67 protein-coding genes are annotated in these 53,426 nt (G+C 70.4%); 57 read left to right on the forward strand and 10 right to left on the reverse strand.

The window, feature by feature from the left end:
• Positions 1-139: 139 nt before the first annotated feature.
• From rpsJ to ACIGO6_RS22205, 32 genes are all read left to right on the forward strand, one after another.
• Positions 140-448: a 30S ribosomal protein S10 gene (gene rpsJ / locus ACIGO6_RS22050; RefSeq protein ID WP_003948644.1), complete on the forward strand. Its 309-nt coding sequence runs from the start codon at positions 140-142 to the stop codon at positions 446-448.
• Between the two features lie 16 nt (positions 449-464).
• Positions 465-1,109 carry a 50S ribosomal protein L3 gene (gene rplC / locus ACIGO6_RS22055; RefSeq protein WP_102929061.1) on the forward strand — a complete coding sequence of 215 codons (645 nt, stop codon included), beginning with the start codon at positions 465-467 and terminating at the stop codon, positions 1,107-1,109.
• A gap of 8 nt (positions 1,110-1,117) precedes the next feature.
• Complete coding sequence (rplD, locus tag ACIGO6_RS22060) at positions 1,118-1,777, forward strand: 50S ribosomal protein L4 (protein ID WP_399878695.1); 660 nt, start codon at positions 1,118-1,120, stop codon at positions 1,775-1,777.
• A complete protein-coding gene (gene rplW / locus ACIGO6_RS22065; RefSeq protein ID WP_007443985.1) occupies positions 1,777-2,196 on the forward strand; it encodes a 50S ribosomal protein L23 in 420 nt (139 codons plus the stop codon). The genes rplD and rplW overlap by 1 nt, the downstream gene beginning before the upstream one ends.
• Positions 2,197-2,237: 41 nt before the next feature.
• Positions 2,238-3,074 (forward strand): 50S ribosomal protein L2, encoded by an 837-nt coding sequence (gene rplB, locus ACIGO6_RS22070; protein ID WP_361467549.1) that lies wholly within the window; start codon positions 2,238-2,240, stop codon positions 3,072-3,074.
• A gap of 12 nt (positions 3,075-3,086) precedes the next feature.
• Complete coding sequence (gene rpsS / locus ACIGO6_RS22075) at positions 3,087-3,368, forward strand: 30S ribosomal protein S19 (RefSeq protein ID WP_003974263.1); 282 nt, start codon at positions 3,087-3,089, stop codon at positions 3,366-3,368.
• Between the two features lie 44 nt (positions 3,369-3,412).
• Positions 3,413-3,760: a 50S ribosomal protein L22 gene (rplV, locus tag ACIGO6_RS22080; protein ID WP_019329637.1), complete on the forward strand. Its 348-nt coding sequence runs from the start codon at positions 3,413-3,415 to the stop codon at positions 3,758-3,760.
• Positions 3,760-4,590: a 30S ribosomal protein S3 gene (rpsC, locus tag ACIGO6_RS22085; RefSeq protein WP_009190135.1), complete on the forward strand. Its 831-nt coding sequence runs from the start codon at positions 3,760-3,762 to the stop codon at positions 4,588-4,590. The genes rplV and rpsC overlap by 1 nt, the downstream gene beginning before the upstream one ends.
• Positions 4,591-4,595: 5 nt before the next feature.
• The gene (gene rplP, locus ACIGO6_RS22090) at positions 4,596-5,015 is read left to right on the forward strand and encodes a 50S ribosomal protein L16 (protein ID WP_009190136.1); all 420 of its coding nucleotides are present in this window, start codon (positions 4,596-4,598) and stop codon (positions 5,013-5,015) included.
• The gene (gene rpmC / locus ACIGO6_RS22095; protein ID WP_007494763.1) at positions 5,015-5,239 is read left to right on the forward strand and encodes a 50S ribosomal protein L29; all 225 of its coding nucleotides are present in this window, start codon (positions 5,015-5,017) and stop codon (positions 5,237-5,239) included. Before rplP ends, rpmC begins: the two co-directional genes overlap by 1 nt.
• Positions 5,236-5,523: a 30S ribosomal protein S17 gene (gene rpsQ, locus ACIGO6_RS22100; RefSeq protein WP_399878698.1), complete on the forward strand. Its 288-nt coding sequence runs from the start codon at positions 5,236-5,238 to the stop codon at positions 5,521-5,523. Before rpmC ends, rpsQ begins: the two co-directional genes overlap by 4 nt.
• A 98-nt stretch (positions 5,524-5,621) precedes the next feature.
• Complete coding sequence (gene rplN / locus ACIGO6_RS22105) at positions 5,622-5,990, forward strand: 50S ribosomal protein L14 (RefSeq protein WP_030831680.1); 369 nt, start codon at positions 5,622-5,624, stop codon at positions 5,988-5,990.
• Between the two features lie 2 nt (positions 5,991-5,992).
• Positions 5,993-6,316, forward strand: a complete 324-nt coding sequence (gene rplX / locus ACIGO6_RS22110) for a 50S ribosomal protein L24 (RefSeq protein WP_003992365.1) — start codon at positions 5,993-5,995, stop codon at positions 6,314-6,316.
• Positions 6,316-6,873 (forward strand): 50S ribosomal protein L5, encoded by a 558-nt coding sequence (gene rplE / locus ACIGO6_RS22115; protein ID WP_019329632.1) that lies wholly within the window; start codon positions 6,316-6,318, stop codon positions 6,871-6,873. The genes rplX and rplE overlap by 1 nt, the downstream gene beginning before the upstream one ends.
• Before the next feature lie 5 nt (positions 6,874-6,878).
• Positions 6,879-7,064, forward strand: a complete 186-nt coding sequence (locus ACIGO6_RS22120) for a type Z 30S ribosomal protein S14 (protein WP_003948630.1) — start codon at positions 6,879-6,881, stop codon at positions 7,062-7,064.
• Positions 7,065-7,273: 209 nt separating this feature from the next.
• Positions 7,274-7,672: a 30S ribosomal protein S8 gene (gene rpsH / locus ACIGO6_RS22125; protein ID WP_007384075.1), complete on the forward strand. Its 399-nt coding sequence runs from the start codon at positions 7,274-7,276 to the stop codon at positions 7,670-7,672.
• A 24-nt stretch (positions 7,673-7,696) separates the two neighbouring features.
• Positions 7,697-8,236 carry a 50S ribosomal protein L6 gene (gene rplF, locus ACIGO6_RS22130; protein WP_395572031.1) on the forward strand — a complete coding sequence of 180 codons (540 nt, stop codon included), beginning with the start codon at positions 7,697-7,699 and terminating at the stop codon, positions 8,234-8,236.
• Positions 8,237-8,239: 3 nt separating this feature from the next.
• Entirely contained in the window at positions 8,240-8,623 is a 384-nt protein-coding gene (gene rplR, locus ACIGO6_RS22135) for a 50S ribosomal protein L18 (protein WP_121748663.1), read from the forward strand.
• A gap of 43 nt (positions 8,624-8,666) precedes the next feature.
• Complete coding sequence (gene rpsE / locus ACIGO6_RS22140) at positions 8,667-9,272, forward strand: 30S ribosomal protein S5 (RefSeq protein WP_030420826.1); 606 nt, start codon at positions 8,667-8,669, stop codon at positions 9,270-9,272.
• A gap of 2 nt (positions 9,273-9,274) precedes the next feature.
• Positions 9,275-9,457, forward strand: a complete 183-nt coding sequence (rpmD, locus tag ACIGO6_RS22145; RefSeq protein ID WP_003974250.1) for a 50S ribosomal protein L30 — start codon at positions 9,275-9,277, stop codon at positions 9,455-9,457.
• Positions 9,458-9,459: 2 nt separating this feature from the next.
• Positions 9,460-9,915, forward strand: a complete 456-nt coding sequence (gene rplO / locus ACIGO6_RS22150; protein ID WP_023547373.1) for a 50S ribosomal protein L15 — start codon at positions 9,460-9,462, stop codon at positions 9,913-9,915.
• Between the two features lie 242 nt (positions 9,916-10,157).
• Positions 10,158-11,471: a preprotein translocase subunit SecY gene (gene secY / locus ACIGO6_RS22155; protein ID WP_399878702.1), complete on the forward strand. Its 1,314-nt coding sequence runs from the start codon at positions 10,158-10,160 to the stop codon at positions 11,469-11,471.
• Positions 11,471-12,124, forward strand: a complete 654-nt coding sequence (locus ACIGO6_RS22160; RefSeq protein ID WP_399878704.1) for an adenylate kinase — start codon at positions 11,471-11,473, stop codon at positions 12,122-12,124. The genes secY and ACIGO6_RS22160 overlap by 1 nt, the downstream gene beginning before the upstream one ends.
• A gap of 129 nt (positions 12,125-12,253) precedes the next feature.
• Positions 12,254-13,090, forward strand: coding sequence for a type I methionyl aminopeptidase (gene map, locus ACIGO6_RS22165; protein ID WP_399878706.1), 837 nt, complete (start codon positions 12,254-12,256; stop codon positions 13,088-13,090).
• Between the two features lie 149 nt (positions 13,091-13,239).
• Positions 13,240-13,461 (forward strand): translation initiation factor IF-1, encoded by a 222-nt coding sequence (infA, locus tag ACIGO6_RS22170; RefSeq protein ID WP_003948620.1) that lies wholly within the window; start codon positions 13,240-13,242, stop codon positions 13,459-13,461.
• Between the two features lie 70 nt (positions 13,462-13,531).
• Positions 13,532-13,645, forward strand: a complete 114-nt coding sequence (gene rpmJ, locus ACIGO6_RS22175; protein ID WP_003974245.1) for a 50S ribosomal protein L36 — start codon at positions 13,532-13,534, stop codon at positions 13,643-13,645.
• Between the two features lie 188 nt (positions 13,646-13,833).
• The gene (gene rpsM, locus ACIGO6_RS22180; RefSeq protein WP_399878708.1) at positions 13,834-14,214 is read left to right on the forward strand and encodes a 30S ribosomal protein S13; all 381 of its coding nucleotides are present in this window, start codon (positions 13,834-13,836) and stop codon (positions 14,212-14,214) included.
• 66 nt (positions 14,215-14,280) lie between these two features.
• Entirely contained in the window at positions 14,281-14,685 is a 405-nt protein-coding gene (gene rpsK / locus ACIGO6_RS22185) for a 30S ribosomal protein S11 (protein WP_003956432.1), read from the forward strand.
• A gap of 116 nt (positions 14,686-14,801) precedes the next feature.
• Positions 14,802-15,824: a DNA-directed RNA polymerase subunit alpha gene (locus ACIGO6_RS22190; protein WP_003966937.1), complete on the forward strand. Its 1,023-nt coding sequence runs from the start codon at positions 14,802-14,804 to the stop codon at positions 15,822-15,824.
• Between the two features lie 193 nt (positions 15,825-16,017).
• Complete coding sequence (gene rplQ, locus ACIGO6_RS22195) at positions 16,018-16,536, forward strand: 50S ribosomal protein L17 (protein WP_399878710.1); 519 nt, start codon at positions 16,018-16,020, stop codon at positions 16,534-16,536.
• Positions 16,537-16,608: 72 nt separating this feature from the next.
• Complete coding sequence (gene truA / locus ACIGO6_RS22200) at positions 16,609-17,466, forward strand: tRNA pseudouridine(38-40) synthase TruA (RefSeq protein ID WP_399878712.1); 858 nt, start codon at positions 16,609-16,611, stop codon at positions 17,464-17,466.
• Positions 17,467-17,692: 226 nt separating this feature from the next.
• On the forward strand, positions 17,693-19,195 hold the full coding sequence (locus tag ACIGO6_RS22205) for a polysaccharide deacetylase family protein (RefSeq protein ID WP_399878714.1): 1,503 nt from the start codon (positions 17,693-17,695) through the stop codon (positions 19,193-19,195).
• A gap of 30 nt (positions 19,196-19,225) precedes the next feature.
• On the opposite strand, the gene ACIGO6_RS22210 is transcribed toward ACIGO6_RS22205, so the two are convergent.
• Positions 19,226-19,432 (reverse strand): hypothetical protein, encoded by a 207-nt coding sequence (locus ACIGO6_RS22210; RefSeq protein WP_399878716.1) that lies wholly within the window; start codon positions 19,430-19,432, stop codon positions 19,226-19,228.
• 24 nt (positions 19,433-19,456) lie between these two features.
• A complete protein-coding gene (locus ACIGO6_RS22215) occupies positions 19,457-20,539 on the reverse strand; it encodes a glycosyltransferase family 2 protein (protein WP_399878718.1) in 1,083 nt (360 codons plus the stop codon).
• Between the two features lie 505 nt (positions 20,540-21,044).
• Here ACIGO6_RS22215 and ACIGO6_RS22220 point away from each other — a divergent pair.
• On the forward strand, positions 21,045-22,421 hold the full coding sequence (locus tag ACIGO6_RS22220) for a cellulose binding domain-containing protein (protein WP_399878720.1): 1,377 nt from the start codon (positions 21,045-21,047) through the stop codon (positions 22,419-22,421).
• Between the two features lie 26 nt (positions 22,422-22,447).
• On the opposite strand, the gene ACIGO6_RS22225 is transcribed toward ACIGO6_RS22220, so the two are convergent.
• Positions 22,448-23,344, reverse strand: a complete 897-nt coding sequence (locus ACIGO6_RS22225; RefSeq protein WP_399878722.1) for a hypothetical protein — start codon at positions 23,342-23,344, stop codon at positions 22,448-22,450.
• A 74-nt stretch (positions 23,345-23,418) separates the two neighbouring features.
• Between ACIGO6_RS22225 and ACIGO6_RS22230 the strand changes: the two genes are divergently transcribed.
• The 4 genes from ACIGO6_RS22230 (at position 23,419) to glmM (ending at position 27,405) form a co-directional block, all read left to right on the forward strand.
• A complete protein-coding gene (locus tag ACIGO6_RS22230; protein WP_399878723.1) occupies positions 23,419-24,621 on the forward strand; it encodes a glycosyltransferase 87 family protein in 1,203 nt (400 codons plus the stop codon).
• A gap of 207 nt (positions 24,622-24,828) precedes the next feature.
• Positions 24,829-25,272, forward strand: a complete 444-nt coding sequence (gene rplM, locus ACIGO6_RS22235) for a 50S ribosomal protein L13 (protein ID WP_137303147.1) — start codon at positions 24,829-24,831, stop codon at positions 25,270-25,272.
• Between the two features lie 42 nt (positions 25,273-25,314).
• The gene (gene rpsI / locus ACIGO6_RS22240) at positions 25,315-25,827 is read left to right on the forward strand and encodes a 30S ribosomal protein S9 (RefSeq protein ID WP_077796742.1); all 513 of its coding nucleotides are present in this window, start codon (positions 25,315-25,317) and stop codon (positions 25,825-25,827) included.
• A 219-nt stretch (positions 25,828-26,046) separates the two neighbouring features.
• On the forward strand, positions 26,047-27,405 hold the full coding sequence (gene glmM / locus ACIGO6_RS22245; protein WP_399878725.1) for a phosphoglucosamine mutase: 1,359 nt from the start codon (positions 26,047-26,049) through the stop codon (positions 27,403-27,405).
• A 128-nt stretch (positions 27,406-27,533) separates the two neighbouring features.
• Here the strand turns inward: glmM and ACIGO6_RS22250 are convergent, their stop codons facing one another.
• Positions 27,534-28,481 (reverse strand): DUF389 domain-containing protein, encoded by a 948-nt coding sequence (locus ACIGO6_RS22250; RefSeq protein WP_399878727.1) that lies wholly within the window; start codon positions 28,479-28,481, stop codon positions 27,534-27,536.
• 32 nt (positions 28,482-28,513) lie between these two features.
• Positions 28,514-29,482, reverse strand: a complete 969-nt coding sequence (gene coaA, locus ACIGO6_RS22255; RefSeq protein WP_399878729.1) for a type I pantothenate kinase — start codon at positions 29,480-29,482, stop codon at positions 28,514-28,516.
• Between the two features lie 220 nt (positions 29,483-29,702).
• Between coaA and ACIGO6_RS22260 the strand changes: the two genes are divergently transcribed.
• Both ACIGO6_RS22260 and glmS read left to right on the forward strand, forming a co-directional pair.
• Positions 29,703-30,491: a hypothetical protein gene (locus ACIGO6_RS22260; protein ID WP_399878731.1), complete on the forward strand. Its 789-nt coding sequence runs from the start codon at positions 29,703-29,705 to the stop codon at positions 30,489-30,491.
• A gap of 118 nt (positions 30,492-30,609) precedes the next feature.
• The gene (gene glmS, locus ACIGO6_RS22265; RefSeq protein WP_399878733.1) at positions 30,610-32,457 is read left to right on the forward strand and encodes a glutamine--fructose-6-phosphate transaminase (isomerizing); all 1,848 of its coding nucleotides are present in this window, start codon (positions 30,610-30,612) and stop codon (positions 32,455-32,457) included.
• Between the two features lie 361 nt (positions 32,458-32,818).
• Here the strand turns inward: glmS and ACIGO6_RS22270 are convergent, their stop codons facing one another.
• Together ACIGO6_RS22270 and ACIGO6_RS22275 are read right to left on the reverse strand one after the other, a co-directional pair.
• Complete coding sequence (locus ACIGO6_RS22270) at positions 32,819-34,267, reverse strand: NAD(P)H-hydrate dehydratase (protein WP_399878734.1); 1,449 nt, start codon at positions 34,265-34,267, stop codon at positions 32,819-32,821.
• 181 nt (positions 34,268-34,448) lie between these two features.
• A complete protein-coding gene (locus ACIGO6_RS22275) occupies positions 34,449-34,820 on the reverse strand; it encodes a holo-ACP synthase (RefSeq protein ID WP_399878736.1) in 372 nt (123 codons plus the stop codon).
• 80 nt (positions 34,821-34,900) lie between these two features.
• On the opposite strand from ACIGO6_RS22275, the gene alr reads away from it, so the two are divergent.
• The 4 genes from alr to ACIGO6_RS22295 all read left to right on the forward strand — a co-directional run bounded on the left by alr (position 34,901) and on the right by ACIGO6_RS22295 (position 38,410).
• Positions 34,901-36,067 carry an alanine racemase gene (gene alr, locus ACIGO6_RS22280; protein WP_399878738.1) on the forward strand — a complete coding sequence of 389 codons (1,167 nt, stop codon included), beginning with the start codon at positions 34,901-34,903 and terminating at the stop codon, positions 36,065-36,067.
• Positions 36,068-36,166: 99 nt separating this feature from the next.
• Positions 36,167-37,411, forward strand: a complete 1,245-nt coding sequence (locus ACIGO6_RS22285) for an alpha/beta fold hydrolase (protein ID WP_399878740.1) — start codon at positions 36,167-36,169, stop codon at positions 37,409-37,411.
• Positions 37,412-37,500: 89 nt separating this feature from the next.
• Complete coding sequence (gene tsaE / locus ACIGO6_RS22290; RefSeq protein WP_399878741.1) at positions 37,501-38,049, forward strand: tRNA (adenosine(37)-N6)-threonylcarbamoyltransferase complex ATPase subunit type 1 TsaE; 549 nt, start codon at positions 37,501-37,503, stop codon at positions 38,047-38,049.
• A 163-nt stretch (positions 38,050-38,212) separates the two neighbouring features.
• Positions 38,213-38,410 (forward strand): hypothetical protein, encoded by a 198-nt coding sequence (locus ACIGO6_RS22295; RefSeq protein WP_399878743.1) that lies wholly within the window; start codon positions 38,213-38,215, stop codon positions 38,408-38,410.
• A gap of 14 nt (positions 38,411-38,424) precedes the next feature.
• Here the strand turns inward: ACIGO6_RS22295 and ACIGO6_RS22300 are convergent, their stop codons facing one another.
• Entirely contained in the window at positions 38,425-38,979 is a 555-nt protein-coding gene (locus tag ACIGO6_RS22300; RefSeq protein WP_399878745.1) for a hypothetical protein, read from the reverse strand.
• A gap of 133 nt (positions 38,980-39,112) precedes the next feature.
• Between ACIGO6_RS22300 and tsaB the strand changes: the two genes are divergently transcribed.
• The 4 genes from tsaB to ACIGO6_RS22320 are packed head-to-tail and all read left to right on the forward strand — an operon-like array spanning position 39,113 to position 41,658.
• A complete protein-coding gene (gene tsaB / locus ACIGO6_RS22305; protein WP_399878747.1) occupies positions 39,113-39,766 on the forward strand; it encodes a tRNA (adenosine(37)-N6)-threonylcarbamoyltransferase complex dimerization subunit type 1 TsaB in 654 nt (217 codons plus the stop codon).
• Positions 39,767-39,816: 50 nt separating this feature from the next.
• Entirely contained in the window at positions 39,817-40,302 is a 486-nt protein-coding gene (gene rimI / locus ACIGO6_RS22310; protein ID WP_399878955.1) for a ribosomal protein S18-alanine N-acetyltransferase, read from the forward strand.
• Entirely contained in the window at positions 40,295-41,404 is a 1,110-nt protein-coding gene (gene tsaD / locus ACIGO6_RS22315) for a tRNA (adenosine(37)-N6)-threonylcarbamoyltransferase complex transferase subunit TsaD (RefSeq protein ID WP_399878749.1), read from the forward strand. Before rimI ends, tsaD begins: the two co-directional genes overlap by 8 nt.
• On the forward strand, positions 41,401-41,658 hold the full coding sequence (locus ACIGO6_RS22320; protein WP_399878751.1) for a hypothetical protein: 258 nt from the start codon (positions 41,401-41,403) through the stop codon (positions 41,656-41,658). The genes tsaD and ACIGO6_RS22320 overlap by 4 nt, the downstream gene beginning before the upstream one ends.
• Here the strand turns inward: ACIGO6_RS22320 and ACIGO6_RS22325 are convergent.
• Positions 41,609-42,133, reverse strand: coding sequence for a hypothetical protein (locus ACIGO6_RS22325; RefSeq protein WP_399878753.1), 525 nt, complete (start codon positions 42,131-42,133; stop codon positions 41,609-41,611). The two genes, ACIGO6_RS22320 and ACIGO6_RS22325, sit on opposite strands and share 50 nt — an antisense overlap.
• Before the next feature lie 330 nt (positions 42,134-42,463).
• Between ACIGO6_RS22325 and ACIGO6_RS22330 the strand changes: the two genes are divergently transcribed.
• The 4 genes from ACIGO6_RS22330 to ACIGO6_RS22345 all read left to right on the forward strand — a co-directional run bounded on the left by ACIGO6_RS22330 (position 42,464) and on the right by ACIGO6_RS22345 (position 46,470).
• Positions 42,464-43,516, forward strand: coding sequence for a LacI family DNA-binding transcriptional regulator (locus tag ACIGO6_RS22330; protein ID WP_399878755.1), 1,053 nt, complete (start codon positions 42,464-42,466; stop codon positions 43,514-43,516).
• 117 nt (positions 43,517-43,633) lie between these two features.
• Positions 43,634-44,707: an LCP family protein gene (locus tag ACIGO6_RS22335; protein ID WP_399878756.1), complete on the forward strand. Its 1,074-nt coding sequence runs from the start codon at positions 43,634-43,636 to the stop codon at positions 44,705-44,707.
• A 111-nt stretch (positions 44,708-44,818) separates the two neighbouring features.
• Positions 44,819-45,175 (forward strand): YciI family protein, encoded by a 357-nt coding sequence (locus ACIGO6_RS22340; protein ID WP_399878758.1) that lies wholly within the window; start codon positions 44,819-44,821, stop codon positions 45,173-45,175.
• Positions 45,176-45,219: 44 nt separating this feature from the next.
• A complete protein-coding gene (locus tag ACIGO6_RS22345; protein WP_399878760.1) occupies positions 45,220-46,470 on the forward strand; it encodes an RNA polymerase sigma factor in 1,251 nt (416 codons plus the stop codon).
• On the opposite strand, the gene ACIGO6_RS22350 is transcribed toward ACIGO6_RS22345, so the two are convergent.
• Positions 46,467-47,702: a methyltransferase domain-containing protein gene (locus ACIGO6_RS22350; RefSeq protein WP_399878762.1), complete on the reverse strand. Its 1,236-nt coding sequence runs from the start codon at positions 47,700-47,702 to the stop codon at positions 46,467-46,469. The two genes, ACIGO6_RS22345 and ACIGO6_RS22350, sit on opposite strands and share 4 nt — an antisense overlap.
• A 131-nt stretch (positions 47,703-47,833) precedes the next feature.
• Here ACIGO6_RS22350 and ACIGO6_RS22355 point away from each other — a divergent pair, with 131 nt between their 5' ends.
• The 6 genes from ACIGO6_RS22355 to ACIGO6_RS22380 all read left to right on the forward strand — a co-directional run bounded on the left by ACIGO6_RS22355 (position 47,834) and on the right by ACIGO6_RS22380 (position 53,404).
• The gene (locus tag ACIGO6_RS22355) at positions 47,834-48,739 is read left to right on the forward strand and encodes a polysaccharide deacetylase family protein (protein WP_399878763.1); all 906 of its coding nucleotides are present in this window, start codon (positions 47,834-47,836) and stop codon (positions 48,737-48,739) included.
• Complete coding sequence (locus ACIGO6_RS22360; RefSeq protein WP_399878765.1) at positions 48,736-49,464, forward strand: polysaccharide deacetylase family protein; 729 nt, start codon at positions 48,736-48,738, stop codon at positions 49,462-49,464. Before ACIGO6_RS22355 ends, ACIGO6_RS22360 begins: the two co-directional genes overlap by 4 nt.
• A gap of 218 nt (positions 49,465-49,682) precedes the next feature.
• Positions 49,683-49,991, forward strand: coding sequence for a co-chaperone GroES (gene groES, locus ACIGO6_RS22365; protein ID WP_019329594.1), 309 nt, complete (start codon positions 49,683-49,685; stop codon positions 49,989-49,991).
• A gap of 139 nt (positions 49,992-50,130) precedes the next feature.
• Positions 50,131-51,756, forward strand: coding sequence for a chaperonin GroEL (groL, locus tag ACIGO6_RS22370; protein ID WP_399878767.1), 1,626 nt, complete (start codon positions 50,131-50,133; stop codon positions 51,754-51,756).
• A 132-nt stretch (positions 51,757-51,888) separates the two neighbouring features.
• On the forward strand, positions 51,889-52,860 hold the full coding sequence (locus tag ACIGO6_RS22375; protein WP_399878769.1) for a LysR family transcriptional regulator: 972 nt from the start codon (positions 51,889-51,891) through the stop codon (positions 52,858-52,860).
• Position 52,861: 1 nt separating this feature from the next.
• Positions 52,862-53,404, forward strand: coding sequence for a DapH/DapD/GlmU-related protein (locus tag ACIGO6_RS22380; protein ID WP_399878771.1), 543 nt, complete (start codon positions 52,862-52,864; stop codon positions 53,402-53,404).
• Positions 53,405-53,426: the final 22 nt, after the last annotated feature.

Below are 53,426 nucleotides of genomic sequence, written 5' to 3' on the forward strand. Positions count from 1 at the left end.
GCAGGGATGTTCGAACAAGGGACATCTGTGTCAGCGAGAGTGCGACACGCCCGACCGCGTGGGTCGGAGGAGGGGAGGGTGAAGAGCAAGGAACCACCGGGTTCCGGAGCGTTACGAGAGACAGGACTACGAAGTAGCCATGGCGGGACAGAAGATCCGCATCCGGCTCAAGGCCTACGACCACGAGGTCATCGACTCTTCGGCGAAGAAGATCGTCGAGACGGTGACTCGCACTGGTGCGTCGGTCGCGGGCCCGGTGCCGCTGCCCACTGAGAAGAACGTGTACTGCGTCATCAAGTCGCCGCACAAGTACAAGGACTCGCGCGAGCACTTCGAGATGCGCACGCACAAGCGCCTGATCGACATCCTCGACCCGACCCCCAAGACCGTTGACTCTCTGATGCGACTCGACCTCCCGGCCGGTGTCGACATCGAGATCAAGCTCTGAGGCCGGTGATCTGAAGATGACCAAGCAGATCAAGGGCATCCTGGGCGAGAAGCTCGGCATGACGCAGGTGTGGGACGAGAACAACCGCGTTGTTCCCGTCACCGTCGTCAAGGCCGGCCCCAACGTCGTCACCCAGGTCCGCACGAACGACGTCGACGGCTACGAGTCCGTCCAGATCGCGTTCGGCGAGATCGACCCGCGCAAGGTGAACAAGCCCCTCAAGGGCCACTTCGCCAAGGCCGACGTCACCCCCCGCCGCCACCTCGTCGAGATCCGTACGGCCGACGCCGCCGAGTACACGCTCGGTCAGGAAGTCACCGCCGAGGTCTTCGAGGCCGGCATCAAGGTCGACGTGACCGGCAAGAGCAAGGGCAAGGGCTTCGCCGGTGTCATGAAGCGTCACAACTTCAAGGGCCTCGGCGCCGGACACGGTACCCAGCGCAAGCACCGCTCGCCCGGTTCCATCGGTGGCTGCGCCACCCCGGGCCGCGTGTTCAAGGGCCTCCGCATGGCCGGCCGTATGGGCAACGAGCGGGTCACCACCCAGAACCTGACCGTCCACGCCGTTGACGCGGAGAAGGGTCTGCTGCTCATCAAGGGCGCGGTTCCCGGTCCGAACGGCGGCCTCGTCCTGGTCCGCACCGCGGCCAAGGGGGCCTGAGGTAACCGATGAGCACTGTTGACATCCTTTCGCCGGCGGGCGACAAGGCCGGGACCGTCGAGCTCCCCGCGGAGATCTTCGACGTCGAGAAGGTCAGCGTTCCGCTGATCCACCAGGTCGTCGTCGCGCAGCTGGCCGCTGCCCGCCAGGGCACGCACAAGACCAAGACCCGCGGTGAAGTCCGTGGTGGCGGCAAGAAGCCGTACCGCCAGAAGGGCACCGGCCGCGCGCGCCAGGGTTCGACCCGTGCGCCGCAGTTCGCCGGCGGTGGCGTCGTGCACGGCCCCGTGCCGCGCGACTACTCGCAGCGGACCCCGAAGAAGATGAAGGCCGCGGCCCTGCGCCACGCCCTCACCGACCGGGCGCGCCACAACCGCATCCACGTCGTCTCCGGCGTCGTCGAGGGCGACAGCCCGTCGACGAAGGCCGCCCGGACGCTGTTCGGCAAGATCTCGGAGCGCAAGAACCTGCTCCTGGTCGTCGACCGCAGCGACGAGGCCGCGTGGCTGTCCGCCCGCAACCTGCCCCAGATCCACATCCTGGAGCCGGGCCAGCTGAACACGTACGACGTTCTCGTCTCGGACGACGTGGTCTTCACCCAGGCCGCTTTCGAGTCCTTCGTGTCTGGCCCCAACAAGGCCGCTGACACCGAAGGGAGCGAAGCCTGATGGCTACGCGTCACCCGAGCATCGCCTCCAAGGCGGCCAAGGCCGCCAAGGCCGCGCGCGTCGCCAAGGCGCGTCGCCACGAGGCCGAGGGCAAGAACACCGTCGTCACCCCGGCCAGCAAGGCGTTCACGGACCCCCGTGACGTGCTGCTGAAGCCGGTCGTGTCGGAGAAGAGCTACGCGCTCCTCGACGAGAACAAGTACACGTTCATCGTCGCGCCGGGCTCCAACAAGACCCAGATCAAGGAGGCCGTCCAGGCGGTCTTCTCGGTCAAGGTCACCGGGGTCAACACGATCAACCGCCAGGGCAAGCGCAAGCGGACCCGCACGGGCTTCGGCAAGCGTGCCGACAGCAAGCGCGCGATCGTGACCCTTGCCGAGGGCGACCGTATCGACATCTTCGGCGGTCCGACCTCCTGACGGAGGTCCGGATCGTCCGAATATCGGACGAGGACTGAGAAATGGGAATCCGCAAGTACAAGCCGACGACGCCGGGCCGCCGTGGCTCCTCCGTCGCCGACTTCGTCGAGGTCACGCGGTCCACGCCGGAGAAGTCGCTGGTCCGCCCGCTGCACAGCAAGGGCGGCCGTAACAACGCCGGTCGTGTGACCGTTCGCCACCAGGGTGGCGGACACAAGCGCGCCTACCGTGTCATCGACTTCCGTCGCCACGACAAGGACGGCGTGCCGGCGAAGGTCGCGCACATCGAGTACGACCCCAACCGCACCGCGCGCATCGCGCTGCTGCACTACGCCGACGGCGAGAAGCGCTACATCCTCGCCCCGCGCAACCTGCAGCAGGGTGACCGCGTCGAGAACGGTCCCGGGGCCGACATCAAGCCGGGCAACAACCTGGCCCTCCGCAACATCCCGGTCGGTACCACGATCCACGCGATCGAGCTCCGTCCCGGTGGCGGTGCCAAGTTCGCCCGCTCCGCCGGTGCCTCCGTGCAGCTGCTCGCGAAGGAGGGCGCCTACGCCCACCTGCGCATGCCGTCCGGAGAGATCCGCCTGGTCGACGTGCGCTGCCGCGCCACCGTCGGCGAGGTCGGCAACGCCGAGCAGAGCAACATCAACTGGGGCAAGGCGGGCCGCAAGCGGTGGCTGGGCGTTCGCCCGACCGTCCGTGGTGTGGTCATGAACCCGGTGGACCACCCGCACGGTGGTGGTGAGGGCCGGACCTCCGGTGGTCGTCACCCCGTGTCCCCGTGGGGCAAGAAGGAAGGCCGTACTCGTTCGCCCAAGAAGGCGTCGAACAAGTACATCGTCCGCCGCCGCAAGACGAACAAGAAGCGCTAAGGACGGGTTGAGATGCCTCGTAGCTTGAAGAAGGGACCCTTCGTCGACGACCACCTGATCAAGAAGGTGGACACGCAGAACGAAGCCGGTACCAAGAACGTCATCAAGACCTGGTCCCGTCGCTCGATGATCGTCCCGGCGATGCTCGGCCACACGATCGCGGTGCACAACGGCAAGACCCACATCCCGGTGTTTGTCACCGAGTCCATGGTCGGCCACAAGCTCGGCGAGTTCTCGCCGACGCGCACCTTCCGGGGTCACGTCAAGGACGACCGGAAGTCGAAGCGCCGCTAGTCAGCGGGGTGTGAAAGACCATGACAAACACTGAAGGGACAACCATGGAAGCCAGGGCCCAGGCGCGGTACATCCGCGTCACGCCCATGAAGGCCCGCCGCGTGGTGGACCTCATCCGTGGCATGGATGCCACGGAGGCTCAGGCGGTCCTGCGTTTCGCCCCGCAGGCCGCGAGCGTGCCGGTCGGCAAGGTGCTGGACAGCGCCATCGCCAACGCCGCGCACAACTACGACCACACCGACGCCGACAGCCTCTACATCTCCGAGGCCTACGTCGACGAGGGCCCGACCCTGAAGCGGTTCCGTCCGCGCGCCCAGGGCCGCGCCTACCGGATCCGCAAGCGGACCAGCCACATCACCGTGGTCGTCAGCAGCAAGGAAGGAACCCGGTAATGGGCCAGAAGGTAAACCCGCACGGGTTCCGGCTCGGTGTCACGACCGACTTCAAGTCGCGTTGGTACGCCGACAAGCTGTACAAGGACTACGTCAAGGAAGACGTCGCCATCCGTCGGATGATGACGTCCGGCATGGAGCGCGCCGGCATCTCCAAGGTCGAGATCGAGCGCACCCGTGACCGCGTGCGTGTGGACATCCACACCGCTCGTCCGGGCATCGTCATCGGCCGCCGTGGCGCCGAGGCCGACCGCATCCGCGGTGACCTCGAGAAGCTCACGGGCAAGCAGGTCCAGCTGAACATCCTCGAGGTCAAGAACCCCGAGACGGACGCTCAGCTGGTTGCCCAGGCCGTTGCCGAGCAGCTCTCCTCCCGCGTCTCCTTCCGCCGCGCCATGCGCAAGAGCATGCAGTCGGCGATGAAGGCGGGCGCCAAGGGCATCAAGATCCAGTGCGGTGGCCGCCTCGGTGGCGCCGAGATGTCCCGCTCGGAGTTCTACCGCGAGGGCCGTGTGCCCCTGCACACGCTCCGCGCGAACGTGGACTACGGCTTCTTCGAGGCCAAGACGACCTTCGGCCGCATCGGTGTGAAGGTCTGGATCTACAAGGGCGACGTCAAGAACATCGCCGAGGTCCGCGCCGAGAACGCTGCCGCCCGTGCGGGTAACCGCCCGGCCCGCGGTGGCGCCGACCGCCCGGCCCGTGGTGGCCGCGGTGGCGAGCGGCGCGGTCGCAAGCCGCAGCAGCAGTCGGCTCCGGCCGCCGAGGCCCCCAAGGCCGAGGCGCCCGCCGCTGCCGCTCCGGCTGAGAGCACCGGAACGGAGGCCTGACCGAAATGCTGATCCCCCGTAGGGTCAAGCACCGCAAGCAGCACCACCCGAAGCGCAACGGCATGTCCAAGGGTGGAACGCAGGTTGCGTTCGGCGAGTACGGCATCCAGGCGCTGACCCCGGCCTACGTCACGAACCGCCAGATCGAGGCGGCTCGTATCGCGATGACCCGTCACATCAAGCGTGGCGGCAAGGTCTGGATCAACATCTACCCGGACCGTCCCCTCACCAAGAAGCCGGCCGAGACCCGCATGGGTTCCGGTAAGGGTTCTCCGGAGTGGTGGATCGCCAACGTCAAGCCCGGACGCGTCATGTTCGAGCTGTCGTACCCCAACGAGAAGATCGCCCGTGAGGCGCTGACCCGTGCGGCCCACAAGCTGCCGATGAAGTGCCGGATCGTCAAGCGCGAGGCAGGTGAAGCGTGATGTCGGCCGGTACCAAGGCGTCCGAGCTGCGCGAGCTGGGCAACGAGGAGCTTCTGGCGAAGCTCCGCGAGGCCAAGGAAGAGCTGTTCAACCTCCGCTTCCAGGCGGCGACGGGGCAGCTCGAGAACCACGGTCGGCTCAAGGCCGTCCGTAAGGACATCGCGCGGATCTACACCCTGATGCGCGAGCGCGAGCTGGGCATCGAAACGGTGGAGAACGCATGAGCGAGAACAACGTGACTGAAGAGACGAAGGCCGGACGCAGCTTCCGCAAGACCCGTCAGGGTCTGGTCGTCAGCGACAAGATGGACAAGACCGTCGTCGTCGCCGTCGAGGACCGCGTGACGCACGCGCTGTACGGCAAGGTCATCCGCCGTACCAACAAGCTCAAGGCTCACGACGAGCAGAACGCCGCGGGTGTCGGCGACCGCGTCCTCCTCATGGAGACCCGGCCGCTGTCCGCGACGAAGCGCTGGCGCGTCGTCGAGGTCCTCGAGAAGGCCAAGTAATTTCCTGCGGGGCAAACCCCGCAGGTCAGTTCCGCCAGGCTCCGGGAGCCGCTCACTGAGCGGCTCCCGGGGAACCGGCAGACAAACAGGAGATAGACGTGATCCAGCAGGAGTCGCGGCTTCGTGTCGCCGACAACACGGGTGCGAAGGAAGTTCTCTGCATCCGTGTGCTCGGTGGCTCCGGCCGCCGCTACGCGGGTATCGGTGACGTCATCGTCGCCACCGTCAAGGACGCGATCCCCGGTGGCAACGTGAAGAAGGGTGACGTCGTCAAGGCGGTCATCGTTCGCACCGTCAAGGAGCGCCGCCGTCCGGACGGCTCGTACATCCGCTTCGACGAGAACGCCGCTGTCATTCTGAAGAACGACGGCGACCCTCGTGGCACCCGTATCTTCGGCCCCGTCGGCCGTGAGCTGCGCGAGAAGAAGTTCATGAAGATCATCTCCCTCGCGCCGGAGGTGCTGTGAGCATGAAGATCAAGAAGGGCGACCTGGTCCAGGTCATCACCGGTAAGGACAAGGGCAAGCAGGGCAAGGTCATCGCGGCCTTCCCCCGCGAGGACCGCGTCCTGGTCGAGGGTGTCAACCGGGTCAAGAAGCACACCAAGGCCGGGCCGACCGCTCGCGGTTCGCAGGCCGGCGGCATCGTGACCACCGAGGCCCCGATCCACGTCTCCAACGTCCAGCTGGTCGTGGAGAAGGACGGCAACAAGGTCGTCACGCGCGTCGGTTACCGCTTCGACGACGAGGGCAACAAGATCCGCGTTGCCAAGCGGACGGGTGAGGACATCTGATGGCTACCACCACCACTCCGCGTCTGAAGACGAAGTACCGCGAGGAGATCGCGGGCAAGCTGCGTGAGGAGTTCTCCTACGAGAACGTCATGCAGGTTCCCGGCCTCGTCAAGATCGTGGTCAACATGGGTGTGGGCGACGCCGCCCGCGACTCCAAGCTGATCGAGGGCGCCATCCGCGACCTCACCACGATCACCGGTCAGAAGCCGGCCGTCACCAAGGCCCGCAAGTCCATCGCGCAGTTCAAGCTGCGTGAGGGTCAGCCGATCGGTGCCCACGTCACGCTCCGTGGCGACCGCATGTGGGAGTTCCTGGACCGCACCCTGTCGCTCGCGCTGCCGCGCATCCGCGACTTCCGCGGCCTGTCCCCCAAGCAGTTCGACGGCCGTGGCAACTACACCTTCGGTCTCACGGAGCAGGTCATGTTCCACGAGATCGACCAGGACAAGATCGACCGCGTCCGGGGTATGGACATCACCGTGGTCACCACGGCGACCAACGACGCTGAGGGCCGCGCGCTCCTTCGTCACCTCGGCTTCCCGTTCAAGGAGGCGTGAGCGAGATGGCGAAGAAGGCTCTGATTGCCAAGGCTGCTCGCAAGCCCAAGTTCGGTGTGCGTGGCTACACCCGCTGCCAGCGCTGTGGCCGCCCGCACTCCGTCTACCGCAAGTTCGGCCTGTGCCGCGTGTGCCTTCGTGAGATGGCTCACCGTGGCGAGCTGCCGGGCGTGACCAAGAGCTCCTGGTAATCCGGTAATCCCGGGTTATTCAGACTCTCGGTAAGCATCTGGGTCGGCAGGGGCCCGGCTCCGCATGCCTTAGGCTTGTGGGGTTGGGCGTCTGCCGCCCGTACGACTTACTACGCCGTAGGTCCACCGCGCCGCACCCGTCCCGTCTCGGATCGGGGAGAGGGATGGCGCACCAGGAAACCCCGGCGAGAGAGGCCGAAGGCCAATTCATGACCATGACTGATCCGATCGCAGACATGCTTACGCGTCTGCGGAACGCGAACTCGGCGTACCACGACTCCGTGACGATGCCGGCGTCCAAGATCAAGTCTCACATCGCGGAGATCCTCCAGCAGGAGGGCTTCATCACGGGCTGGAAGGTCGAGGACGCCGAGGTCGGCAAGAACCTCGTCCTCGAGCTGAAGTTCGGCCCGAACCGTGAGCGCTCCATCGCGGGCATCAAGCGGATCTCCAAGCCCGGTCTCCGGGTGTACGCGAAGTCCACCAACCTGCCCAAGGTGCTGGGTGGCCTCGGCGTGGCGATCATCTCCACGTCGCACGGGCTCCTCACCGACAAGCAGGCCGGCAAGAAGGGCGTAGGCGGAGAAGTTCTCGCCTACGTCTGGTAACGGAAGGGAACGGAGGAAACAGCTATGTCGCGCATCGGCAAGCTCCCCATCGCGGTTCCCGCCGGCGTGGACGTCACCATCGACGGCCGTACGGTCTCGGTCAAGGGCCCGAAGGGCTCGCTGACTCACACCGTCGTGGCGCCGATCGACATCGCCAAGGGTGAGGACGGCGTTCTGAACGTCACCCGCCCCAACGACGAGCGTCAGAGCAAGGCCCTGCACGGCCTGTCCCGCACGCTGGTGGCGAACATGATCACCGGCGTGACCCAGGGTTACGTGAAGAAGCTCGAGATCAGCGGTGTCGGTTACCGCGTGCTCGCCAAGGGTTCGAACCTGGAGTTCTCCCTCGGTTACAGCCACCCGATCCTGGTCGAGGCCCCCGAGGGCATCACCTTCAAGGTGGAGTCCCCGACCCGTTTCTCGGTCGAGGGCATCGACAAGCAGAAGGTCGGCGAGGTTGCGGCCAACATCCGCAAGCTGCGCAAGCCCGACCCGTACAAGGCCAAGGGCGTCAAGTACGAGGGCGAAGTCATCCGCCGCAAGGTCGGAAAGGCGGGTAAGTAAGCCATGGCATACGGGCAGAAGATCCTCAAGGGCGACGCCTACAAGCGCGCCGCGATCAAGCGCCGCCACATCCGGATTCGCAAGAATCTCTCGGGTACGGCGGAGCGTCCCCGTCTGGTCGTTACTCGCTCGAACCGCCACATCGTGGCCCAGGTGATCGACGACCTGAAGGGTCACACCCTCGCGTCGGCGTCCACCCTGGACACCTCGATCCGCGGTGGCGAGGCCGACAAGTCCGCGCAGGCCAAGCAGGTCGGCGCCCTGGTCGCCGAGCGCGCCAAGGCCGCCGGTGTCGAGGCCGTCGTGTTCGACCGTGGTGGCAACCAGTACGCCGGGCGCATCGCCGCCCTGGCGGACGCCGCCCGCGAAGCCGGTCTGAAGTTCTGAGCCGGTTCCGTATCGCTAGCGGAAACAGAGAGAGGTAATTCCAATGGCTGGACCCCAGCGCCGCGGCAGCGGTGCCGGTGGCGGCGAGCGGCGGGACCGGAAGGGCCGTGACGGCGGCGCAGCTGCCGCCGAGAAGACCGCTTACGTTGAGCGCGTCGTCGCGATCAACCGCGTCGCCAAGGTTGTGAAGGGTGGTCGTCGCTTCAGCTTCACCGCGCTGGTCGTGGTGGGCGACGGTGACGGCACCGTGGGTGTCGGATACGGCAAGGCCAAGGAGGTGCCGGCCGCCATCGCCAAGGGTGTTGAGGAGGCCAAGAAGCACTTCTTCAAGGTCCCCCGCATCCAGGGCACCATCCCGCACCCCATCCAGGGTGAGAAGGCTGCCGGCGTCGTGCTGCTCAAGCCCGCGTCCCCGGGTACCGGTGTTATCGCCGGTGGTCCGGTGCGTGCCGTGCTCGAGTGCGCCGGTATCCACGACGTGCTGTCGAAGTCGCTCGGCTCCGACAACCAGATCAACATCGTGCACGCGACCGTGGAGGCCCTCAAGGGCCTGCAGCGTCCCGAGGAGATCGCGGCCCGCCGTGGTCTGCCGCTCGAGGACGTCGCCCCCGCGGCTCTTCTCCGTGCGCGTGCCGGGGCGGGTGCGTAATCATGGCGCAGCTCAAGATTACGCAGGTCAAGTCCTACATCGGCAGCAAGCAGAACCACCGTGACACCCTGCGTTCCCTTGGTCTCAAGGGCATCAACACGCAGGTCGTCAAGGAGGACCGCCCCGAGTTCCGCGGCATGGTGCACACCGTCCGCCACCTCGTGACGGTCGAGGAGGTCGACTGATCATGGCGGAGCAGAACCCGCTCAAGATCCACAACCTCCGTCCCGCCCCGGGCGCCAAGACCGCCAAGACCCGTGTCGGTCGTGGTGAGGCGTCGAAGGGTAAGACGGCCGGTCGTGGTACGAAGGGTACGAAGGCCCGTTACCAGGTTCCGGAGCGCTTCGAGGGTGGCCAGATGCCCCTCCACATGCGCCTTCCGAAGCTGAAGGGCTTCAAGAACCCGTTCAAGACCGAGTTCCAGGTCGTGAACCTCGACAAGCTGGCCGCGCTGTACCCCGAGGGTGGCGAGGTCACCGTCGAGGGCCTCGTGGCCAAGGGTGCCGTTCGCAAGAACAGCCTCGTCAAGGTCCTCGGCCAGGGCGAGATCTCCGTGGCGCTGCAGGTGACGGTCGACGCCGTCTCCGGCTCCGCCAAGGAGAAGATCACCGCCGCCGGCGGTACCGTCACCGAGCTCGTCTGACCCTTCAGGCGTCTCGATGACTTGAGCGATCCCGACCGGGGATACCCCACATAAATGGGGTATCCCCGGTTGGTCGTTCCAAGGGAAGTGGTCCCGCCGGTAAGGTGGCCTGCGCTGCCCTCTTTCACGGGTGCGTCACATGGGGCACCCTGGGCGGCAGTTGACCGTTACTCACTTTGTCGTCAGTCGAACCTCAAGACCGTCACCCTTGACGCAGTAGCGCGGGGGTCGCAGGAGGCACCGTGCTCACCGCGTTCGCCCGGGCGTTCAAGACGCCCGACCTGCGCAAGAAGCTGCTCTTCACGCTCGGCATCATCGTGGTCTACCGGCTCGGTACCCACGTTCCGATTCCAGGCGTCGACTACAAGAGCGTCCAGGAGTGTGTGGACCAGGCGTCGGGCAACCAGGGCATCTTCGGTCTGGTCAACATGTTCAGCGGTGGCGCCCTGCTGCAGATCACGGTCTTCGCGCTCGGCATCATGCCGTACATCACGGCGAGCATCATTCTGCAGCTGCTGACCGTGGTGATCCCGCGTCTGGAGGCCCTCAAGAAGGAGGGCCAGGCCGGCACGGCGAAGATCACGCAGTACACCCGCTACCTGACCATCGCGCTCGCCATCCTCCAGGGCACCGGCCTGGTGGCCACCGCCCGCAGCGGCGCCCTCTTCTCCGGCTGCACCGTCGCGAACCAGATCGTTCCCGACCAGGCGATCTTCACCACCGTCGTCATGGTCATCACCATGACCGCCGGTACGGCCGTCGTCATGTGGCTCGGCGAGCTGATCACCGACCGCGGCATCGGCAACGGCATGTCGATCCTGATGTTCATCTCGATCGCCGCGACCTTCCCGTCCGCCCTGTGGGCCATCAAGCAGGAGGGCACCCTGGCCGACGGCTGGATCGAGTTCGGCACCGTCATGCTGGTCGGGTTCGTGATGGTCGGCCTGGTGGTCTTCGTCGAGCAGGCCCAGCGCCGCATCCCGGTGCAGTACGCGAAGCGCATGATCGGCCGCCGCTCCTACGGCGGCACGTCGACGTACATCCCGCTCAAGGTGAACCAGGCGGGCATCATCCCCGTCATCTTCGCCTCGTCGCTGCTCTACATCCCGGCGCTGATCGTCCAGTTCTCCGGCTCGACGGCCGGCTGGGCCACGTGGATCCAGAAGAACCTGGCCGACCCCGAGGCCGCGCCGCACGTCGCCCTCTACTTCCTTCTGATCGTGTTCTTCGCCTTCTTCTACGTGGCGATCTCGTTCAACCCCGAGGAAGTCGCGGACAACATGAAGAAGTATGGTGGGTTCATCCCGGGCATCCGGGCTGGCCGACCGACCGCTGAGTATCTGAGCTACGTACTCAACCGGATCACCTGGCCGGGTTCGCTGTATCTGGGCCTGATCTCTCTCGTACCGACAATGGCGTTGGCCGGTTTCGGAGCAAACCAGAACTTCCCGTTCGGCGGGACCAGCATCCTGATCATCGTGGGTGTCGGACTCGAAACGGTGAAGCAGATCGAGAGCCAGCTCCAGCAGCGCAATTACGAAGGGTTCCTCCGCTGATGCGAATCGTCCTCGTCGGGCCGCCGGGCGCCGGAAAGGGTACGCAGGCCACCCGCCTTGCCGAGACGCTGCACATCCCGCACATCTCCACGGGCGACCTGTTCCGCGCGAACATCAGCCAGCAGACCGAGCTGGGCAAGCTCGCCAAGTCGTACATGGACGCCGGCAACCTGGTCCCGGACGAGGTCACCATCGCCATGGCGAAGGACCGCATGGAGCAGCCCGACGCCGAGGGCGGCTTCCTGCTGGACGGCTTCCCGCGCAACGTGTCCCAGGCCGAGGCACTGGACGAGCTTCTCGAGACCGAGAACATGAAGCTGGACGCGGTGCTGGACCTGGAGGCCCCCGAGGACGAGGTCGTCAAGCGGATCGCCGGCCGGCGTGTCTGCCGCAACAACTCGGCGCACGTCTTCCACGTGACGTACACCCCGCCGAAGGAGGAAGGCGTCTGCGACGTCTGCGGCGGCGAGCTGTACCAGCGGGACGACGACTCGGAGGAGACGGTCCGCAAGCGGCTCGAGGTCTACCACACGCAGACCGAGCCGATCATCGACTATTACAAGGCGCAGGGTCTGGTCGTCACCATCTCGGCGATGGGCCCGGTCAACGAGGTCACCGGCCGTGCGCTGGAGGCGCTCAAGCGCGACAAGTAGTTCTTCGCCCGGCTGCAGCCGCGGTCCCTTGCTCAGGGGGGCCGCGGCTGCGCTGTGGGGTGGGAGCGTCCCGCCCCGTATCGTTGGAAGCGTTCGTCGTCTCTCCGGTCCAGAAAGGCCGCAGCCCCCATGGTGCAGATCAAGAGCCCCGAGCAGATCGCCAAGATGCGTGAGGCGGGGCTGGTCGTCGCCGCCATCCACGCGGCCACGCGCGAGGCCGCCGTGCCCGGCGCCACGACCAAGGACCTGGACCAGGTCGCGCGCAAGGTGCTCACGGAGCACAACGCCAAGCCGAACTTCCTGGGGTACGGCGGCTTCCCGGCGACCATCTGCACGTCCGTGAACGAGGTCGTCGTCCACGGCATCCCGTCCGACGACGTGGTCCTCAAGGACGGCGACGTCATCTCCATCGACTGCGGCGCGATCATCGACGGCTGGCACGGCGACGCCGCCTACACCGCCTTCGTCGGCTCGGGTCACTCCCCGGAGCTGGTCGAGCTCTCCCGGGTGACCGAGGAGTCGATGTGGGCGGGCATCGCGGCGATGAAGCAGGGCAACCGGCTCGTGGACGTCTCCCGGGCCATCGAGACGTACATCCGCCGCCAGCCCAAGCCCGGCGGCGGCAAGTACGGGATCATCGAGGACTACGGCGGTCACGGCATCGGCACCGAGATGCACATGGACCCGCACCTGCTGAACTACGTCGACCGGCGGCGTGGCAAGGGCCCGAAGCTGGTCCCCGGCTTCTGCCTGGCCATCGAGCCGATGGTCTCCCTCGGCACCCCGCGCACCGAGGTCCTCGAGGACGAGTGGACGGTCATCACGACGGACGGCACCTGGTCCTCCCACTGGGAGCACTCGGTTGCCCTCACGGAACAGGGCCCCCTGGTCCTGACGTCCCCGGACGGCGGCAAGGCCAAGCTGGCCGAGCTGGGCATCACGGCGGCGCCGGATCCGCTTGCATAAGGATCTCCGGCGTGGGGCAGACTTCCTCGTTTCGCCTTTTGGGACGTGCTGACGTAGACTGACTCGTCGGCTCTGGTGCACCCGCATGTCCGCATGCGTCAACCGGGTGCAGGAGAGTCGATCAAGGTAGTCGATTCGAAGGGCGAAGCGTGGCCAAGAAGCAAGGTGCCATCGAGATCGAGGGCACTGTCGTCGAGTCTCTTCCGAACGCCATGTTCAAGGTCGAGCTCCAGAACGGCCACCAGGTCCTGGCACACATCAGCGGCAAGATGCGTATGCACTACATCCGCATCCTCCCTGACGACCGGGTCGTGGTGGAGCTGTCTCCGTACGACCTGACGCGTGGCCGGATCGTCTACCGGTACAAGTAGATCTTGCCCATGTCCCGCAGCCGCATGGCCGCGGGGCTGCCGGCAACTGACCCGGAGAACCTCACATCCCATGAAGGTCAAGCCGAGCGTCAAGAAGATCTGCGACAAGTGCAGGGTGATCCGCCGTCACGGTCGGGTCATGGTCATCTGCGACAACCCGCGCCACAAGCAGCGCCAGGGCTGACGCACGACCGTTCCCTCCGCGATTCGCATGACTTCGCGCGACGCGAGCTGAACATGTTCATACGCAGGACCCGGGCACCCAGGTGCCCGACACCCCCGGTTCGGAGGCCGGGGACCTGGTTCGTACCTGATACGGCGGCCGGGGACCGGTTCTGTGGAAGACCTCCGACAATCAACTGGAGCCATTGAATGGCACGCGTTTCCGGTGTTGACATCCCGCGCGAAAAGCGCGTGGAGATCGCCCTCACCTACGTGTTCGGCATCGGCCGGACCCTCTCGCAGCAGACGCTCGCCGCCACCGGCGTGGACCCGAACATCCGTGTTCGGGACCTCTCCGAGGAGCAGCTCGTGGCGATCCGCGAGTACGTCGACAACAACATCAAGACCGAGGGTGACCTCCGTCGCGAGGTCCAGGCCGACATCCGCCGCAAGGTCGAGATCGGCACGTACCAGGGTCTGCGGCACCGCCGCGGTCTGCCCGTCCGCGGTCAGCGCACCAGCACCAACGCCCGCACCCGCAAGGGCCCGCGTCGCGCCATCGCCGGCAAGAAGAAGCCGGGCAAGAAGTAGTCCGCAGCGGACTCGCCGTCCAGCGGTCTTCGCTGTAGGACCGACCACCTCCCGTAGGAGAACGACATGCCCCCCAAGGGACGTCAGGGCGCTGCCAAGAAGGTGCGCCGCAAGGAAAAGAAGAACGTCGCTCACGGCCACGCGCACATCAAGAGCACGTTCAACAACACGATCGTCTCGATCACGGACCCGTCCGGCAACGTGATCTCCTGGGCCTCCGCCGGCCACGTCGGCTTCAAGGGCTCCCGGAAGTCCACGCCGTTCGCCGCGCAGATGGCCGCCGAGTCGGCTGCCCGCCGCGCCCAGGAGCACGGCATGCGCAAGGTCGACGTGTTCGTCAAGGGCCCGGGTTCCGGTCGTGAGACCGCGATCCGCTCCCTCCAGGCCACCGGCCTCGAGGTCGGCTCGATCCAGGACGTCACGCCCACCCCGCACAACGGCTGCCGTCCGCCGAAGCGTCGTCGCGTCTGATCTCGCTTCATCAGGGTTTTCCGGGCGGTACGGCTCTATCGGGTCGTATCGCCCGTACCCTTGCAGTACCAAGTCGGGCGTCAAATAGCGGGCGCCCCTGACTGAAGGAATCGCACATGCTGATTGCTCAGCGTCCCTCGTTGACCGAAGAGGTCGTCGACGAGTTCCGCTCCCGGTTCGTCATCGAGCCGCTGGAGCCGGGCTTCGGCTACACCCTCGGCAACTCCCTGCGTCGGACCCTCCTGTCCTCGATCCCCGGTGCGGCTGTCACCAGCATCCGGATCGACGGTGTCCTGCACGAGTTCACCACCGTGCCGGGCGTCAAGGAGGACGTCACCGACCTGATCCTCAACATCAAGCAGCTGGTCGTGTCGTCCGAGCACGACGAGCCGGTCGTGATGTACCTGCGCAAGCAGGGCCCGGGTCTGGTCACCGCCGCCGACATCGCGCCCCCGGCCGGTGTCGAGGTGCACAACCCCGACCTCGTCCTCGCCACGCTCAACGGCAAGGGCAAGCTGGAGATGGAGCTGACCGTCGAGCGCGGTCGCGGCTATGTCTCGGCTGTGCAGAACAAGCAGGTCGGTCAGGAGATCGGGCGCATCCCGGTCGACTCGATCTACTCGCCGGTTCTCAAGGTCACGTACAAGGTCGAGGCCACGCGTGTCGAGCAGCGCACCGACTTCGACAAGCTGATCGTCGACGTCGAGACCAAGCAGGCCATGCGGCCGCGCGACGCCATGGCGTCCGCCGGTAAGACCCTGGTCGAGCTGTTCGGTCTCGCCCGCGAGCTGAACATCGACGCCGAGGGCATCGACATGGGTCCGTCCCCGACGGACGCTGCGCTGGCGGCCGACCTCGCGCTTCCGATCGAGGAGCTCGAGCTCACCGTCCGGTCGTACAACTGCCTCAAGCGTGAGGGCATCCACTCCGTGGGTGAGCTCGTTGCGCGGTCCGAGGCGGACCTGCTGGACATCCGCAACTTCGGCGCGAAGTCCATCGACGAGGTCAAGGCGAAGCTGGCGGGTATGGGCCTCGCGCTCAAGGACAGCCCGCCCGGATTCGACCCGACCGCCGCGGCGGACGCCTTCGGCGCCGACGACGACGCGGACGCCGGTTTCGTGGAGACCGAGCAGTACTGATTCGGCTGCCGGTCCGTCGTGGCTGGTCGCGCCCACGCGGCGGAGCCGCAAATCAGCACAGCCCCGCGCCCCTTCGGGGCGCGGATCCTCCGGGGCGTTTGAAAAGGCGCCCCGGATCTCCGACAGGCGACCGCCTGCTCGGATACTGACCTCGGTACCTGATACGGCCGGGGCAGACACCTAGGAGAAACCAATGCCGAAGCCCACCAAGGGTGCCCGTCTGGGCGGCAGCGCCGCGCACGAGAAGCTGCTCCTCGCGAACCTCGCGAAGAGCCTCTTCGAGCACGGCCGGATCACCACCACCGAGGCGAAGGCGCGCAAGCTGCGTCCGTACGCCGAGCGTCTGGTCACCAAGGCGAAGAAGGGCGACCTTCACAACCGCCGTCAGGTGCTCCAGGTGATCACGGACAAGAGCATCGTCCACACGCTCTTCACCGAGATCGGCCCGCGCTACGAGAACCGTCCCGGTGGCTACACCCGGATCACCAAGATCGGTAACCGCCGTGGCGACAACGCGCCCATGGCCGTCATCGAGCTGGTCGAGGCGCTGACCGTGGCGCAGCAGGCCACCGGCGAGGCCGAGGCCGCGACGAAGCGTGCGGTCAAGGAAGACGCCCTCAAGAAGGACGAGGCCGTCGAGGACGCCAAGCCGGCCGACGAGGCCGCCGAGCCCGCCGCGGAAGCGGCTGGTGAAAGCGCCAAGGACGCCTGAGGCTTCCCCCTCGCAGTGAACGGGTCCGCCCTCCGGGGCGGGCCCGTTCCGCGTTCTTGAGAGGATTCAGGAGTGAGCGACGAAGTAGAGCCCGGATTCGTGCGGGTGCGGCTGGACCTTTCCTACGACGGGTCCGAGTTCTCCGGCTGGGCCAAGCAGGCCGGTGGGCGCCGGACCGTGCAGGGGGAGATCGAGGACGCGCTGCGTACGGTCACCCGGTCGCGGGAGACGTACGAGCTGACCGTGGCGGGGCGGACCGACGCCGGCGTGCACGCACGGGGACAGGTCGCCCATGTCGATCTGCCGCGCGAGGTGTGGGCCGAGCACCACGGGAAGCTGCTCAAGCGGCTCGCCGGGCGGCTGCCCAGGGACGTGCGGGTGTGGGCCCTCAGGGAGGCGCCCAGCGGCTTCAACGCGCGGTTCTCGGCGATCTGGCGGCGCTACGCCTACCGGGTCACCGACAACCCCGGCGGCGTCGACCCGCTGCTGCGCGGCCATGTCCTGTGGCACGACTGGCCCCTCGACGTGGACGCCATGAACGAGGCCGCCCGGGGGCTGCTGGGCGAGCACGACTTCGCCGCCTACTGCAAGAAGCGGGAGGGGGCCACCACCATCCGGACGCTGCAGGAGCTGAGCCTGGTGCGTGGAGCGGACGACGGGATCATCACCGCCACCGTGCGGGCCGACGCCTTCTGTCACAACATGGTGCGTTCGCTGATCGGGGCGCTGCTGTTCGTCGGCGACGGCCACCGCACGCCGGACTGGCCCGCCAAGGTGCTCGCCGCCGGCGTACGGGACTCGGCCGTGCACGTCGTGCGGCCGCACGGGCTGACGCTGGAGGAGGTCGGCTACCCGGCCGACGAGTTGCTCGCGGCCCGGAACAAGGAGGCGCGGAACAAGCGGTCCCTGCCCGGGGCCGGCTGCTGCTGAACGCACGGTGTGGGGCGGATGTGCCCCGCTAGACTGGCGTTCGACATGCCTCGTTCACATCGTCCGCGGGAATCTTCACCGGCGGGGTGCATGGGGGACAGCGAGGCCGTCGGGCCGCTACGACGCCTGTTCTGACATCTGTCCTGCACACCGGACGCGCCCACGGGGAGTGGCCGTCCGGTGCTGTCGCACGCGGCCGGACTCTGCTGCGAGAGGGGGGACCACTGTGTCCAGAGCCAGAAAGCACTCGGCGTCGGCCGAACGGGATTCCAGGGCGAAGGTGGGGCGGCGTTCCGCCCTCGGCCTGTTGGGGCTCGGCGGTCTGCTGACGGCCGGCGGCGCGGCCGCGGGCGTGGTGGGCAGGGACCTGATCCTGCCCGCGTCGGCCGAGAGCGGCACGGGGGCCGTCGATCTCGGTGTCGGCGGGCGTCTCGAGAATCTGACCCGGCCGACGTACGCCCCGACGGGGCGCCGCCCGCGGTACCGGCGGGCGACCTGGAGCGAGCAGTTCCAGGAAGGCCACGAGTGGTCGGCCGGCGGTGAGGGCACCGCGTCCTCCGACTCCGACACGGAGGTCTTCACCCGGGGCGACCGCGCGTGCCGGGTCACCACGCGCGGCGACGGTGTCCAGTCCTTCGTGCGCCGTACCGGCATGGAGCCGCTGGATCTCAAGGGGAAGATGCTCCGTCTTGTCTTCCGTGTGGAGGACGTGGCCCATCTGGAACGGATGGAGTTCTACCTGGGCAGCCGCGACCTGGCGAACCACTTCAGCTGGACCTTCCACTACCACGCGGCCAAGGGCACCAACTACGTGCAGTCGGGGGAGTGGGTCACCGTCCACCTGCAGTGGGCGGACGTCACCGGCGCGAACGGCGCGAGGAAGCTGTCGTCGGCGGGTGAGCCGTCGGTCCGGTCCGGCTTCACCGACATGTCGTTCGCCGTGTACGACGACGGGAAGGGGCCGGTCACGTACCACCTCCAGGCCGTCGAGGTGGTGGCGGACACCACCGACGTCTTCCCCAAGGGCGTCGTCTCGATCACCTTCGACGACTCGCACAAGTCGGTGCACGATTTCGCCCGCCCGGTCATGGACCGGTACGGAATGCCGGGCACGCTCTACAACATCGCCGACGCGATAGGCACCGAGCCCTTCATGGGCATCGGACAGATGCGTTCACTGCAGGACTCGTCCGGCTGGGAGATGGCCGGACACGCCTACTCGCTCAAGGCACATGAGGCGAGCTATCCGAAGCTCGCCGCGGAGGAGGTCGACGACGACTTCCGCAAGCTGCGCGAGTGGCTGGTCGCACGCGGCTTCACCAGTGAGCACTTCGCCTATCCGCACGGGGCGTTCGGGAAGACCCGCGACGGTGTGCCCGTCGACCTGCTGGCTGCCCGGCACTTCACCACCGCGCGTTCCATCATCTCCGAGACGACCGAGAGCTTCGCCCCGGCGATGCCGTACCGGCTCAAGGCGCTGACCGGGATCAACGACGGGAAGAAGATCGGCGGTGAGACGCTCGCCGACGTCATCGAGGCGGGTGGCGCGCTGGACCGCTGTGCGCGCAGTGGCGACTGGCTCATCCTGTGTCTGCACCGGATCGTCGAGGGTGTTCCCACGGAGAGCACGGAACTGAGCACCGAAGGCCTCGACCGTCTGATGCGCGAGATCGAGAAGCGGGGCATCGAGGTGCTGACGGTGCAGGAGGCGATGGCGTACTACGCCTGAAACGCCCGGGAGAACGTGCGCGGCGTGCCGTCAGCCGCGGCGCGCACGCCTGCCGCCGCCGGCCGCCCGGCGGTCATGGCGGCTCCGCTTGATGGAGAGTATCCAGCCCAGCACGGTAAGGGTGACGGCCAGGCACGTGAAGCCGAGGACGACGATCTCGACCTGGGTGACCTTCGTGACGGTGTAGGCGATGCCCGCGAGAACCGCGCAGGCTCCAAGGCCTCTGAGGGTGTTCATTTTTCTCCTGCGCCTGTCTGTCTCTTACTTCCAGGCGGACACACGAGTCACGTAGGACTTGAGGATGGACGACACGAGCCAGTAGGCCCGTACGACGGTGTAGACCAGCTCGGGGATGAGCAGGGCCTCGACGAGCATCGCCTTCCAGCCCAGGGTCCGTACCCGCAGCGCGGGATAGATGATCCAGAAGGCGAGCAGGGCCCACAGCAGCGGGTGCGTGCTCAGGCTGTACTGGGCCGCGGAGACGAGCTGGCGGGCGCCCCAGATGAAGATGTACGCGAAGCCGAACAGGCCCAGGATCATGGTGATGATGGAGTGCCAGGTGAACTTGGTCCAGCCACGGCGGCGCAGTGCGTCCACGGTGCCCCGGCTCCACCGCTCGCGCTGCTGGACCAGCTCGCGCAGGGTGGGCATGAGGTCGGTGTACGCGATGCACAGCTGGTTGGCCGTGACCTTCCAGCCGGACTCCTTGAGCGCCAGGGTGGTCTCGTAGTCCTCGACGAGGTTGCGGTGGTCCTCCCAGAACACCTCGCCGCGCCAGTCGATCAGGCCCTGCAGGGCCTCGGCGCGGTAGAAGGAGCCGGCGCCCGACATGGTGTGGACGTCCTTGCGGAAGCGGGAGGTCGCCGCCCGGCCGTACTCGATGATCTGCATGCCGAGCAGGAACCGCTGCCAGGGATTGCGCCACAGGTCGGTACGGCCGAGGCAGGCCGCGCTGACACCGCCGATCTCGGGGTCGGTCGAGATGACGTTGCGGGCGCGCTCGATGAACCGGGAGTGCAGTTCGGTGTCGGCGTCCATGACGAGGATGTGGCCCACCCGGCCGTTGAGACGGCCGCCGACGGCCTCCCGGAGCCAGCTCAGGCCGTAGTTGAGGGCGCCGGCCTTCTTGTGGGGGTTGTCCGCGAAGTTCAGCACCACGGTCGGCGGCGTGCTCTCGTCCTCGGCGAACTGGAGCGCGTAGTCCTCGGTGCGGTCGGTGGAGTTGTTGACCACCACGACGATGAGGTCGGGGCGGCGGGTCTGCTTGGCCAGGGACTCGAGCGAGGTGAAGACACCGACCTCCTCGTTCCTCGCGGGAACCAGGACGACCGTCTCGTAGACCATGGTGGTCGCGGTGGGGGCGGCGCTGATGCGCCCGCCACGGCCCCTGCGGTGACGGCTGCGAGCCGCCGGCTGCGACTCAGCCCACTCATGGCCCGTGTCGATGACGGACAAGGCGATCCCCCCACCCTGTTTTCTTTTCAGGCGCCAGACCCACCCTGTGTGGGCTGTGTAAATGCGGCTGTGAAGATACCGCACACATGTCCGGCTCCTGGAGGTGTGAACAGGCGGTTACAAGTAGGGGTGATCAGCGCAATGTGGACAATGTGTTAGTCCCTAGTTGTCCGTTATCGGTTCGTGAATCCAATCAATTCAGGCAATTACGGCAAGGGTTGTGCGATTTCGGAGTGAACAAGGTCACACGCATGACCGGATGGGTTTGGTTGTGAGAGATCCGTGAGCGTGTGCCTAAGATTCGCTCGACAGCCAGCCATGGAAACTGGGGTATTTCGTGTCCCGTCGCGGTAAATCATCTGGTAAGGGGCGAAGCTTCCTTATTTTTGTGTCAGTGGTGGTCCTCCTGGCCGCCGCTGGTGGAGCCGCCTACCGCTGGTGGCCGTCGTCGGACACGGACCCCTCGGCCCTGACCGTCCGCTACCGCACCGAGGGCCCGGCGGTGACGGACGCCGCCAAGCCCTGGCTGGAAGTCATCAACACGTCCGGCAAGGCGGTGGACCTCGCCGACGTCACCGTCCGGTACCACTACACCGCCGACGACGGTGCCCCGTTCGCGGCCAACTGCGTGCAGACGTCCCTCGACTGCTCCAAGGTCACCCTGCACACGGCCGCCGCGCAGAAGGCCGCCCCCAAGGCCGACCGCTATCTGGAGATCGGCTTCTCGGGCGAGACCGGCACCCTGAAGCCCGGCGGGACGACCGAGGCGATCGGGCTCCAGCTGTACCGCGTCGACCACAAGAAGCTGGACCAGGCGGACGACTACTCGTTCGACGCGGAGAAGACGTCGTACCAGGAGTCCGAGCGGGTCACGGCCTACCTCGACGGTGCCCAGGTCTGGGGCGAGGGGCCGACCGGTGAGACGGAGGGGTCCGGGCGACGCGTGAACGCGGGGGCTCCCGCCGAAGCGGTGCGGCCGCCCGACGATGTCCTCTTCGACGACTTCGCCTACACGGGCCCCGAGGATCCGTCGCTCGCCGCCAACGGCTGGGAGGTGCGCAGCGGCGCGGGCGGCCCGGGCGTCGAGGACTCGTGGTCGGCGAAGGGGGTCACGTTCCCCGCCGGCGAGAAGGAGGACGGCGGGCAGGCGCTGCGCCTGGAGGCCCGTACCGACGGCACGGCGAAGGGAACGGTGCAGTCCGAGTTCCACACCGCGCGTCCGGTGTTCCGCGAGGGCACGCTCGTCGCCCGGGTGTACTTCACCGACGAACCGGTGAACGGCGAGGACGGCGATCACGTGTCCCAGTCCGTCTTCGCGATCTCGCCGGACCACAAGTCGGAGAAGTACAGCGAGCTCGACTTCGAGTACATGGCGAACGGCGGCTGGGGTCGCTACGGTCCGATCCTCGACACCACCAGCTGGCGCAGCAGCGACCTGGGCGACCGGGTCACCAAGCCCCATCAGACGAAGCTCGGCGGTTGGCGCACCCTGGCCATGACCGCGGCCGACGGCAAGGTCACCTACTCGGTGGACGGGAAGGTGTTGTTCACCAGTGGGAAGACCTACCTTCCGCGTGAACCGATGAGCGTCAACTTCAGCAACTGGTTCATCGACCTCCCCTTCAAGGGGGAGCGTTCCTGGGCGATGAAGGTCGACTGGGTCTACCTCCAGTCCGGCCAGGCCGTCTCCCCGGAGGTCGCGACGCAGGCCGCGGCCGACTTCGCCGCCGCGGGCACCAGGTACGTGAACACGCTCGCGGGGAGTGACTGACGCAGGGATGACGGAGAAGGCGGCGGTCAGCCCGCCTGGGCCGCCGCCGACGCCTGGGCCTCACCGCGGCCACGGATCTGCCGGAAGCTGAACTCGGCCAGGTCGTCGCCGGCCCGGAAGACCTCCGTGGCCTTCTCCGTCACGTTCTTGCCGTTGGTGAATCCGGCGACGGTGAAGTAGGCGTAGCGGCCGTAGGAGTTGGTGGTGGAGCGGCAGACGGCACCGGTGCAGAAGGGCTTGACGCCGCCGCCGGACAGGGAGCGCACGAGGCTCTTCCGGTCGGCCTGCTTCTTGGCCTTGGTGGCCTGCGCCTCGGTGTCGAAGACGGCGACGCCGACCGTCACCGCGGTGTCGCCCTTGGTGTAGGTGACGCGGATCAGGCGGGTGCAGCCGTTCGCGTCGAGGACCTTCGGCAGCGTGCCCTGGGCGGCGGAGCCGCAGGTGCGTGTGTCGGCGGTCGGGCCCTTCTTGTAGACCGTGTCGCCCATGGTCAGCTGGGTGCCCGGGAAGAGCACGTCCGGGCCGAGCGGGGCCTTGTCCTTCTGGACGCTGGAGACGAAGTCCTTCGGGTCCAGCGGCGGCGGGGCGCTGGTCGGGGCGAACGAGGGGGCCGTGGCCGACGCGCTGGGGATGTCCGCGGTCGTGGGGAGCTGCGAGGAGGGGCTGTCCGAGGCCTGGCCGGAGCCGTTCGCCGAGACGACGGCCACGGCGACGGCGCCGGCTATCGCCACGGTGGCCAGCGCGCCGCCACCGATGAACAGCAGCCGGCGCCGCTTGTTGCGGGCCTCGGAGGCCTCGGCGAGGGCGGCCCAGTCCGGGGTGCTGCCGCTGTCACCGCTGTTCCAGGGCTGCTGCTGCGGCTGCTGCGATTGCGGTTTCCAGGGATCCCACTGCGACTGAGGTCCCCCCTGCCCAAAGCTCATGGGCCGCATCTTAGACGGGCCGGGCGGCGTGCTGGTGCGCGTCTGGGGGCCCCGCAGCGCCTAGCGTTCCGTGCATGTGGACGGGCAAAAGCGACATCTCCGGGTGGTTGGTGCGACCGGCGGGCGGGCATGCGTGGGCGGTGCTCGGGGCGGTGCTGGTGGCGTCCGCCGTGCATGCGGCGCGGGTGACCTCGGACGGTGGGATGGACAACGCGATCGTCGTCCGGGCCGCCCGCACCTGGCTGGCCGGTGGCTCCCCGTACGACGATCCGCACTTCCTCTACTTCCCGAGCGCGGTCCTGGCCGCCGTCCCGCAGGCGCTGCTGCCCGGGGCCCTGCTGCGGGTGCTGGTGCCCTGCGCGGTGACGGGCCTGCTGGCGCTGGGCTGGGCGTGCGCGCTGCGGCTGCACCGCGTGCCGCTGCGCAGTCGGCTGGCGGTCCTCGGTCTGACCGGGCTCGCGGTGGGCTTCGCGCCGTTCGGACACCTGGTGCGCCTCGGCAACTGGACGGTGACGGCGGCGGTGGCCCTGCCCCTGTGCCTCCTGCTGGCGCATCGGGGGCGGTGGACGGCGGCGGGCGCGGTCGTCGGCGCGGCCGTGGCGCTCAAGCCGCTGCTCGCGCCGGTCGTCCTGCTGTTCCTGTTCGCCGGACGGTGGCGGGCGCTGGCGGTGGCCGCCCTGGTGCCGGCGCTGGCCTCCGGCGCGGCGGCGCTGCTGATGCCCGACCCGGCCGGCTTCTTCACCCGCACCCTGCCGTTCCTGCTGCGCGGCGACGACGCCTTCGTACGGCTGTACGAGGCCTCCCCGGCCGCCGTGCTGCCCCGGCTCGGCGTGCCGCGGGCGCTCGCCGAGGGGGCCGCGCTGGCGGCGGCCGGCGCCGGGGTGCTCTGCGCGTACCTGCGCTGGCGGCGCGCCGACCCCGGGCCCCTGCGGTTCGCGGAGACCGGGGCGGGGCTGATGCTGTCGGCGTTCCTCGTCTCCCGGCCGTCGTACGACCACTACCTCCTGGTCGCCCTTCCGCTGCTGCTCGCCGGGCTGCCGTACGCCGGTTCGGTGGCCCGCGGGCCCTGGTTCTGGGTCGCTCTGGCGCCCCAGGTGCCCGGGGTGACCTGGCCCTGGCTGGAGTCGGAACGGCGGCGGGCCTTCAAGGACGCGTTCACGCTGTGTGTGCTGGCCGTGACGGTGGCCCGGCGGACCGGGGGCGGCGCGGTGGCCGACGACCGTGTTCCCGGGGCCCGCGCGCCGGGGTCGGCGCGACCCTCGGCCGCTCCGTTTTGACCCGGCTGCGGCACCCCGGGTACTCTGCACAGTCGTATGTGTATTGGCTTGCTCATTCTCACGTGAGGGGCCCTTACACCGGTCCACCGGGACCGATGACCAGCGACCAGCACGCGGTTTGCGTCACCGCGGTGCGGTCAGGGCTGTCGTGATCGTCTTCGGTGACCATGTCAGGACCACTCACTGAAGAAGCGAAGGCTACGAACCGTGCGTACGTACAGCCCCAAGCCCGGCGATGTGACGCGCCAGTGGCACGTCATCGACGCTCAGGACGTCGTCCTGGGTCGTCTGGCCTCCACCGCCGCCTCCATCCTGCGTGGCAAGCACAAGCCGATCTACGCGCCCCACGTCGACACCGGTGACTTCGTCATCATCATCAACGCCGACAAGGTGCACCTCTCCGGCAACAAGCGCACCCAGAAGATGGCGTACCGCCACTCCGGCTACCCGGGCGGTCTGCGCTCGGTGCGCTACGACGAGCTGCTGGACAAGAACCCGGAGAAGGCCATCGAGAAGGCCGTCAAGGGCATGCTCCCCAAGAACTCCCTGGGCCGTCAGATGCTCTCGAAGCTGAAGGTCTACAAGGGTGACCAGCACCCGCACGGCGCGCAGCAGCCGCAGCCGTTCGAGATCACCCAGGTCGCGCAGTAAGTCCGGCCACCCCCTAAGACTGAAGAGAATCTGAGGAGCATCGTGGCCGAGACCACTGCCGAGCAGCCGCTCGAAGAGATCGACATCGACAGCTACACCACCGAGTCCGAGGTCCCCGTCGAGGGCGAGTACACCTCGGAGTCCATGGCGTCCCGCTTCGGCGAGCCCCAGCCGGCCGCCGGCCTGGGCCGTCGCAAGAACGCCATCGCCCGTGTCCGGATCGTCCCGGGCACCGGCAAGTGGAAGATCAACGGCCGCACCCTCGAGGACTACTTCCCGAACAAGGTGCACCAGCAGGAAGTGAACGAGCCCTTCAAGGTGCTCGAGCTCGAGGGCCGTTACGACGTCATCGCCCGCATCGCCGGTGGCGGTGTCTCCGGCCAGGCCGGCGCGCTCCGTCTCGGTGTCGCCCGTGCGCTGAACGAGGCCGACGTCGACAACAACCGCGGCCCGCTGAAGAAGGCCGGCTTCCTCAAGCGCGACGACCGTGCGGTCGAGCGCAAGAAGGCCGGTCTGAAGAAGGCCCGCAAGGCTCCGCAGTACAGCAAGCGCTAAACGCGGGCTGTACTCCGAACGCCCCGGCGGCACGCCACTGTGCTGCCGGGGCGTTCGTTTATCCCAGCCGTTGGGCGTATAACGGCACAAGACGCTGAGATGCCGAGATGTTCAGGCGCTCAGCCTTTGAGAAGCCTGAAGGCTTGTGTGATCGGATGACCGGACTGCTGGGCCGCAACCGCAGCCGCTTCCGGAATTGACGTTTCCTCAGGAGGACAAGTGGGACGACTCTTCGGCACGGACGGTGTGCGCGGTGTCGCCAACGCGGATCTGACGGCCGAGCTGGCGCTCGGGCTCTCCGTCGCCGCGGCGCACGTACTGGCCGAGGCGGGCACCTTCGCCGGACACCGGCCGACCGCCGTGGTCGGGCGGGACCCGCGTGCCTCCGGGGAGTTCCTGGAGGCCGCCGTGGTCGCGGGCCTCGCCAGCGCCGGCGTGGACGTCCTGCGGGTCGGCGTGCTGCCGACGCCGGCGGTCGCCCACCTCACCGGCGCCCTCGGCGCCGACCTGGGCGTGATGCTCTCCGCGAGCCACAACGCCATGCCCGACAACGGCATCAAGTTCTTCGCCCGCGGCGGCCACAAGCTCGCCGACGAGCTGGAGGACCGCATCGAGTCCGTCTACGAGGAGCACCGCACCGGCGCCCCCTGGGACCGTCCGACCGGCGCCGGTGTCGGCCGCGTCCGCGACTACGACGAGGGGCTCGACCAGTACGTCGCCCACCTCGTCGGCGTCCTCCCCAACCGCCTCGACGGACTGAAGATCGTCCTCGACGAGGCGCACGGCGCGGCCTCCCGGGTCTCGCCGGAGGCGTTCGCGCGGGCCGGGGCAGAGCTGGTCACCATCGGCGCGGTGCCGGACGGCCTCAACATCAACGACGGCTGCGGCTCCACCCACCTCGACCTGCTCAAGGCCGCCGTCGTCGAGCACGGCGCCGACCTCGGCATCGCCCACGACGGCGACGCCGACCGCTGCCTGGCCGTGGACCACACCGGTGCGGAGGTGGACGGCGACCAGATCCTCGCCGTGCTGGCCCTGGCGATGCGGGAGCGGGACGCGCTGCGCTCGGACACGGTGGTCGCGACGGTCATGTCCAACCTGGGCTTCAAGCTCGCCATGGAGCGCGAGGGCATCCAGTTCGTGCAGACCGGCGTCGGTGACCGGTACGTCCTGGAGGAGATGAAGGCCAAGGGGTACGCCCTCGGCGGCGAGCAGTCCGGGCACGTCATCATCCTCGACCACGCCACCACCGGCGACGGCACGCTGACCGGGCTGATGCTGGCGGCGCGGGTCGCGCAGACCGGGCGTACGCTGCGGGATCTCGCGTCGGTGATGGAGCGGCTGCCGCAGGTGCTGGTCAATGTGCCGGACGTGGACAAGTCGCGGGTGGCGACCTCCGCGGAGCTGGCCTCGGCGGTGGCCGAGGCCGAGCGGGAGTTGGGGAGCACGGGGCGGGTGCTGTTGCGTCCCTCCGGGACGGAGCCGTTGGTTCGGGTGATGGTCGAGGCTGCGGATATCGAGCAGGCTCGGGCTGTTGCCGGGCGGTTGGCCGATTCGGTGAAGTCGGCGCTCGGGTAGTTTTCGGGGCCGGGTTCGGGGTGGGGGTTCTGTGTGTTGCGGGCTGCGGGTTTCGTTGTGGCTGGTCGCGCAGTTCCCCGCGCCCCTGAGGGCGAGTGCCCCGCCCGGCGTCCCGATGTGACGTCCCGTCAGGGTGTTTCCGGCTTCGTGAGGCGATGTCGCTGAGTCGACCACAACGCCTTCTGGGCCAGCAGCGTCAAGGTGCCGGCCATGACGATGCCGGCCAGGTTCAGCAGGAGTTGTTCGCTGGAGCCCACCATCTGGTCGGTGTCGCCGAAGCTCAGGGCCACGGCCGCGTTCGCCGCGGCCGGGACCGTGGTGACCGAGATGGCGACGCCCACCAGGGCGCCGGACTTCGCCGAGGTGAGGGAGAGCGTGCCCGCGATGCCGGCGAGGATCGCCACCACGAAGGAGAAGGCGTCGGGGGCGTAGACGAAGCCGGTGTTGGGCCGGTCGCCCTCCAGTTCGGCCTCGCTGAAGAGGTTCAGCGCGGCCATGATCCAGCTGAAGCCCACCGTCACCGCCATCGCCACCGCGAAGCCCACCAGCAGGGCGAGGGTCGAGCGCAGGGCCAGGCGGGGTGCGCGCTGCACGATTGCCGTGCAGACGCCGGCCAGGGGGCCGAACTCCGGGCCGACCGCCATCGCGCCCACGATCAGGATCGCGTTGTCGAGCACCACGCCGCAGGCCGCGATCATCGTGGCGAGCGTGATGAAGGCGACGTAGGTGATGGAGAGGGTCGACTCCTCGTGCGTCGCCTCCTCCAACTGCTCCCACAGCACCGCGTCGGCGGGCTCGCCCGGAGCGTCCTTCTCCGCCTGGTCGGCACGCTCGGACAGCGACAGGTCGATGTTCTCGGCCGTGATGGCGCCGCTGCTGTCGATGCCCAATGCCCGCAGGCGGCCGATGAGTTCGTCGCCGGCCTCGCGGGCGACGTCGCACATGACGACGTCGCCCTCGGGATCGCGGGCGACGCCCGGCAGGACGACCAGGTGGGTGGTGCCGACCGTCCGGTCGATCAGGTGGACCACCTCGCCGGTCCGGTCGGCCGGGGTGATCAGGCGCAGATGCAGCATCCGGTATTTCTACCGGCTGTGGGGGCCCGCCGTCACAGCTTGCGCAGGCGCAGGCGTTGCACCTTGTGGTCGGGGCCCTTGCGCAGGATGAGGGTGGCCCGGCCCCGGGTGGGGGCCACGTTCTCCACCAGGTTGGGCTTGTTGATGGTGCGCCAGGTGGTGCGGGCGTAGTCGAGGGCCTCCTCCTCCGACACCTGGGTGTACTTGCGGAAGTACGAGGACGGGTTCTGGAAGGCGGTCTCGCGCAGCTTGCGGAAGCGGCTGAGGTACCAGCGTTCGATGTCCTCGGTGCGGGCGTCGACGTACACGCTGAAGTCGAAGTAGTCGGCGAGGCCGACCCTGGTGCGGCCGTCCTTGCCGGGCAGCGCGGGCTGGAGGACGTTGAGGCCCTCGACGATCAGGATGTCGGGGCGGCGGACGACCAGCTTCTCGTCCGGGACGATGTCGTAGATGAGGTGGGAGTAGACCGGCGCGGTCACCTCGCCCTTGCCCGCCTTGATGTCGGCGACGAACCGGGTCAGGGCCCGGCGGTCGTACGACTCGGGGAAACCTTTCCGCGACATCAGGCCACGGGCCTCCAGCTCCCTCGTGGGCAGCAGGAAGCCGTCGGTCGTGACCAACTCGACGCGCGGGTGCTCGGGCCAGCGGGACAGCAGCGCCTGGAGGAGGCGGGCGACGGTGGACTTGCCGACCGCCACCGAGCCGGCGACCCCTATGACGAAGGGCGTGCCGGACTGGGAGCCCCCTTCGCCGAGGAAGGTGTTGAGCGCGCCGCGCAGGCCGTCGGTGGCGCCGACGTAGAGGTTGAGGAGCCGGGAGAGCGGGAGGTAGATGTCCCGCACCTCGTCGAGGTCGATGACATCGCCGAGGCCGCGCAGCTTCTCGACCTCCTCGGCGGTCAACGGCAGCGGCGTCTTGTCGCGCAGCGCGCTCCACTCGGGGCGGGTGAGGTCGACGTAGGGAGTCGCCTCCGGCCGCTGCCGGTGGGCGCTCCTGGGCATCGAGGAGACCGGAGAGATCACAGTCCATTGTTAACGGAGTTCGAACGGCGTGACAGGTGGGCTGTGTCACGCCCGCCGCGGTCCGGAACCGTGGAAGATCACGTCGGCGTCACGGTCGGATACCGGGTGGCGCATGGGTGATCGTCTGTGAGTCGGCTGTGCTTACAGTGCTCGCACAAATGTGCGGCGCTTGTGTCCGCCTTCCAGAAGAGAGTCCAACGTGAGACTGACCGGCGTCCGCCGTACCGCCCTCGCGGCCTCTGCCGCTGCCCTGGCCCTCCTCGTCACCGCCTGCGGCGGCTCCTCCGACGACGGTGACAAGGCGGCCGGCGACGGCAAGGCCCAGGGCGACAAGACCGCCTCCGCGGCACCGGCCGCCAAGGCGCTCACCGCGGCCGAGCTGGACAAGGCGGCCCTGGCGCAGGCCGACGTCAAGAACGGCAAGGTCACCAAGACGGCCGCGACGGACGACGTCACGAAGGACAAGGTCAAGGCGGACAACAAGGCGTGTGAGTCGCTCGTCTTCGCCGAGACCGGCGTCCCCCTCGGTGAGCCGGCGGCGACGGTGAAGCGGACCTGGACGGAGACCCCGAAGAAGCCGGCCGCGGACGCCGGCACCGAGGAGGCCGTCAAGGCCGCGTTCGACGTGGACAAGGCCCTGCTGACGCTGGCCTCCTACGACGACGGGGGCGCCGAGGCGGTGCTGAAGGACGTGAAGGAGGCGGCCGGCACGTGCGCCGGGGGCTTCGCCTTCACCGCGGTCGGTGAACCGGCCAAGATCGCCAAGGTGACCGAGGGGCAGGCGCCCGCGGGTGCCGACGAGGCGGTCGCGATGACCATGACGATGACCGGCGACGAAGGCGACGAGTTCCCGGTCAAGGTGGTCGTCACCCGCAAGGGCTCCACCGTCGTCACCTTCACCGTCCTCAACCTCGCCGCCGCCGGCAGTGGCGAGGACTTCCCCTTCCCCACGGAGATCAGCGACGCGCAGCTCGCCAAGCTGGGCTGAGTCCGCCGCCGGCGCGCGCCGGAAGTTCCCACCGGGGCGTTCGTACCCCGGTGGGAATTTCCGATTTCGGGCACGGGAAGACCGGTTCGGGAGCGAATCTGATCGTAGGCTGCCGGTCATGTGCGGAATCGTGGGATACGTGGGGTCTCAGTCGGCGCTCGACGTCGTGATGGCCGGCCTGAAGCGACTCGAGTACCGGGGCTACGACTCGGCCGGCGTCGCCGTGCTCGCGGACGGCGGTCTCGCCACCGCCAAGCGCGCCGGGAAGCTCGTCAACCTGGACAAGGAACTGGCCGAGCGGCCCCTGCCGAGCGCCGCGACCGGCATCGGTCACACCCGCTGGGCCACGCACGGCGCGCCGACCGACACCAACGCCCACCCGCACCTCGACAACGCGTGCCGGGTGGCCGTGGTCCACAACGGCATCATCGAGAACTTCGCGTCGCTGCGGGCCGAGCTGGCGGAGCGCGGTCACGAGCTGGCCTCCGAGACCGACACCGAGGTCGTCGCCCACCTGCTCGCCGAGGAGTTCTCCGCCTGCGCCGACCTCGCCGAGGCGATGCGGCTGGTGTGCCGGCGGCTGGAGGGCGCCTTCACGCTGGTCGCGGTGCACGCGGACGCGCCGGACGTGGTCGTGGGCGCGCGCCGCAACTCGCCGCTCGTGGTGGGCGTGGGGGAGGGCGAGTCCTTCCTCGCCTCGGACGTCGCGGCCTTCATCGCGCACACCCGGGACGCCGTCGAGCTGGGCCAGGACCAGGTCGTGGAGCTGCGCCGGGACGGCGTGACCGTCACCGGCTTCGACGGCAGCCCGGCCGACGTCCGCTCCTACCACGTCGACTGGGACGCCTCCGCCGCCGAGAAGGGCGGCTACGACTACTTCATGCTCAAGGAGATCGCCGAGCAGCCGAAGGCGGTCGCCGACACCCTGCTCGGCCGCATCGACGGCTCCGGCACGCTGAGCCTGGACGAGGTGCGGATCCCGCCGGGCGTGCTGCGCGAGGTCGACAAGGTCGTCATCGTCGCCTGCGGTACGGCCTTCCACGCCGGGCTGATCGCCAAGTACGCCATCGAACACTGGACGCGGATCCCCTGCGAGGTGGAGCTGGCCAGCGAGTTCCGCTACCGCGACCCGATCCTCGACCAGCAGACCCTCGTCGTCGCCATCTCCCAGTCCGGCGAGACCATGGACACCCTCATGGCCCTGCGCCACGCCCGCGAACAGGGCGCCCACGTGCTGGCGATCTGCAACACCAACGGCTCGACCATCCCGCGCGAGTCCGACGCGGTGCTCTACACCCACGCCGGACCGGAGGTCGCCGTCGCCTCCACCAAGGCCTTCCTCACCCAGCTGGTCGCCTGCTACCTGGTCGCCCTGTACCTGGGGCAGGTGCGCGGCACGAAGTACGGCGACGAGATCCGCGCCGTGGTCCGCGACCTCTCGCGGATCTCCGCGGCCGTCGAACAGGTCCTGGGGACCATGGAGCCGGTACGGGAACTGGCCCGCTCGCTCGCCCACAAGAACACGGTGCTCTTCCTGGGCCGGCACGTCGGCTACCCGATCGCCCTCGAAGGCGCCCTGAAGCTCAAGGAGCTGGCGTACATGCACGCCGAGGGCTTCGCGGCGGGCGAGCTGAAACACGGGCCGATCGCGCTGATCGAGGAGGACCTGCCGGTCGTCGTGGTCGTCCCGTCCCCGCGCGGACGCTCCGTGCTGTACGACAAGATCGTGTCCAACATCCAGGAGATCCGGGCGCGCGGCGCGCGGACCATCGTCATCGCCGAGGAGGGCGACGAGGCGGTCGTCCCCTACGCCGACCACCTCGTCCGCATCCCGGCCACCCCGACCCTGCTCCAGCCGCTGGTGGCGACGGTGCCCTTGCAGGTCTTCGCGTGCGAGCTCGCGACGGCCCGGGGGAACGAGGTGGACCAGCCCCGGAACCTGGCGAAGTCGGTGACCGTGGAGTGAGCCGGCTCCGGGCCCACACCTGCTTCACGCCGGCGAGCGCACAGCCGTACGGGCCCGGGCCGGTGCCGCCGCTGACGAGTGCGGGGCCGGCGCGTACGAGGTGGCGACCCGGGGGTGCGGGCCCTCGGTGCCGGCGTCCACGACCGGCACCGTGCGGCCCGCCGCCCCGGCGGGCGGCGGCACCCATCCCGCCGTTGCCGCCGCCCGGTTGCTGCACGCTCATCGCCGAGTCCCCCCGTCTCGTTGCCGCACTGCGGCAGCAGACGTCACCGACTCCACTTACGGCTCCCGTCAGGTGACTGCCCGTCAACTGACGGGATCGCGCCAACCGTGCCCTGTGTGCCGGTGCGCCGAAGACCCGTCAGGCGCCGCGCACGTCCCGCCACGCGCGAGGGAGCGCCCCCGCGACATCGTGCGCCCCCACCGGCGCCCCCTCCGCCGCGAACCGCCCCGCCAGCCCGTGGAGATACGCCGCCGCGCTGCCCGCGTCCCGCGCAGACAACCCCGCTGCCAGCAGCGACCCCGCGAGCCCGGACAGCACGTCCCCGCTCCCCGCGGTGGCGAGCCACGACGTCCCCGTCGCGTTGACCCGCACCGGCCCGCCCTCCCTGCCGGCCACCACCGTCGTCGACCCCTTCAGCAGCACCGTCGCCCCGTACCGCCCCGCCAGCTCCCGCGCCGACGCCAGCCGCGCCCCCTCGACCTGCTCCCGGCTCACCCCCAGCAGCGCCGCCGCCTCCCCGGCATGCGGCGTCATCAACGTCGGCGCCGTACGCCCCCGCACCGCCCCGGCGTCCGCCAGCCGCAGCCCGTCCGCGTCGATCAGCACCGGCACCTCGGCCGCCAGCACCTGAGCCACGGTCCCGGCGTCGTCACCGGCGCCCGGCCCGACGACCCACGCCTGGACCCGCCCCGCCCGCTTCGGCCCCTGGTCGGACACGAGCGTCTCGGGGTACCGCGCGATCACCGCGTCCCCGGCCGGACCGACGTACCGCACCGCACCGGCCCCGCCCCGCAGCGCCCCGGCGACGGCGAGCACCGCCGCGCCCGGATAGCGCGCCGACCCGGCGGCGATGCCCACGACCCCCCGCCGGTACTTGTCGCTCTCGGCCCCCGGCACCGGCAGCAGCCGGGCCACCTCCGCGTGCTGCAACGCCTCCAGCTCGGCCGCGTCGGCCGGCAGCGGCAGCCCGATGTCCACCAGCCGCACCGACCCGGCGTACTCCCGCGCCGGATCGACCAGCAGCCCCGGCTTGTGCGCCCCGAACGTCACCGTCACATCGGCCCGCACGGCCGCCCCGCGCACCTGCCCGGTGTCCGCGTCGACCCCGCTCGGCAGGTCGACGGCGACGACGGCGGCCCTCGACCGCGCGGCCGCGTCCGCCAGCGGCACCGCCTCCGTCCGCAACCCGCCCCTGCCACCGATCCCTACGATGCCGTCCACGACCAGATCGGCCCGCGCGATCAGCTCCCCGGCGCAGCCGGTCCCGGCGATCCGCCCGCCCGCGCGGCGCAACGCCGCCAGCCCCGTGCCGTGGGCGCGCTCCGGGGAGAGCAGGACGGCCGTCACGCCCGCTCCGCGCCGGGCGAGCCGCGCCCCGGCGTACAGGGCGTCGCCGCCGTTGTCACCGCTGCCGACCAGCAGCACGACCCGGCTGCCGTAGACCCGCCCGGACACCCGGCCGAGCACCTCCGCGCAGGCGGCGGCGAGCCCGGCGGCCGCCCGCTGCATCAGGGCTCCCTCCGGCAGTCGCGCCATCAACTCCCGTTCGGCCGTCCTGACCGTCTCCACGCTGTACGCAGTCCGCATGCCGTCGAGTGTTCCCCGTACGCCGCGAACACGCACGAGGTCACCGGGTTCAGCTCTGCCGGGCTCGGGTCCGTGGGAGGGGGGCTTGCGCCCACAGGCCCAGGCCAGGGAGCCCGGCGGCCGGGCGATCACGCGCCTCGGGGCAAGCCTTCGTTGTCCGTGCCCGCCGCCGAGCCCCCTCCTACCCCTCCGCGATCACCACCGCCGAAGCCACCCCCGCGTCGTGGCTCAGCGACACGTGCCACGACGTCACCCCCAGCTCCGCCGCCCGGGCCGCCACCGTACCCGTCACCCGTAGGCATGGCCGTCCGCTGTCCTCGACGTACACCTCGGCGTCCGTCCAGAGCAGGCCCGCCGGCGCGCCCAGCGCCTTGGCCAGCGCCTCCTTCGCCGCGAAGCGGGCGGCGAGGGAGGCGACGCCCCGGCGCTCACCGCTCGGCAGCAGCAACTCGCTCTCCAGGAAGAGCCGCTGGGCCAGGGCCGGCCTGCGCTTCAGCGACGCCTCGAACCGCTCGACCTCGGCCACGTCGATCCCGACCCCGATGATGCTCATGCCGGGCACCCTAACGACCGGGCCCGGGCGGCGCCGCGGCGGGAAGCGGTGCCGGGGTGCTCTGAGAGACTGTGGGCACGATGAGTGAGACAGCTGCTCGGCGGGCCGCGACACTGCGGGCCCGCGCCGAGATCGATCTGGCCGCACTGCGGGCCAACGTCCGCGCCCTGCGCGAACGGGCACCCGGGGCGGCCCTCATGGCCGTGGTCAAGGCCGACGCCTACGGCCACGGCGCCGTCCCGTGCGCCCGCGCGGCCGTCGCGGCGGGCGCGACCTGGCTCGGCACCGCCACCCCGCAGGAGGCCCTCGCGCTGCGCGCGGAGGCGGGGCTCCCGGACGACGTGCGGATCATGTGCTGGCTGTGGACGCCGGGCGGCCCCTGGCGCGAGGCGATCGAGGCCCGACTCGACGTGTCCGTCAGCGGCATGTGGGCCCTGGACGAGCTCACCGAGGCGGCACGGCGGGCCGGCCTCACCGCCCGCGTGCAGCTCAAGGCCGACACCGGCCTCGGCCGGGGCGGCTGCCAGCCCGGCGAGGACTGGGCGGAGCTGGTCCGCGCGGCCCTGCGGGCCGAGGCCGAGGGCACCGTCCGCGTCACCGGGCTGTGGTCGCACTTCGCCCGCGCCGACGAGCCCGGCGACCCCTCCATCGCCGCCCAGCTCACCCGCTTCCGGGAGATGACGGCCTACGCCGAGCAGCAGGGCGTCCGCCCCGAGGTGCGGCACATCGCCAACTCGCCGGCCACCCTCACCCTCCCCGAGGCCCACTACGACCTGGTACGGCCCGGCATCGCGATGTACGGCGTCTCGCCCAGCCCCGAGGTCGGCACCCCCGCCGACTTCGGACTGCGCCCCGTGATGACGCTGTCCGCCTCACTGGCCCTGGTCAAGCAGGTCCCCGGCGGCCACGGCGTCAGCTACGGGCACCACTACACCACCTCAGGCGACACCACCCTCGGCCTCGTCCCCCTCGGCTACGCGGACGGCATCCCGCGCCACGCCTCCTCCACCGGACCCGTCCTCGTCGACGGCAAGTGGCGCACGGTCGCGGGGCGGATCGCGATGGACCAGTTCGTCGTCGACCTGGGCGGGGACCGGCCGGAGCCGGGCGCCGAGGCGGTGCTGTTCGGGCCCGGCGACCGCGGCGAGCCCACCGCCGAGGACTGGGCGCAGGCCGCGGGCACCATCGCGTACGAGATCGTCACACGCATCGGACCCCGCGTTCCGCGCGTCTACGTCAACGAGTGACGCGTCCGGCCCCCACGGAGTGCGGCGCACGACACGCGTTCAGGTGAATCAGCCGCCGGCGGGTATCCGCACAGCGGCCCCGGCGAAGAGGAGCGGTACGTGAGCGAGACCAACGCGGACGCCGTCGCGGACGTCGCCGCGGCGGCCGTCGCCTCCGCCGCCGACGCGGCCACCGGCGGCTGGCGCCGGGCGACCGGCATCGCCGGCGTCGCGATAGGCGTGGTCGCGGCGGGCGCGGCGGCCGGCGTGGCGATAGAGCGGCTCACCGTCGGCCGCGGGATACGCCACCGGGCACGGGTCGCCCTCGACTCGGCGGGACCGTACGGCGGACTGCGCGGCACCCCGGGCAAGGCGTACGCCGACGACGGCACCGAGCTGTACTACGAGGTCGACGACGTCGCCCCGGAGGCGGAGTCCGCGCTCACCCGGCGCCGACGGCGGCTGTTCGGCCGCAAGGCGCCCGCCCCCGTGACGGTCGTCTTCAGCCACGGCTACTGCCTCAACCAGGACTCCTGGCACTTCCAGCGCGCCGCGCTCAGGGGCGTCGTGCGCACCGTGCACTGGGACCAGCGCAGCCACGGCCGCTCCGGGCGGGGCGTGTCCCAGGTGCGGGACGGCCGGCCGGTCACCATCGACGACCTGGGCCGCGACCTGAAGGCCGTCATCGACGCGGCCGCGCCCGAGGGCCCGGTCGTGCTGGTCGGGCACTCCATGGGCGGCATGACGGTGATGGCCCTGGCGGACGCCTTCCCCGACCTGATCCGCGAGCGCGTCGTCGGCGTGGCCCTTGTCGGCACGTCGTCCGGGCGGCTCGGCGAGGTCAACTTCGGGCTGCCCGTGGCCGGTGTCAACGCGGTGCGGCGGGTGCTCCCGGGGGTGCTGAAGGCGCTGGGGCAGCGGGCCGATCTGGTGGAGAAGGGGCGGCGGGCGACGGCGGACCTGTTCGCCGGGATCATCAAGCGGTACTCGTTCGCGTCCCGGGACGTCGATCCGGCCGTGGCCCGGTTCGCCGAGCGGATGATCGAGTCGACGCCGATCGACGTGGTCGCCGAGTACTACCCCGCCTTCAACGACCACGACAAGACGGCCGCCCTCGCCCACTTCGCCGGCCTGCCGGTCCTGGTGCTGGCCGGCGTCCAGGACCTGGTGACGCCGAGCGAGCACAGCGAGGCGATCGCCGACCTGCTGCCGGGCGCCGAGTCGGTACTGGTGCCGGACGCCGGGCACCTGGTCATGCTGGAGCACCCGGAAGTCGTCACCGACCGCCTCGCTGATCTGCTCGCCCGCGCGGGGGCGCTGCCGTCCAGTACTACGGTGGATGGCTGTGACTCCGCCTCTTCCTGACGGAAGTGGCTTCCAGCCTTCCGGCTGCGGTCCAGCCCGAACCGACCCCTTGCGGGGCGTGACAAGCGTACTACTGCGAGTGAGTGACGATGGAAGAATCCGCAAAGGCGCACATCCCGACAGAGGCCGGCCCGGCTGAGCCCTCCGAGCCCGCCCCCGACGTCGAGATCACCGTCACCTCCCCGGAGCAGATGCGGGAACTGGGCCGCAGGCTCGCCAAAGTGCTGCGCGCCGGTGACCTGCTGATGCTCAGCGGGGAGCTGGGCGCGGGCAAGACGACGCTGACCCGGGGGCTCGGCGAGGGCATGGGCGTGCGCGGCGCCGTCACCTCCCCGACCTTCGTCATCGCCCGCGTGCACCCCCCGCTCGGCGACGGTCCGCCGCTCGTCCACGTCGACGCCTACCGCCTGTCCGGCGGCCTGGACGAGATGGAGGACCTCGACCTCGACGTCTCCCTGTCCGACTCGGTGGTCGTCGTCGAGTGGGGCGAGGGCAAGGTCGAGGAGCTGACCGAGGACCGGTTGCAGCTGTGGATCCACCGGGCCGTGGGCGACACCACGGACGAGGTGCGGCACGTGACGCTGACGGGCATCGGTGAGCGCTGGGCCGCAGCCGACCTCGGCGTGCTCGCCGTCTGAGCCCCGACGGCGTGCTCGCCGTCCGAGCCCCGTCCGTCGGCCGGGTGTCCCGACAAGACGTCGGGAAGATATTGCGTTCGGGGTCCCGCGCGTGGTCACATGGTATCCAGCTCGTGGTTAGGCATGCCTAACCACGCCCGCCCCCGACCTTCAGGAGGCGTCCATGTCGGAGACCGAGCGCCAGCCGCAGGCCCGCCCGAGGCCGCAGCAGCCCGCCCTCGCCGGGGTGTCCATGCACGACCTGCTCGCGTCCTGCGCCGCGGCGACAGCGATCTCCACCCCGCCGCCCGCGCCCGAACCGGAGGCGTGCCGGCCCGTCCGGCAGCACGGCCGGCACCGTCAGCACCGCGAGGCCGCCTGACCCGTACGGACGGCTCAGCGCACGACGACGACCTGCTCGCCGATCGTCGCGAACTGCCACATCGCGTCGCCGTCCGCGCGCGTCTGCCGGATGCCGCCGGTGCGCTCCTTCGGGTCGGGCTTCGCCGTCGAGCCGTTCACCGCCGCGCTGAACCCGATGACCACGCCCTGGACGCTGGTGAAGCGCACGACGTGCTCGACGGGGACCCCGTCGGACCCGGTGACCCGGCTCGAGCGGGACGTGACCGCGTAGGTGCCCGGCAGCGGGTCGACCGTGCTGGGCGTGACCCTGAACGTGCGCTGGACCCTGTTGTCGGCCCCGACCAGCCACACCCGGTCGTCGTCCACCGAGTACACCACCCGCTCACCCCTGCCGGACCGCGCGGGCAGGGCGTCGGGGTGGCGCCGGTCGCGGGGTGCCTTGGCGGCGCCCGAAGCGGGCGTGCCGGTCACCTGGGTCCTGCCGAGGCCGGGCGGGACGGTGGCCGAGGCCTGGTAGGCGAGGTATCCGACCGTCATGAAGGCCGCCGCGGTGAGGGCGGTGACGAAACCGGCGCTGCTGCTTGCCACTGGGACCACCTCGGCGTCGTACGTCTGCGCTTGCGTAGTTCCCCGCCCGTCCTGCCTGTCGGCGACCGTAGCAGCAGGTGACCGTCCGACCCGGTCGTCCGACACGGGCCTCGCGGCGCCGTAGGCTGTTTGCGTGCTCTTGCTCGCTCTGGATACCGCCACGCCCGCCGTGACCGTCGCGCTGCACGACGGTACGGACGTCATCGCCTCGTCGAGCCAGGTGGACGCACGCCGGCACGGTGAGCTGCTGCTGCCCGCCGTCGACCGGGTGCTCGCCGAGGCCGGCCTCCGGCTCGACGCCGTCACCGGCATCGTCGCCGGCATCGGCCCCGGCCCGTACACGGGGCTGCGCGTCGGCCTGATGACCGCGGAGACGTTCGGGCTCGCGCTCGGCGTGCCCGTGCACGGCGTGTGCACGCTGGACGGCCTGGCGTACGCCGCCGACCTGGAGGGCCCCTTCGTGGTGGCGACGGACGCCCGCCGCAAGGAGGTCTACTGGGCGCGGTACGCCGACTCCCGCACCCGCCTCACCGACCCCGCGGTCGACCGTCCCGCCGACATCGCCGACCGGGTGGCGGGCCTGCCCGCCGTCGGCGCGGGCGCGCTGCTGTACCCGGACACCTTCCCGAAGGCGCACGAGCCCGAGCACGTGTCCGCCTCCGCCCTCGCGTGCCTGGCCGCCGAGCGGCTGGCGGCGGGCGAGGAACTGCCCGCGCCCCGGCCGCTGTACCTGCGCCGGCCCGACGCCCAGGTCCCCAAGAACTACAAGGTGGTCACCCCGAAGTGACCGAAGCGACCGAGCCCGTGACCTCGCCCGCGCGCGCCGAGCTGCGGGAGATGCGCTGGTGGGACATCGACCCCGTGCTCCGGATGGAGCGGGAGCTGTTCCCGGAGGATGCCTGGTCGCGGGGGATGTTCTGGTCCGAGCTGGCCCACGCGCGCGGCCCGGGGGCGACCCGGCGGTACCTGGTCGCCGAGCAGGACGCCCGGATCGTCGGCTACGCGGGCCTGGTCACCTCCGGGGAGCAGGCCGACGTGCAGACCATCGCCGTCGCCCGCGACCACTGGGGCACCGGGCTCGGCGCCCGGCTGCTGACCGAACTGCTGCGGGCCGCCACCGCCTTCGAGTGCACCGAGGTGCTGCTGGAGTGCCGGGTGGACAACACCCGCGCCCAGCGCCTCTACGAGCGCTTCGGCTTCGAGCCCATCGGCTTCAGACGCGGCTACTACCAGCCGGGGAACGTGGACGCCCTGGTGATGCGCCTGACCGACCCTTCCACCTCCGTACCGGGAACCGAACGAGGAACCGACAACCATGCCTGACGAACCTCTGGTCCTGGGGATCGAGACCTCCTGCGACGAGACCGGTGTCGGTGTCGTCCGGGGCACCACCCTGCTGGCCGACGCCGTCGCGTCCAGCGTCGACGAGCACGCCCGCTTCGGCGGCGTCGTGCCGGAGGTGGCGAGCCGCGCCCACCTGGAGGCGATGGTCCCCACCATCGACCGCGCCTTGAAGGAGGCCGGGGTCAGCGCCCGCGACCTCGACGGCATCGCCGTCACCGCCGGTCCCGGCCTCGCCGGCGCCCTGCTGGTCGGCGTCTCGGCGGCGAAGGCGTACGCCTACGCGCTCGGCAAGCCCCTGTACGGCGTCAACCACCTCGCGTCGCACATCTGCGTCGACCAGCTGGAGCACGGCGCGCTGCCGGAGCCGACGATGGCGCTGCTGGTCTCCGGCGGCCACTCCTCCCTCCTGCTGTCCTCGGACATCACCTCCGACGTCCGCCCGATGGGCGCCACCATCGACGACGCGGCCGGCGAGGCCTTCGACAAGATCGCCCGGGTGCTCAACCTCGGCTTCCCCGGCGGCCCGGTCATCGACCGGTACGCGCGCGAGGGCGACCCGAACGCCATCGCCTTCCCGCGCGGGCTCACCGGTCCGCGCGACCCGGCGTACGACTTCTCCTTCTCCGGGCTGAAGACGGCCGTGGCCCGCTGGATCGAGGCCAGGCGGGCGGCGGGGGAGGAGGTGCCGGTGCGGGACGTGTCGGCGTCCTTCCAGGAGGCGGTCGTGGACGTGCTGACCCGCAAGGCGGTGCGGGCCTGCAAGGACGAGGGCGTCGACCACCTGATGATCGGCGGCGGCGTGGCCGCCAACTCCCGGCTGCGGGCCCTGGCCCAGGAGCGCTGCGAGGCGGCCGGCATCCGGCTCAGGGTGCCACGCCCCAAGCTGTGCACGGACAACGGGGCGATGGTGGCCGCGCTCGGCGCCGAGATGGTCGCCCGGGGCCGGGCCGCCTCCGACTGGGACCTCTCGGCGGACTCCTCCCTGCCGGTGACGGACCCGCACGTGCCGGGGCACGGCCACGCGCACCACCACGGCCACGACCATGTGCACGAGGTCAGCAAGGAGAACCTGTACTCGTGACCGTCGCGCTGATGTGGGAGGCGCGGGCCGTCCCCGGCCGGGGCGAGGAACTGCTGGCCTGGGCCCGCGCACAGCCGCTCGACGGCACCCCGCTGCGCCGGGAGACCCTCCGCGCCCCGCAGGACCGCGTCCTCGTCATCACCTGGTGGACCGCCCCCTACGACGCCGACCTGCCGGAACTGCCGGAACCGGACGCGGGCCTGGTCACGCGGGCGGTGCACCGGTGGCGGTTCGAGTCGGTGGCCGCGGACTGACCGGAGACGTCACCGGGCCCCCGGGCGCCCGCCACAGCACCCGGCCGTTCCGGCGCTCCCAGAGGGCGACGGCCAGGGCCTGCGCCCCCCACTGGGCGACGAGGACGAGCGGCAGCAGCGCGACCCACGAGCCCCACACCAGGGTCGCCACCAGCGTCGGCACGACGACGACGCCGAAGAGGCCCGGGAGGAAGAGGCGCTCGCGCGGCCGCCGCTCCGGGGGCAGTGCCACGTCGTCGGCCAACGGGACGGCCCTCCCGAAGCGCCGTACGTCCACGACCAGTTCCAGGAACACGGTCAGCGCCAGGATCCCGAGCAGCGCCACCAGGAACCGGCGCACGTCTGCCGGGGGCAGCGGCGGGAACCCGTGCGCGGCGCCCCCCGCCGCCGCGCAGAGGGCAGCGGCTGCCAGTGCCGATCCGGTGGATCTCGTCTCGTGGTCCAGGCTGCGGTCCAGGTGCGGACTCCGGTCCATCGCGCGCCCCCCTGCGCCCGGCGCGGCGGCCTCGGGCCACCGGCGTCACCTCGTGGGTCACAGTGCGACCACCGGTCCGCTCCGGGTACCCGCACCGGCCCCAGCTGCGGCGCGCAGGGCCGCGCTGGACGCCGCCCACCGTAGTCCGAGCCCGCCGCCGCGCCCACCCGCCCGTCCCGAACGGCAGGTGAACGCCGTACGACCGCCGTGGACCGGCCGGGCGGCCGTACCCGCCTGGCCGAATGTTTCGGCGCATCGAGCGACTGTGCCGAGGACCCGTCACCGTCCAAGGGCTACGTCAAGAGGGCGTGCGGGGATACGATCGCCGCCATGACATCCCCCCAGCCGGCTGAAACCCGGACGCAAAGGCGGTCCGCGCAGACCGCGACCCTCGCCGAGATCGCGCGCGAGGCCGGTGTGTCGGCGCCGACTGTTTCGAAGGTCCTCAACGGCCGCGCCGATGTGGCCCCCGGGACCCGGGCCCGCGTGGAGGAGCTGCTGCGGACCCACGGCTACCGGCGCCGGCGGGCCGAGTCGAGCCGCTCGCCGCTGATCGACCTGGTCTTCCACGAGCTGGAGAGCGCCTGGGCGATGGAGGTCATCCGGGGGGTGGAGAACGTGGCCCGGGACACGGGGCTCAGCGTCGTGCTCTCCGAGAGCGCCGGGCGGCTCACCCCGGGGCGCACCTGGGCCGACCAGGTCGCCGCCCGCCGTCCGCACGGCGTGATCCTCGTGCTGTCCGGCCTCGACGAGTCCCAGCGGGCCCTGCTCACCAGCCGGTCCATCCCGTTCGTGGTGATGGACCCGGCCGGCGACCCGGGCACCGACGTGCCGTCCATCGGTGCCACCAACTGGCAGGGCGGCCTCGCCGCCACCCGGCACCTGGTCGACCTCGGGCACACCCGAATCGGCGCGATCAGCGGGCCCACCCGCATGATGTGCAGCCGGGCCCGCATCGACGGCTACCGGGCCGCCCTGGAGACCGCCGGGCTGCCGGTCGACCCGGACCTGATCGTCACCGGCGACTTCCACCACGAGGCCGGCTACCGGCAGGGCCTGGCGCTGTTGCGCCGTCCCGACCGGCCCACCGCCGTCTTCGCCGGCAACGACCTCCAGGCGCTCGGCCTGTACGAGGCCGCGCGCGAGCTGGGGCTGCGCATTCCGCAGGACCTGAGCGTGATCGGGTTCGACGACCTGCCGGTGGCGCGCTGGGTGGGGCCGCCGCTGACGACCGTACGGCAGCCGCTCACGGAGATGGCCGAGGCGGCGGCCCGGCTGGTCCTGGACCTCGGGCGGGACGACGGTTCGGCGACGGCGACGCGGGTCGAGCTGGCCACCAGCCTGGAGGTGCGCAGCAGTACGGGCGCGCCCGCGGCGGTCTGAGCGGAGTCCGCCGCTTCCCCCGCGGAACGTTCGGCCCGTCGGCCAAGTCTGAGAATTTACGCAGAATGTCGGCCCGCAGGTGCCCGCTTCCCATAATTCGGACTTATGTTCCTCTCGATGGGGCATTCGGGTGGGGACTCGAACGGGACCGGCACGGGCGGGGGCGGGCGCATGGCGGTGCGGGGCGGACGTTCGAGGGGGATCAGGGCGGCCGGGCTCGCCCTGGTCGGCGCCCTGCTGCTCGGGGCCGCCGCGGCGGGCTGGGCCTACTGGCAGTTGAACGGCAACATCAAGAGCGTCGACATCGACGCCGCGCTCGGCGACGACCGCCCGGCGCGACCGGTCACCGTCCCCGCCGCCTCGCCGTCCGCGTCCCCGGTGCCCGCCGGCGCCCTGAACATCCTGGTCCTCGGCTCGGACTCGCGCGGCGGCGAGGAGAACCGGGAACTCGGCGGCGGCGACAGCGAGGGCGCCCGCTCGGACACGGCGATGGTCGTCCACCTCGACGCGGGCCGGACCACCGCCACCGTCGTCAGCATCCCGCGCGACACGCTCGTCGACAGGCCGTCCTGTCCGCTGCCGTCCGGCGGCTCGACCCGGGCGGCGAGCAACGCGATGTTCAACACCGCCTACGCACTGGGCGGGCCGGTCTGCGCGGTCAAGACCGTCGAGGCGCTCACCGGCGTCCGCATGGACCACTACGTCGAGATCGACTTCTCCGGCTTCGCCGACCTGGTCGACGCGCTCGGCGGCGTCACCGTCACCACCGACGTGGACATCGACGACGACAAGAGCCACCTGCACCTGGACGCCGGCACCCACCATCTCGACGGCACCGAGGCCCTCGGTCTGGCCCGCACCCGGTACGGGCTGGCGGGCGGCAGCGACCTGGCCCGCATAGAGCTCCAGCAGAAGCTGGTGAAGGCGCTGCTGGAGCAGATCTCCGCCACCGACCTGCTCACCGACCCCGCGCGGCTCTACCAGGTCGCCGACGCGGCCACCGGCAGCCTCACCACCGACACCGGCCTGGACTCGCTGGGCGAGCTGACCGGCCTCGCCCGCAGCCTCGGCGGCCTGTCGGCGGACGACGTCCGCACGGTGACGATGCCGGTCGTCCCGGCACCCTGGGACACCAACCGGGTGGTGCCCCACCAGCTGGACGCCGCTGACCTGTGGGAATCGCTGCGGTGAAAAACTGCCGCAGAAATTCCGGTCCGTCTGTCGATCCGCCGCCCGCCCGTTCGACGCACGGGTGAGAGGCCGGGACGGACCCGGCCCCACGAAACCACCCGAGGAGTCACCATGCCCCGCTTCCTGTCGCTGATCCGGATCGAGGAGAACGACACCCTCTCCGGCGGCCCCAGCCCCGAGCTGATCCAGCGCATGGAGAAGCTGATGGAGGAGATGACGAAGGCCGGCGTCCTGCTCGACACCGCCGGGCTGACCCCGACCGCCCAGGGCACCCGCGTCCACTACGAGGGCGGACAGCTGTCGGTCACCGACGGGCCCTTCACCGAGACCAAGGAGGTCATCGGCGGCTACGCGCTGATGCAGGCCAAGGACCAGGCCGAGGCAGTCGAGTGGACCAAGCGCTTCCTGAAGGTGCACGAGGAGTACTGGACGGTGACCTGTGAGGTGCGGGAGCTGATGGAGGGCTGAGTTCCGTTTTGTCCCGCGCTCCCGAGGGTGTTGCATGGTGGGCTGTGGAACCACAGCCCACCGAGGCCATCGAGACCGTCTTCCGTCTGGAGTCGCCCCGCGTCATCGCCGGCGTCGCCCGTCTCGTCCGGGACGTCGGCATCGCCGAGGAACTGGCGCAGGACGCCCTGGTGGCGGCCCTCGAGCAGTGGCCGCGGGACGGTGTGCCCGACAACCCGGGCGCCTGGCTCATGGCCACCGCCCGGCGCCGCGCCGTCGACCTGATCCGGCGCCGCGAGACCTACGCCCGCAAGCTGGCGGAGCTCGGCCGCGACCTGCCCACCGCCTCCCCGCCGCCCGAGGAGCCCGCCGACCCGGAGGACATCGACGACGACCTGCTGCGCCTGGTCTTCACCGCCTGCCACCCGGTGCTGTCCGCCGAGGCCCGCATCGCCCTCACCCTCCGCCTGCTCGGCGGCCTCACCACCCCCGAGATCGCCCGCGCCTTCCTCGTCCCGGAACCGACGGTCGCGCAGCGCATCGTGCGCGCCAAACGCACGCTGGCCAGGAAGAACGTCGCCTTCGAGGTGCCGTACGGGCCGGACCGGGCGGCCCGTCTCGGCTCGGTCCTGGAGGTCATCTACCTGATCTTCAACGAGGGCTACGCGGCCACCGCCGGCGACGACTGGCTCCGCCCCGCCCTGTGCGAGGACGCCCTGCGCCTGGCCCGCGTGCTCGCCGCCCTGATGCCGAAGGAGCCCGAGGTGCACGGTCTGGCGGCGCTGCTGGAGTTCCAGGCGTCCCGCACCGCCGCCCGCACCGGCCCCGACGGCGCGCCGGTCCTGCTGAAGGACCAGAACCGGCGCCGCTGGAACCGCATGCTCATCGCCCGCGGCATCACCGCCCTCGACCGGGCCACCGCCTCCGGCACCGGGACGCCGGGCCCGTACGCCCTCCAGGCCGCGATCGCCGCCTGCCACACGGTCGCCCACACGTACGAGGAGACCGACTGGCCGCGCATCGCCACGCTCTACGGCCTGCTCGCGGCCTGCGCGCCGTCCCCGGTCGTCGAACTCAACCGCGCGGTCGCCGTGTCGATGGCCGAGGGCCCGGCCCCGGCCCTCGCCCTCGTCGACGCCCTCGCCGCGGAACCCGCCCTGCGCGACTACCACCTGCTCCCCAGCGTCCGCGGCGACCTCCTGCTCCGCCTGGACCGTACGACGGAGGCCCGGGCGGAGTTCGCACACGCCGCGTCCCTGGCCCGCAACGACCGCGAACGCGAGCTGCTGACCCGCCGGGCGGAGGAGTGCCGTTAGGGCATCCGCGCCGGGTGCCCGATCAGCATCGTCGGTGCCCCCGCGACCCGGGTCAGGAACACCGTCGCCGCGTTCGGTCCCTGCGGCTTGACCTTCTTCCGCAGCTCCTCCGGCTCCACCGCCGAGCCCCGCTTCTTCACGGTCAGCGTGCCGACGCCGCGCTCGCGCAGCAGTGCCTTCAGCTTCTTCACGTTGAAGGGCATCCGGTCGGTGATCTCGTACGCCGTGGCGTACGGCGTCGCCAGGAGCTCGTCGGCGGTGACGTACGCGATGGTCGCGTCGAGCAGCCCGCCGCCGACCTGTTCGGCGACCTCGGCGACCAGATGGGCGCGGATGACGGCGCCGTCCGGCTCGTAGAGGTACCGGCCGGGCGTGCGGACCTCCGGGTCGGGCAGGCCGGTGCCGAGCAGGGTGCGGGGGCCCGGCAGCAACGTGGCCCGCACCGCCCCCGGCGTGCCGCCGAACCACAGCACCGCCTCCTTCACGTCCCCGCCGTCGGAGATCCACTCGGCCTCGGCGTCGTCGGGCACCGCCTCGTGCGGAATGCCGGGGGCGACCTTCAGCGCGGCGGCGCGGGGTGCCGTACGGGCGGCCTCGACGGCCCAGGAGAGCGGCGGCGAGTAGGCCTCCGGGTCGAAGATCCTCCCACCCGTCGCCCGGCCACCGCCCCTCACCGACGCGCTTCGCGCGGCCCCTGCTGATCGCCCGCCACGCCGCGCCGGGTCCACGAACACGGCGTCGTACCCGCCCGTGTCCACCTCCGTGACATCCGCCTCGCGCACCTCGATGAGCTCGCCCAGCCCCAGCGCCTCGGCGTTGGCGCGGGCCGCGGCGGCGGTCGCCGGATCGCGGTCCACGGCCAGCACCCGGATGCCCGCGCGGGCCAGCGCGACCGCGTCGCCGCCGATCCCGCAGCACAGGTCCGCGACCGAGGTCACGCCCAGGGCCGACAGCCGCTCGGCCCGGTACGCGGCCACGCTCGCCCGCGTCGACTGCTCCACCCCGTTGGGCGTGAAGAACATCCGCCCGGCGTCCCGCTCCCCGAACTTCGCCGCCGCACGCTGCCGCAGCCGCGCCTGTCCGAGCGCCGCCGACACCAGCTCGGCGGGATGGGTACGGCGCAGCCGGGTGGCGACGGCCAGCTCCCGCGCGGGATCGGTGTCCCGCACCTCGTCGAGGAGGGCGCGGCCTTCGGGGGTGAGCAGGGCGAGGAGGGAGTCGAGGTCGTTCACGCGGTCATTGTGGGCCAGTCGGTGGATGGTGCGCCCGCGGCGGGTGTCGCACGGGATCCGGCAGCCCGGGACTGCGAGGATCCGGCACCATGCGAGTAGTCGTACAAAATGACAAAAGCCGGTCGTTCGGGATGACTCGGGCGACCCGTTCACGCCTGCGGACGCGCGGCGTCCTCGCCGTCCTCGCCGTCGCCTCCCTCGCCGCCGGCTGCGCACAGGACGCCTCCGAGGTGCGCGGCGCTCCCGGGCAGCAGCGGCTCGAGGCGCCCGAGGCCCGCGCGCTCGACTCCTACGCGACCGGGCTGGGCGCGGCCCACGCCGCCCGGGTCGCCGCCGCCGAGCGCTGGAACCTGAAGTCGGTCCCGCTGACGCCACCGCCGGCCCCCCCTCGGAAGCCGGAGATCACCGCACGCGCGGGCTTCGAGGTGGACGGCCAGGAGGACGAGGGCCTCCCGCCGGTCTTCACCTCCGTCCCCACCAAGGAGCGGATCGTCTTCCTCACCATCGACGACGGCGCCGAGAAGGACCCGGCGTTCCTGCGCATGATGAGCGAGCTGAAGATCCCCTACACGGCGTTCCTCACCGACGAGGAGATCAAGGACGACTACGGCTACTTCGAGAAGATGCAGGCCCGCGGGATCACCCTCAACAACCACACGCTGAGCCACCCGTACCTCCCCGGCCTCTCCTACCAGGAGCAGAAGCGGGAGATCTGCGGGATGCAGGACGTGATCGAGAACCGCTACGGCAAGCGCCCCACCGTCTTCCGCCCGCCCTTCGGCAACTACAACCGGGACACCCTGCGCGCCGCGAAGGCCTGCGGCATCGAGTACGCGCCGATCTGGAGCGAGGAGGTCTACGTCGACCACTGGGAGTACCGCGAGTGGGACCGCGCCCTGCACCCCGGGGACATCGTCCTCACCCACTTCCGGGGCCGCGACGACTGGGACGGCACGATGACCGACATGGTCCGCCGGTTCCTGGACAAGGTCACGGCCGAGGGATACGCGGTGGCCCGGCTGGAGGACTACCTGTGAGGCGGGGGCGGTTCCGGCCGGCCGGGGCCGCCCTGGCCGCCGTACTGCTCACCGGCTGCGCCCAGTTCGCCGGCCCCGCCGCCCCCGCCGGGCACCGCGCGGCCGGCGAACCCGCCCAGGGCAGCGGTCAGGGGCAGGGCCTGCCGCACGTCGTGGACCACGTCCGCACCACCGACCGGGTCGTCTTCCTCACCTACGACGACAGCGCCGAGCGCGACCCCGGCCTCACCGACCTGATCCGCGAACGGCGGCTCCCGGTCACCCTGTTCCTCACCGACACCGTCGCCGGGCCGGCGTACGGCCACTTCGCCCGGCTGCGCTCGGTCGGCGCGAGCCTGCAGAACCACACCCTCGACCACCGCTCCCTGCGCGGTCTGCCCTACGCCGGTCAGCGCGCCGAGATCTGCGGCCAGCAGGGCAAGCTCAGGTCCCGCTTCGGCGTCCGCCCCCACCTCTTCCGCCCGCCCTACGGCACGTTCGACACGACGACCCTGCGCGCGGCCGCCGACTGCGGCATCGAGGCGCTCGTCCTGTGGCGCGCGGCCCTCGACGCCGACGGCGCCCTCACCTTCGCCCGCGGCGAACACCGCCTCCGCCCCGGCGACATCGTGGCCGTCGACCCGGACCACCCGACCGCCGCGAACCTGGCGCCCCGCACGGAACGCCTGCTCAAGACGATCGAGCAGCAGGGCCTGAGGGTGGGGCGCCTGGAGGACTACCTCTGACACGGCGACCTCTGACCGGGGAAATCGCACGACGCGCCGCCGGCATTGGCACTCCGCTTGACCGAGTGCTAATCGCGGTCATAGTCTCGGCTCTGGCACTCCCCACTGGAGAGTGCCAACAACGCGACGGGCAGGTCCGGCACCCGCGACGACGGATCGACCTGGTCGCCACCTCAGACAGTTAACCCCGTGAGATCTCCGAAGGGGGAGGTCGGATCGTGACGACCGCCAGCTCCAAGGTTGCCATCAAGCCGCTCGAGGACCGCATCGTGGTCCAGCCGCTCGACGCCGAGCAGACCACGGCTTCGGGCCTGGTCATTCCGGACACTGCCAAGGAGAAGCCCCAGGAGGGCGTCGTCCTGGCCGTGGGCCCGGGCCGCTTCGAGGACGGCAACCGTCTTCCGCTCGACGTCTCCGTCGGCGACGTCGTGCTCTACAGCAAGTACGGCGGCACCGAGGTGAAGTACAACGGCGAGGAGTACCTCGTCCTCTCGGCCCGCGACGTGCTCGCGATCGTCGAGAAGTAAGTCGAGCAGTAGTCGACTCACCTCGACGCTCAGAGTTCAGCAGCTGCGCCCCTGGCCCCCGCGACCGAAAAGAAGCCGGGCGCGAGGGGCGCAGTCAGTTTTTCGTTCAGACCAGATTTCCGAGAGGGCTCACGCTCCCATGGCGAAGATCCTGAAGTTCGACGAGGACGCCCGTCGCGCCCTCGAGCGCGGCGTCAACAAGCTCGCCGACACGGTGAAGGTGACGATCGGCCCCAAGGGCCGCAACGTCGTCATCGACAAGAAGTTCGGCGCCCCCACGATCACCAACGACGGTGTCACGATCGCCCGCGAGGTCGAGATCGAGGACCCGTACGAGAACCTCGGTGCCCAGCTGGTGAAGGAGGTGGCGACCAAGACCAACGACATCGCGGGTGACGGCACCACCACCGCCACCGTCCTGGCCCAGGCGCTGGTCCGCGAGGGCCTGAAGAACGTCGCCGCCGGTGCCTCCCCGGCGCTGCTGAAGAAGGGCATCGACGCGGCCGTCGCCGCCGTGTCCGAGGACCTCCTCGCCACCGCGCGCCCGATCGACGAGAAGTCCGACATCGCCGCCGTGGCCGCGCTGTCCGCCCAGGACCAGCAGGTCGGCGAGCTCATCGCCGAGGCCATGGACAAGGTCGGCAAGGACGGTGTCATCACCGTCGAGGAGTCCAACACCTTCGGTCTGGAGCTGGACTTCACCGAGGGCATGGCCTTCGACAAGGGCTACCTGTCGCCGTACTTCGTGACGGACCAGGAGCGCATGGAGGCCGTCCTGGAGGACCCGTACATCCTCATCAACCAGGGCAAGATCTCCTCCATCGCGGACCTGCTGCCGCTGCTGGAGAAGGTCATCCAGGCGGGTGCCTCCAAGCCGCTGCTGATCATCGCCGAGGACCTCGAGGGCGAGGCGCTCTCCACCCTCGTCGTGAACAAGATCCGCGGCACCTTCAACGCGGTGGCCGTCAAGGCCCCCGGCTTCGGCGACCGCCGCAAGGCGATGCTGCAGGACATGGCCGTCCTCACCGGCGCCACCGTCATCTCCGAGGAGGTCGGCCTCAAGCTCGACCAGGTCGGCCTGGACGTGCTCGGCACCGCCCGCCGCATCACCGTCACCAAGGACGACACCACGATCGTCGACGGTGCCGGCAAGCGCGACGAGGTCGAGGGCCGCATCGCCCAGATCAAGGCCGAGATCGAGAACACGGACTCCGACTGGGACCGCGAGAAGCTCCAGGAGCGCCTCGCGAAGCTGGCCGGCGGTGTGTGCGTGATCAAGGTCGGCGCCGCCACCGAGGTGGAGCTGAAGGAGCGCAAGCACCGTCTGGAGGACGCCATCTCCGCGACCCGCGCCGCGGTCGAGGAGGGCATCGTCTCCGGTGGTGGCTCCGCCCTGGTCCACGCCGTCAAGGTCCTCGAGGGCAACCTCGACAAGACCGGCGACGAGGCCACCGGTGTCGCGGTCGTCCGCAAGGCCGCCGTCGAGCCGCTGCGCTGGATCGCCGAGAACGCCGGCCTCGAGGGCTACGTCATCGTCTCCAAGGTGGCCGAGCTCGAGAAGGGCAGCGGCTACAACGCCGCCACCGGTGAGTACGGCGACCTGGTCAAGGCCGGCGTCATCGACCCGGTGAAGGTCACCCGCTCCGCCCTGGAGAACGCCGCCTCCATCGCCTCCCTCCTGCTCACGACCGAGACCCTGGTCGTCGAGAAGAAGGAAGAGGAAGAGCCGGCCGCCGCGGGCCACGGCCACGGCCACGCCCACTGAGCGCTGCGCTGAGCCGAACGGTGCCCGGTCCCCCCGCGGGGGGCCGGGCACCGTTTCCGTTTGCCCCGCCAGGCGAGACAACCGCCCCTCGGTGAGCCACAACGATCGGTTGTGCGCGCCTAGGGTGAAGCGGTGGACACCGAGGCATTGCGATCGTTCGTCCGGGCGGCAGAGCTCGGACGCATCCTCCGTGCGGCTGCCGAGCTGGGCGTGACGCAGCAGGCGGTCTCCAAGCGGATTGCCGCCCTGGAGCGCGAGCTGGGGGTCCGGCTGTTCACCCGAACCGCCCGCGGGGTGGAGCTGACGCTCGACGGCCAGGCGTTCCTCCCCCACGCGCGGAGCATCGTCGCCGGTGTCGAGCGCGCCCTCACCGCCGTCCGGCCGGGCTCCCGGGCCTTGCGGATCGACGTCCTCGGTCTGCGCAGCGCGCAGGCCGTCGTGCTGCACGACTACTGGCGCTCGCACCCCGGAACCGACCTCGACGTGGTGACCCTCAGGGTCGACGACCCGTGCGTGGCGGTCGCCGCCGTCCAAGCGGGCGACGTCGACGCCTCGTTCCGCACCGTCACCGACCCGGACGCGCTGCCGCCCGACGTGCGGATGATCCACGCCTTCGACTCCCCGCTGGAACTCCTCGTCGGCCCGCGCCATCCGCTCGCCTCCGCGCGCAGCCTCACCCCGGCGCAGCTGCGCAGGCACCGGATCTGGGTGCCGGGCATCGCGCCCGGAAGCGAGTGGGCGGAGTTCTACGACCAGCTCGCCACCGACTTCGACCTGCGCGTCGACGCGGCAGGCCCGCACTTCGGGGACGAGGTGCTCCTGGACACCCTCGCGGACTCCGCCGACGTGGCCACCCTCGTCGGGGCACGCGACCGGTACCTCTGGCCGGCCGACCACGACCTGCGCCGCATTCCCGTCGCGGATCCGACCCTCGCCTACCCGCTCTCGCTCGTCCTCCCCGGCACGAACCCGCATCCAGGACTCCGCGGAGTCATCACCCACCTCGCGAGCCTGCCCACGCTCCCCGGAACGGTCTGGCGCCCGTCCTGGGCAACGGCACCCCACCGCGGCGACAGCGGCACCGCACCGCAGAAGGGCTCATGACATGGGCGGCGACCGTCTCATGCGCATCCACAGCGCCGAGTTCCGGGCCATGGCCGAGCGCGTCCTGCGGGTCACCGAGCTCACCTCCCGCCTGAACGTCCTGCCCTTCGAGGACGAAGCGGGCAAGGCGGCACTGCTCGAACAGATCCTCGGCAGACCGCTGCCGACCGGAGTCACGATCTACCCGCCCTTCTTCACGGACCACGGCCTCCGCCTGGACCTCGCCGAGCGCGTGTTCATCAACCAGAACTGCACGTTCCTGGACTACGCCGGCATCCGCCTCGGCGAGCGCGTGATGGTCGGCCCCAAGGCCACGTTCATCACCGTCGGTCACCCCGTCGATCCCGAGGAGCGCCGGGGCTGGCTGAGCGGCGCGCCCATCGACGTGGCGGAGAACGTGTGGATCGGCGCCGGCGCCACCATTCTTCCCGGCGTCAGCATCGGCCGGGACGCCGTGATCGCCGCCGGCGCGGTCGTGGCCGACGACGTTCCGCCGGCCAGCCTGGTCACCGGCGGCAAGGCGACCGTGCACCGGCGGTGGTGAGACCTCTCCGCGGACGTGGCCC

The sequence above is a fragment of the Streptomyces sp. NPDC053750 genome, assembly GCF_044544295.1.
Classification (GTDB): Bacteria; Actinomycetota; Actinomycetes; order Streptomycetales; family Streptomycetaceae; genus Streptomyces.

Bases quoted from the DNA above. Each gene is read 5' to 3' on its own strand.
- rpsH (WP_007384075.1), top strand. From the start codon at position 7,274: ATGACCATGACTGATCCGATCGCAGACATGCTTACGCGTCTGCGGAAC.
- rplV (WP_019329637.1), top strand. From the start codon at position 3,413: ATGGAAGCCAGGGCCCAGGCGCGGTACATCCGCGTCACGCCCATGAAG.
- rpsK (WP_003956432.1), top strand. From the start codon at position 14,281: ATGCCCCCCAAGGGACGTCAGGGCGCTGCCAAGAAGGTGCGCCGCAAG.
- coaA (WP_399878729.1), bottom strand. From the start codon at position 29,482: ATGCCCAGGAGCGCCCACCGGCAGCGGCCGGAGGCGACTCCCTACGTC.
- rpsM (WP_399878708.1), top strand. From the start codon at position 13,834: ATGGCACGCGTTTCCGGTGTTGACATCCCGCGCGAAAAGCGCGTGGAG.
- rplR (WP_121748663.1), top strand. From the start codon at position 8,240: ATGGCATACGGGCAGAAGATCCTCAAGGGCGACGCCTACAAGCGCGCC.
- rpsE (WP_030420826.1), top strand. From the start codon at position 8,667: ATGGCTGGACCCCAGCGCCGCGGCAGCGGTGCCGGTGGCGGCGAGCGG.
- ACIGO6_RS22355 (WP_399878763.1), top strand. From the start codon at position 47,834: ATGACTCGGGCGACCCGTTCACGCCTGCGGACGCGCGGCGTCCTCGCC.
- rimI (WP_399878955.1), top strand. From the start codon at position 39,817: ATGCGCTGGTGGGACATCGACCCCGTGCTCCGGATGGAGCGGGAGCTG.
- rplW (WP_007443985.1), top strand. From the start codon at position 1,777: ATGGCTACGCGTCACCCGAGCATCGCCTCCAAGGCGGCCAAGGCCGCC.
- rplB (WP_361467549.1), top strand. From the start codon at position 2,238: ATGGGAATCCGCAAGTACAAGCCGACGACGCCGGGCCGCCGTGGCTCC.
- ACIGO6_RS22380 (WP_399878771.1), top strand. From the start codon at position 52,862: ATGGGCGGCGACCGTCTCATGCGCATCCACAGCGCCGAGTTCCGGGCC.
- ACIGO6_RS22230 (WP_399878723.1), top strand. From the start codon at position 23,419: ATGTGGACGGGCAAAAGCGACATCTCCGGGTGGTTGGTGCGACCGGCG.
- rplX (WP_003992365.1), top strand. From the start codon at position 5,993: ATGAAGATCAAGAAGGGCGACCTGGTCCAGGTCATCACCGGTAAGGAC.
- ACIGO6_RS22340 (WP_399878758.1), top strand. From the start codon at position 44,819: ATGCCCCGCTTCCTGTCGCTGATCCGGATCGAGGAGAACGACACCCTC.
- rplQ (WP_399878710.1), top strand. From the start codon at position 16,018: ATGCCGAAGCCCACCAAGGGTGCCCGTCTGGGCGGCAGCGCCGCGCAC.
- ACIGO6_RS22250 (WP_399878727.1), bottom strand. From the start codon at position 28,481: ATGCTGCATCTGCGCCTGATCACCCCGGCCGACCGGACCGGCGAGGTG.
- rpsS (WP_003974263.1), top strand. From the start codon at position 3,087: ATGCCTCGTAGCTTGAAGAAGGGACCCTTCGTCGACGACCACCTGATC.
- rplP (WP_009190136.1), top strand. From the start codon at position 4,596: ATGCTGATCCCCCGTAGGGTCAAGCACCGCAAGCAGCACCACCCGAAG.
- ACIGO6_RS22210 (WP_399878716.1), bottom strand. From the start codon at position 19,432: ATGAACACCCTCAGAGGCCTTGGAGCCTGCGCGGTTCTCGCGGGCATC.
- tsaD (WP_399878749.1), top strand. From the start codon at position 40,295: ATGCCTGACGAACCTCTGGTCCTGGGGATCGAGACCTCCTGCGACGAG.
- rpsJ (WP_003948644.1), top strand. From the start codon at position 140: ATGGCGGGACAGAAGATCCGCATCCGGCTCAAGGCCTACGACCACGAG.
- ACIGO6_RS22160 (WP_399878704.1), top strand. From the start codon at position 11,471: ATGCGAATCGTCCTCGTCGGGCCGCCGGGCGCCGGAAAGGGTACGCAG.
- rpmC (WP_007494763.1), top strand. From the start codon at position 5,015: ATGTCGGCCGGTACCAAGGCGTCCGAGCTGCGCGAGCTGGGCAACGAG.
- ACIGO6_RS22295 (WP_399878743.1), top strand. From the start codon at position 38,213: ATGTCGGAGACCGAGCGCCAGCCGCAGGCCCGCCCGAGGCCGCAGCAG.
- ACIGO6_RS22275 (WP_399878736.1), bottom strand. From the start codon at position 34,820: ATGAGCATCATCGGGGTCGGGATCGACGTGGCCGAGGTCGAGCGGTTC.
- rpsQ (WP_399878698.1), top strand. From the start codon at position 5,236: ATGAGCGAGAACAACGTGACTGAAGAGACGAAGGCCGGACGCAGCTTC.
- rplF (WP_395572031.1), top strand. From the start codon at position 7,697: ATGTCGCGCATCGGCAAGCTCCCCATCGCGGTTCCCGCCGGCGTGGAC.
- ACIGO6_RS22270 (WP_399878734.1), bottom strand. From the start codon at position 34,267: ATGCGGACTGCGTACAGCGTGGAGACGGTCAGGACGGCCGAACGGGAG.
- rpmJ (WP_003974245.1), top strand. From the start codon at position 13,532: ATGAAGGTCAAGCCGAGCGTCAAGAAGATCTGCGACAAGTGCAGGGTG.
- alr (WP_399878738.1), top strand. From the start codon at position 34,901: ATGAGTGAGACAGCTGCTCGGCGGGCCGCGACACTGCGGGCCCGCGCC.
- ACIGO6_RS22215 (WP_399878718.1), bottom strand. From the start codon at position 20,539: ATGGTCTACGAGACGGTCGTCCTGGTTCCCGCGAGGAACGAGGAGGTC.
- rplC (WP_102929061.1), top strand. From the start codon at position 465: ATGACCAAGCAGATCAAGGGCATCCTGGGCGAGAAGCTCGGCATGACG.
- ACIGO6_RS22190 (WP_003966937.1), top strand. From the start codon at position 14,802: ATGCTGATTGCTCAGCGTCCCTCGTTGACCGAAGAGGTCGTCGACGAG.
- tsaE (WP_399878741.1), top strand. From the start codon at position 37,501: ATGGAAGAATCCGCAAAGGCGCACATCCCGACAGAGGCCGGCCCGGCT.
- rplO (WP_023547373.1), top strand. From the start codon at position 9,460: ATGGCGGAGCAGAACCCGCTCAAGATCCACAACCTCCGTCCCGCCCCG.
- ACIGO6_RS22225 (WP_399878722.1), bottom strand. From the start codon at position 23,344: ATGAGCTTTGGGCAGGGGGGACCTCAGTCGCAGTGGGATCCCTGGAAA.
- rpsC (WP_009190135.1), top strand. From the start codon at position 3,760: ATGGGCCAGAAGGTAAACCCGCACGGGTTCCGGCTCGGTGTCACGACC.
- rplD (WP_399878695.1), top strand. From the start codon at position 1,118: ATGAGCACTGTTGACATCCTTTCGCCGGCGGGCGACAAGGCCGGGACC.
- ACIGO6_RS22120 (WP_003948630.1), top strand. From the start codon at position 6,879: ATGGCGAAGAAGGCTCTGATTGCCAAGGCTGCTCGCAAGCCCAAGTTC.
- ACIGO6_RS22325 (WP_399878753.1), bottom strand. From the start codon at position 42,133: ATGGACCGGAGTCCGCACCTGGACCGCAGCCTGGACCACGAGACGAGA.
- rplE (WP_019329632.1), top strand. From the start codon at position 6,316: ATGGCTACCACCACCACTCCGCGTCTGAAGACGAAGTACCGCGAGGAG.
- ACIGO6_RS22335 (WP_399878756.1), top strand. From the start codon at position 43,634: ATGGGGCATTCGGGTGGGGACTCGAACGGGACCGGCACGGGCGGGGGC.
- map (WP_399878706.1), top strand. From the start codon at position 12,254: ATGGTGCAGATCAAGAGCCCCGAGCAGATCGCCAAGATGCGTGAGGCG.
- groL (WP_399878767.1), top strand. From the start codon at position 50,131: ATGGCGAAGATCCTGAAGTTCGACGAGGACGCCCGTCGCGCCCTCGAG.
- rpmD (WP_003974250.1), top strand. From the start codon at position 9,275: ATGGCGCAGCTCAAGATTACGCAGGTCAAGTCCTACATCGGCAGCAAG.
- glmS (WP_399878733.1), top strand. From the start codon at position 30,610: ATGTGCGGAATCGTGGGATACGTGGGGTCTCAGTCGGCGCTCGACGTC.
- ACIGO6_RS22330 (WP_399878755.1), top strand. From the start codon at position 42,464: ATGACATCCCCCCAGCCGGCTGAAACCCGGACGCAAAGGCGGTCCGCG.